The organism is Shewanella kaireitica (assembly GCF_023284045.1).
In the GTDB taxonomy this organism is placed as follows: Bacteria; Pseudomonadota; Gammaproteobacteria; order Enterobacterales; family Shewanellaceae; genus Shewanella; species Shewanella kaireitica.
Genome location: NZ_JAKIKQ010000017.1, coordinates 1 through 57,671, shown reverse-complemented (window position 1 = coordinate 57,671; position 57,671 = coordinate 1). Strand labels below are relative to the sequence as shown.

54 protein-coding genes (1 of these 54 running past the window's edge) are annotated in these 57,671 nt (G+C 43.3%); 35 read left to right on the top strand and 19 right to left on the bottom strand.

All coding sequences use genetic code 11. The annotated features are described in order from the left end of the window. The 5 genes from dnaA to L2730_RS17725 form a co-directional block, all read left to right on the top strand. Positions 1-8: the final stretch of a chromosomal replication initiator protein DnaA gene (gene dnaA, locus L2730_RS17745; RefSeq protein ID WP_248975821.1), read on the top strand. It extends 1,378 nt beyond the left edge of the window; the window shows 8 of its 1,386 coding nt (coding positions 1,379-1,386); its start codon lies beyond the left edge, outside the window; the stop codon is at positions 6-8. A 19-nt stretch (positions 9-27) separates the two neighbouring features. Then, the gene (gene dnaN / locus L2730_RS17740) at positions 28-1,128 is read left to right on the top strand and encodes a DNA polymerase III subunit beta (protein WP_248975820.1); all 1,101 of its coding nucleotides are present in this window, start codon (positions 28-30) and stop codon (positions 1,126-1,128) included. Between the two features lie 116 nt (positions 1,129-1,244). Then, complete coding sequence (gene recF / locus L2730_RS17735; RefSeq protein WP_248975819.1) at positions 1,245-2,327, top strand: DNA replication/repair protein RecF; 1,083 nt, start codon at positions 1,245-1,247, stop codon at positions 2,325-2,327. 16 nt (positions 2,328-2,343) lie between these two features. After that, positions 2,344-4,761: a DNA topoisomerase (ATP-hydrolyzing) subunit B gene (gyrB, locus tag L2730_RS17730; protein WP_248975818.1), complete on the top strand. Its 2,418-nt coding sequence runs from the start codon at positions 2,344-2,346 to the stop codon at positions 4,759-4,761. Positions 4,762-4,886: 125 nt separating this feature from the next. Beyond that, positions 4,887-5,927, top strand: coding sequence for an HDOD domain-containing protein (locus L2730_RS17725; RefSeq protein WP_248975817.1), 1,041 nt, complete (start codon positions 4,887-4,889; stop codon positions 5,925-5,927). A 78-nt stretch (positions 5,928-6,005) separates the two neighbouring features. On the opposite strand, the gene glyS is transcribed toward L2730_RS17725, so the two are convergent. Both glyS and glyQ read right to left on the bottom strand, forming a co-directional pair. Beyond that, positions 6,006-8,075: a glycine--tRNA ligase subunit beta gene (gene glyS / locus L2730_RS17720; protein ID WP_248975816.1), complete on the bottom strand. Its 2,070-nt coding sequence runs from the start codon at positions 8,073-8,075 to the stop codon at positions 6,006-6,008. Between the two features lie 11 nt (positions 8,076-8,086). Further along, complete coding sequence (gene glyQ / locus L2730_RS17715; RefSeq protein WP_020910253.1) at positions 8,087-8,992, bottom strand: glycine--tRNA ligase subunit alpha; 906 nt, start codon at positions 8,990-8,992, stop codon at positions 8,087-8,089. A gap of 117 nt (positions 8,993-9,109) precedes the next feature. On the opposite strand from glyQ, the gene L2730_RS17710 reads away from it, so the two are divergent. Then, the gene (locus L2730_RS17710) at positions 9,110-9,673 is read left to right on the top strand and encodes a DNA-3-methyladenine glycosylase I (protein ID WP_248975815.1); all 564 of its coding nucleotides are present in this window, start codon (positions 9,110-9,112) and stop codon (positions 9,671-9,673) included. Positions 9,674-9,676: 3 nt separating this feature from the next. On the opposite strand, the gene L2730_RS17705 is transcribed toward L2730_RS17710, so the two are convergent. The 6 genes from L2730_RS17705 to L2730_RS17680 form a co-directional block, all read right to left on the bottom strand. Next, positions 9,677-10,348, bottom strand: a complete 672-nt coding sequence (locus tag L2730_RS17705; protein ID WP_248975814.1) for a hypothetical protein — start codon at positions 10,346-10,348, stop codon at positions 9,677-9,679. Positions 10,349-10,573: 225 nt separating this feature from the next. Next, positions 10,574-13,768: an amidohydrolase family protein gene (locus L2730_RS17700; RefSeq protein ID WP_248975813.1), complete on the bottom strand. Its 3,195-nt coding sequence runs from the start codon at positions 13,766-13,768 to the stop codon at positions 10,574-10,576. 235 nt (positions 13,769-14,003) lie between these two features. Continuing rightward, positions 14,004-14,453 carry an MOSC domain-containing protein gene (locus L2730_RS17695; RefSeq protein ID WP_248975812.1) on the bottom strand — a complete coding sequence of 150 codons (450 nt, stop codon included), beginning with the start codon at positions 14,451-14,453 and terminating at the stop codon, positions 14,004-14,006. 31 nt (positions 14,454-14,484) lie between these two features. After that, positions 14,485-14,730 (bottom strand): sulfurtransferase TusA, encoded by a 246-nt coding sequence (gene tusA / locus L2730_RS17690; RefSeq protein WP_248975811.1) that lies wholly within the window; start codon positions 14,728-14,730, stop codon positions 14,485-14,487. A gap of 147 nt (positions 14,731-14,877) precedes the next feature. After that, a complete protein-coding gene (gene ybaK / locus L2730_RS17685; RefSeq protein ID WP_248975810.1) occupies positions 14,878-15,345 on the bottom strand; it encodes a Cys-tRNA(Pro) deacylase in 468 nt (155 codons plus the stop codon). Positions 15,346-15,369: 24 nt separating this feature from the next. Further along, a complete protein-coding gene (locus L2730_RS17680; protein WP_248975809.1) occupies positions 15,370-15,834 on the bottom strand; it encodes a GNAT family N-acetyltransferase in 465 nt (154 codons plus the stop codon). A gap of 262 nt (positions 15,835-16,096) precedes the next feature. Here L2730_RS17680 and L2730_RS17675 point away from each other — a divergent pair, with 262 nt between their 5' ends. The 5 genes from L2730_RS17675 to L2730_RS17655 all read left to right on the top strand — a co-directional run bounded on the left by L2730_RS17675 (position 16,097) and on the right by L2730_RS17655 (position 20,933). Beyond that, the gene (locus L2730_RS17675) at positions 16,097-16,846 is read left to right on the top strand and encodes an ETEC_3214 domain-containing protein (RefSeq protein ID WP_248975808.1); all 750 of its coding nucleotides are present in this window, start codon (positions 16,097-16,099) and stop codon (positions 16,844-16,846) included. A 15-nt stretch (positions 16,847-16,861) separates the two neighbouring features. Next, positions 16,862-17,830 (top strand): LPP20 family lipoprotein, encoded by a 969-nt coding sequence (locus tag L2730_RS17670; RefSeq protein ID WP_248975807.1) that lies wholly within the window; start codon positions 16,862-16,864, stop codon positions 17,828-17,830. Between the two features lie 32 nt (positions 17,831-17,862). Next, complete coding sequence (locus tag L2730_RS17665) at positions 17,863-18,903, top strand: hypothetical protein (protein WP_248975806.1); 1,041 nt, start codon at positions 17,863-17,865, stop codon at positions 18,901-18,903. Between the two features lie 9 nt (positions 18,904-18,912). After that, positions 18,913-19,509 (top strand): LPP20 family lipoprotein, encoded by a 597-nt coding sequence (locus L2730_RS17660; protein WP_248975805.1) that lies wholly within the window; start codon positions 18,913-18,915, stop codon positions 19,507-19,509. A 92-nt stretch (positions 19,510-19,601) separates the two neighbouring features. Continuing rightward, positions 19,602-20,933, top strand: a complete 1,332-nt coding sequence (locus tag L2730_RS17655) for a transglycosylase SLT domain-containing protein (RefSeq protein WP_248975804.1) — start codon at positions 19,602-19,604, stop codon at positions 20,931-20,933. A gap of 62 nt (positions 20,934-20,995) precedes the next feature. Here L2730_RS17655 and fadA read toward each other — a convergent pair whose 3' ends face one another. Both fadA and fadB read right to left on the bottom strand, forming a co-directional pair. Next, positions 20,996-22,159 carry an acetyl-CoA C-acyltransferase FadA gene (gene fadA, locus L2730_RS17650; RefSeq protein ID WP_248975803.1) on the bottom strand — a complete coding sequence of 388 codons (1,164 nt, stop codon included), beginning with the start codon at positions 22,157-22,159 and terminating at the stop codon, positions 20,996-20,998. Between the two features lie 18 nt (positions 22,160-22,177). Further along, a complete protein-coding gene (fadB, locus tag L2730_RS17645; RefSeq protein ID WP_248975802.1) occupies positions 22,178-24,331 on the bottom strand; it encodes a fatty acid oxidation complex subunit alpha FadB in 2,154 nt (717 codons plus the stop codon). A gap of 402 nt (positions 24,332-24,733) precedes the next feature. Here fadB and L2730_RS17640 point away from each other — a divergent pair, with 402 nt between their 5' ends. From L2730_RS17640 to hemG (L2730_RS17575), 14 genes are all read left to right on the top strand, one after another. Continuing rightward, positions 24,734-25,474, top strand: coding sequence for a helix-turn-helix transcriptional regulator (locus L2730_RS17640; RefSeq protein WP_248975801.1), 741 nt, complete (start codon positions 24,734-24,736; stop codon positions 25,472-25,474). 334 nt (positions 25,475-25,808) lie between these two features. Then, positions 25,809-26,984, top strand: coding sequence for a LuxE/PaaK family acyltransferase (locus L2730_RS17635; RefSeq protein WP_248975800.1), 1,176 nt, complete (start codon positions 25,809-25,811; stop codon positions 26,982-26,984). Positions 26,985-27,014: 30 nt separating this feature from the next. After that, complete coding sequence (locus L2730_RS17630; protein WP_248975799.1) at positions 27,015-27,383, top strand: iron-sulfur cluster assembly scaffold protein; 369 nt, start codon at positions 27,015-27,017, stop codon at positions 27,381-27,383. A 3-nt stretch (positions 27,384-27,386) separates the two neighbouring features. Continuing rightward, positions 27,387-28,571 (top strand): cysteine desulfurase family protein, encoded by a 1,185-nt coding sequence (locus tag L2730_RS17625; protein WP_248975798.1) that lies wholly within the window; start codon positions 27,387-27,389, stop codon positions 28,569-28,571. Continuing rightward, positions 28,568-30,238: a fatty acyl-AMP ligase gene (locus L2730_RS17620; protein WP_248975797.1), complete on the top strand. Its 1,671-nt coding sequence runs from the start codon at positions 28,568-28,570 to the stop codon at positions 30,236-30,238. Before L2730_RS17625 ends, L2730_RS17620 begins: the two co-directional genes overlap by 4 nt. Before the next feature lie 27 nt (positions 30,239-30,265). Next, the gene (locus L2730_RS17615) at positions 30,266-30,529 is read left to right on the top strand and encodes an acyl carrier protein (protein ID WP_248975796.1); all 264 of its coding nucleotides are present in this window, start codon (positions 30,266-30,268) and stop codon (positions 30,527-30,529) included. A gap of 1 nt (position 30,530) precedes the next feature. Next, positions 30,531-31,592: a flavin-containing monooxygenase gene (locus L2730_RS17610; protein ID WP_248975795.1), complete on the top strand. Its 1,062-nt coding sequence runs from the start codon at positions 30,531-30,533 to the stop codon at positions 31,590-31,592. Then, a complete protein-coding gene (locus L2730_RS17605) occupies positions 31,589-33,928 on the top strand; it encodes an efflux RND transporter permease subunit (protein WP_248975794.1) in 2,340 nt (779 codons plus the stop codon). Before L2730_RS17610 ends, L2730_RS17605 begins: the two co-directional genes overlap by 4 nt. A 7-nt stretch (positions 33,929-33,935) precedes the next feature. Next, positions 33,936-34,760, top strand: a complete 825-nt coding sequence (locus tag L2730_RS17600; protein ID WP_248975793.1) for an outer membrane lipoprotein-sorting protein — start codon at positions 33,936-33,938, stop codon at positions 34,758-34,760. 18 nt (positions 34,761-34,778) lie between these two features. Next, positions 34,779-35,948, top strand: coding sequence for a hypothetical protein (locus L2730_RS17595; RefSeq protein WP_248975792.1), 1,170 nt, complete (start codon positions 34,779-34,781; stop codon positions 35,946-35,948). A 133-nt stretch (positions 35,949-36,081) separates the two neighbouring features. Then, positions 36,082-37,404 (top strand): Xaa-Pro dipeptidase, encoded by a 1,323-nt coding sequence (gene pepQ / locus L2730_RS17590; protein ID WP_248975791.1) that lies wholly within the window; start codon positions 36,082-36,084, stop codon positions 37,402-37,404. Between the two features lie 57 nt (positions 37,405-37,461). Further along, positions 37,462-38,073 (top strand): YigZ family protein, encoded by a 612-nt coding sequence (locus tag L2730_RS17585; RefSeq protein ID WP_248975790.1) that lies wholly within the window; start codon positions 37,462-37,464, stop codon positions 38,071-38,073. A 125-nt stretch (positions 38,074-38,198) separates the two neighbouring features. Further along, on the top strand, positions 38,199-39,656 hold the full coding sequence (locus tag L2730_RS17580) for a TrkH family potassium uptake protein (protein ID WP_044555505.1): 1,458 nt from the start codon (positions 38,199-38,201) through the stop codon (positions 39,654-39,656). Between the two features lie 108 nt (positions 39,657-39,764). Then, positions 39,765-40,292 (top strand): menaquinone-dependent protoporphyrinogen IX dehydrogenase, encoded by a 528-nt coding sequence (gene hemG / locus L2730_RS17575; protein WP_248975789.1) that lies wholly within the window; start codon positions 39,765-39,767, stop codon positions 40,290-40,292. A gap of 81 nt (positions 40,293-40,373) precedes the next feature. On the opposite strand, the gene L2730_RS17570 is transcribed toward hemG (L2730_RS17575), so the two are convergent. After that, positions 40,374-40,679, bottom strand: coding sequence for an ArsR/SmtB family transcription factor (locus tag L2730_RS17570; RefSeq protein WP_020910282.1), 306 nt, complete (start codon positions 40,677-40,679; stop codon positions 40,374-40,376). Between the two features lie 198 nt (positions 40,680-40,877). Here L2730_RS17570 and hemG (L2730_RS17565) point away from each other — a divergent pair, with 198 nt between their 5' ends. Together hemG (L2730_RS17565) and speG are read left to right on the top strand one after the other, a co-directional pair. After that, positions 40,878-41,420, top strand: a complete 543-nt coding sequence (gene hemG, locus L2730_RS17565; protein ID WP_248975788.1) for a menaquinone-dependent protoporphyrinogen IX dehydrogenase — start codon at positions 40,878-40,880, stop codon at positions 41,418-41,420. A gap of 178 nt (positions 41,421-41,598) precedes the next feature. Continuing rightward, positions 41,599-42,105 (top strand): spermidine N1-acetyltransferase, encoded by a 507-nt coding sequence (speG, locus tag L2730_RS17560; protein WP_248975787.1) that lies wholly within the window; start codon positions 41,599-41,601, stop codon positions 42,103-42,105. Between the two features lie 305 nt (positions 42,106-42,410). Here speG and L2730_RS17555 read toward each other — a convergent pair whose 3' ends face one another. Genes L2730_RS17555 through def form a run of 5 tightly spaced genes read right to left on the bottom strand, consistent with a single transcriptional unit; the run spans position 42,411 to position 48,066 of the window. Further along, the gene (locus tag L2730_RS17555) at positions 42,411-43,853 is read right to left on the bottom strand and encodes a TrkH family potassium uptake protein (RefSeq protein ID WP_248975786.1); all 1,443 of its coding nucleotides are present in this window, start codon (positions 43,851-43,853) and stop codon (positions 42,411-42,413) included. Between the two features lie 27 nt (positions 43,854-43,880). Then, positions 43,881-45,290 carry a Trk system potassium transporter TrkA gene (gene trkA / locus L2730_RS17550; protein WP_248975785.1) on the bottom strand — a complete coding sequence of 470 codons (1,410 nt, stop codon included), beginning with the start codon at positions 45,288-45,290 and terminating at the stop codon, positions 43,881-43,883. A gap of 7 nt (positions 45,291-45,297) precedes the next feature. Further along, positions 45,298-46,578, bottom strand: coding sequence for a 16S rRNA (cytosine(967)-C(5))-methyltransferase RsmB (gene rsmB / locus L2730_RS17545; RefSeq protein WP_248975784.1), 1,281 nt, complete (start codon positions 46,576-46,578; stop codon positions 45,298-45,300). 5 nt (positions 46,579-46,583) lie between these two features. Continuing rightward, positions 46,584-47,549, bottom strand: a complete 966-nt coding sequence (gene fmt, locus L2730_RS17540) for a methionyl-tRNA formyltransferase (RefSeq protein ID WP_248975783.1) — start codon at positions 47,547-47,549, stop codon at positions 46,584-46,586. A gap of 4 nt (positions 47,550-47,553) precedes the next feature. Further along, positions 47,554-48,066 (bottom strand): peptide deformylase, encoded by a 513-nt coding sequence (gene def / locus L2730_RS17535; protein ID WP_020910288.1) that lies wholly within the window; start codon positions 48,064-48,066, stop codon positions 47,554-47,556. Between the two features lie 135 nt (positions 48,067-48,201). On the opposite strand from def, the gene L2730_RS17530 reads away from it, so the two are divergent. The 3 genes from L2730_RS17530 (at position 48,202) to L2730_RS17520 (ending at position 50,937) form a co-directional block, all read left to right on the top strand. Further along, a complete protein-coding gene (locus tag L2730_RS17530) occupies positions 48,202-49,302 on the top strand; it encodes a LysM peptidoglycan-binding domain-containing protein (protein WP_248975782.1) in 1,101 nt (366 codons plus the stop codon). 127 nt (positions 49,303-49,429) lie between these two features. Beyond that, positions 49,430-50,461: a DNA-processing protein DprA gene (gene dprA / locus L2730_RS17525; protein ID WP_487250775.1), complete on the top strand. Its 1,032-nt coding sequence runs from the start codon at positions 49,430-49,432 to the stop codon at positions 50,459-50,461. A gap of 2 nt (positions 50,462-50,463) precedes the next feature. Beyond that, positions 50,464-50,937, top strand: a complete 474-nt coding sequence (locus L2730_RS17520) for a DUF494 family protein (RefSeq protein WP_220737799.1) — start codon at positions 50,464-50,466, stop codon at positions 50,935-50,937. A gap of 69 nt (positions 50,938-51,006) precedes the next feature. Here L2730_RS17520 and L2730_RS17515 read toward each other — a convergent pair whose 3' ends face one another. Continuing rightward, positions 51,007-52,779, bottom strand: a complete 1,773-nt coding sequence (locus tag L2730_RS17515) for a collagenase (protein WP_248975781.1) — start codon at positions 52,777-52,779, stop codon at positions 51,007-51,009. 123 nt (positions 52,780-52,902) lie between these two features. On the opposite strand from L2730_RS17515, the gene L2730_RS17510 reads away from it, so the two are divergent. The 3 genes from L2730_RS17510 to hemF all read left to right on the top strand — a co-directional run bounded on the left by L2730_RS17510 (position 52,903) and on the right by hemF (position 55,056). Further along, positions 52,903-53,466, top strand: a complete 564-nt coding sequence (locus tag L2730_RS17510; RefSeq protein ID WP_248975780.1) for a DNA topoisomerase family protein — start codon at positions 52,903-52,905, stop codon at positions 53,464-53,466. Positions 53,467-53,565: 99 nt separating this feature from the next. Next, on the top strand, positions 53,566-54,129 hold the full coding sequence (gene tsaC, locus L2730_RS17505; protein ID WP_248975779.1) for an L-threonylcarbamoyladenylate synthase type 1 TsaC: 564 nt from the start codon (positions 53,566-53,568) through the stop codon (positions 54,127-54,129). A 12-nt stretch (positions 54,130-54,141) separates the two neighbouring features. Continuing rightward, on the top strand, positions 54,142-55,056 hold the full coding sequence (gene hemF / locus L2730_RS17500; protein WP_248975778.1) for an oxygen-dependent coproporphyrinogen oxidase: 915 nt from the start codon (positions 54,142-54,144) through the stop codon (positions 55,054-55,056). A gap of 24 nt (positions 55,057-55,080) precedes the next feature. Here hemF and L2730_RS17495 read toward each other — a convergent pair whose 3' ends face one another. Further along, on the bottom strand, positions 55,081-55,515 hold the full coding sequence (locus L2730_RS17495; protein ID WP_248975777.1) for a group II truncated hemoglobin: 435 nt from the start codon (positions 55,513-55,515) through the stop codon (positions 55,081-55,083). Between the two features lie 138 nt (positions 55,516-55,653). Between L2730_RS17495 and aroE the strand changes: the two genes are divergently transcribed. Together aroE and L2730_RS17485 are read left to right on the top strand one after the other, a co-directional pair. Then, positions 55,654-56,469 carry a shikimate dehydrogenase gene (gene aroE, locus L2730_RS17490; RefSeq protein ID WP_248975776.1) on the top strand — a complete coding sequence of 272 codons (816 nt, stop codon included), beginning with the start codon at positions 55,654-55,656 and terminating at the stop codon, positions 56,467-56,469. A gap of 24 nt (positions 56,470-56,493) precedes the next feature. Beyond that, positions 56,494-56,772: a DUF1488 family protein gene (locus tag L2730_RS17485; RefSeq protein ID WP_248975775.1), complete on the top strand. Its 279-nt coding sequence runs from the start codon at positions 56,494-56,496 to the stop codon at positions 56,770-56,772. 7 nt (positions 56,773-56,779) lie between these two features. On the opposite strand, the gene L2730_RS17480 is transcribed toward L2730_RS17485, so the two are convergent. Next, on the bottom strand, positions 56,780-57,337 hold the full coding sequence (locus L2730_RS17480) for a gamma carbonic anhydrase family protein (RefSeq protein WP_248975774.1): 558 nt from the start codon (positions 57,335-57,337) through the stop codon (positions 56,780-56,782). Positions 57,338-57,671 lie beyond the last annotated feature (334 nt).

Sequence of the window (57,671 nt, the reverse complement as noted above, 5' to 3'; positions counted from 1 at the left end):
CTTCTTAATATCAGGGAATTGAAACCAATGAAATTTTCTATTGATAGGGATGCCCTATTAAAGCCACTTCAATTAGTCAGTGGAGCGGTGGAGAGACGACACAACTTGCCTATTCTGGCAAACCTTTTAGTAGAAGTAAGTGCTCACTCACTTAAATTGACTGGTACCGATTTAGAAGTTGAATTGGTCGGTGAAGTACAACTTGAAGGTGATGTGCTTGAAGGTCGTACAACTGTACCCGCTAAGAAATTCCTCGATATTGTTAAGTCTTTACCTGATCAGGTTGAGCTTAAAATAGAGCAACAAGAAAATCGTCTTTTGTTACGTTCTGGTCGTAGCCGCTTTACCTTGGCAACTTTGCCTGCGGAAGAGTACCCGAATGTAGAAGCGTTTGAAGCTGAAATAGAGTTTACCCTCAAGCAAGGCACTATGAAGTCCTTGATTGATGCCACTCAATTCTCAATGGCTAACCAAGATGTACGTTATTACCTTAATGGTTTGCTGTTAGAGACGGAAGGCAATGTGTTGCGCGCTATTGCGACTGATGGTCATCGTTTGGCATTAAGTCATCGAATGATCGAAGCATCACTGCCTGAAAAGCAGGTGATTGTGCCGCGTAAGGGTGTGCTTGAACTTATGCGCTCATTTGAAGGCGATGATTTAGATGTCACTATCGCCATTGGTGATAATGCTATCAGAGCGACAACAGCTACTGCAGTGTTTACCAGTAAGTTAGTCGATGGTCGTTTCCCTGATTATCGCCGTGTGTTGCCAAAAGGCGGCGACAAGATTGTTATCGCCAGTCGCCAGCAACTTAAACAGGCTTTATTGCGCGCTTCTATTTTATCTAATGAGAAGTTCCGCGGTGTACGGGTGCAGTTAGAGAACAACCTCATTAAGATCACAGCCAACAATCCTGAACAGGAAGAAGCGGAAGAGATCTTAGATGTTGAATATGAAAACACGCCGTTAGAGATTGGTTTTAACGTCAGCTATTTGCTCGACGTATTAAACAACCTACCGTCTGATGACGTGCGTATCACGTTAATTGATGGCAACTCTAGTGCGCTTATCGATAACCATGTAGAGCAAGACTCTATGTATGTTGTGATGCCTATGCGTTTATAGCAGCAAGTATTACTCAGCTTTCGATACCAGATAAAGTTTCTAAGACACTCTGTCGGCTTTATCTGGTATAAATACCACTTCTTAAATTTTTGTCCCCGCAGCGTTAAAAGGTATCAATGAGTCTTAACCGCCTTCATATTGAAGCTTTCCGTAATATTAGCTCGGCGCAATTGCAACCGGGTGAAGGACTAAATGTAATTTATGGTCAAAACGGTAGCGGCAAGACCAGCATTTTAGAGGCTATTTACTTTTTGGGTATGGGGCGCTCCTTTCGCAGTCATCTATCGCAACGAGTGATTAAGAATGATGCTGATGCACTAACTTTGTTTGCCAATATGGTGAGTGCCGAGGATGAGAGTAAAATTGGTCTCAGACGTTTTAGAAGCGGTGAGATTGAAGTAAAAATTAATGGTGATAAAGTAAAGCGTCTATCGACGTTAGCTGAAACTTTACCGATACAAGTGATTACTCCAGAAAGCTTTTCATTGCTTTTTGAAGGCCCAAAATCCAGACGTCAGTTTATAGACTGGGGCGCGTTCCATTCTGACCCTCGTTTTTATGCTGCATGGGTGAATGTAAGACGTATTTTAAAGCAAAGAAATCAGCTACTCAGAGACGAATCACCCTATAGTTCGATTCAATTTTGGGATAAAGAATTTATTCGTTATGCTGAACTGGTCACTGAGATACGAAAGCAATATGTAGACTCGTTAAATGAGCTACTTAAGGGTATAATCGAAGAGTTTTTACCTCAGGTTGATGTTAAGGTTTCTTTTACCCGAGGATGGGATAGTAAAACAGAGTATGCACAGCTGCTCGAGACGCAGTATCCCAGAGATTTAGCCACAGGCTTTACCGTCAGCGGACCTCATAAAGCGGACTTAAGATTGCGGGTAGGGACACTACCGGCGCAAGATGCTTTATCCCGTGGACAGTTAAAATTGTTAGTCTGTGCATTGCGTATTGCACAAGGAAAGTTGCTCAAACAACAAATAGATAAAAAAAGTATTTATCTGGTGGATGACCTTCCATCGGAATTGGATGCACAGCATAGGAAACTATTGCTTCAGCAGTTAGCAGATACCGGCGCACAAGTTTTTGTCACGGCAATCGAACCAGCAGCAATAGTCGATTCGTTAATCACGCCGCCAAGTAAAATGTTCCATGTGGAACATGGGCGTGTAACGGTAATTGAATAACCGACGAGAGAATAATATGTCAGAGAATAGTTATGATTCTTCGAGTATTAAGGTTTTAAAAGGCCTTGATGCGGTACGTAAGAGACCAGGAATGTACATCGGTGATACCGATGATGGCACCGGTCTACATCACATGGTATTCGAAGTGGTCGATAACTCTATCGATGAAGCGCTAGCGGGCCATTGTAACGACGTCATTATTACCATTCATGCCGATGGTTCTGTATCGGTAAAAGATGATGGACGTGGTATTCCGGTTGAGATCCATCCTGAAGAGGGTGTTTCTGCGGCTGAAGTTATTATGACGGTACTACATGCTGGTGGTAAGTTCGATGATAACTCTTATAAAGTATCGGGCGGTTTGCACGGTGTTGGTGTATCGGTAGTAAATGCACTGTCACACAAGTTGCAGTTGACGGTTCGCCGTGAAGGTAAACTTTATGAGCAGTTTTATACTCACGGTATACCTGATGCGCCGATTCAAGAGATTGGCGATGCAATCAATACCGGTACTGAACTAAGATTCTGGCCTAGCCCAGATACTTTTACCGATGTGCAGTTCCATTTCGACATTCTTGCAAAGCGTGTTCGTGAACTATCATTCCTTAACTCAGGTGTTGGTATTCGCTTAGTTGATGAACGTGATGACCGTGATGAGTTTTTTAAATACGATGGCGGTATTAGTGCCTTTGTTGATTACTTAAACGTTAACAAAACGCCGGTAAATAAAGAAGTATTCCATTTTATTCAAGAGCGTGATGACGGTATTACCGTTGAAGTGGCGATGCAGTGGAATGATGGCTTCCAAGAGAACATCTTCTGTTTCACTAACAACATCCCACAGCGCGATGGTGGTACTCACTTAGCGGGCTTCCGTGGTGCGTTAACACGTAACTTGAACAACTACATGGAACGTGAAGGTTTTAACAAGAAGGGCAAGACTGGCGCAACCGGCGATGATGCTCGTGAAGGTTTGACTGCTGTTATCTCTGTTAAAGTTCCGGATCCTAAGTTTAGTTCACAGACTAAAGACAAGTTGGTATCAAGCGAAGTAAAGTCTGCTGTAGAGCAAACAATGGGTGAGCAGTTAGGTGATTACCTAATGGAGCATCCAAACGAAGCTAAGTTGATTGTTGGTAAGATTATCGATGCTGCTCGTGCTCGTGAAGCGGCGCGTAAAGCTCGTGAAATGACTCGCCGTAAAGGTGCACTCGATTTAGGTGGTTTGCCAGGAAAGTTGGCCGATTGCCAAGAGAAAGACCCGGGGCTTTCTGAAATCTACATAGTGGAAGGGGACTCTGCTGGCGGATCAGCCAAGCAGGGACGTAACCGTAAGAACCAAGCGATTCTGCCACTTAAAGGTAAGATCTTAAACGTTGAAAAAGCACGTTTTGACAAGATGTTATCTTCGCAAGAAGTTGCTACGCTTATTACTGCATTAGGTTGTGGTATTGGTCGTGACGAATATGATCCAGATAAGACGCGTTACCATAACATCGTCATCATGACCGATGCCGACGTCGATGGCTCGCACATTCGTACCTTGCTATTGACCTTCTTTTTCCGTCAAATGCCTGAGCTTATCGAACGTGGTTATATCTATATTGCACAACCACCTTTGTATAAAGTGAAGAAAGGTAAGCAAGAGCAGTATTTGAAAGATGATCCTGCATTGATTGAGTATTTGACTACTCAAGCGTTGGATAATGCATTTGTTTATCCATCACAAGGCGCACCAGGCATGTCTGGTCTGCCATTAGAAGCGTTGGTTAATCAGTACCGTGAAGTAGAAGCGATTGTTCAGCGTCTAGAAAAGCGTTACCCAACAAACATTACAGATCTCATGCTTTATCACCCAGCATTGACTAATGAAATGTTGAGCGATGAAGCACAAGTTAAAACTTGGGCTGATAAATTAGTTGCCGATCTAATCGATAGAGAGTCAGGTGGTATTTTATATAGCGCTGAGCCTATCTTGGATCCAGAGCGTCATGTTTATCTACCTAAGATAACAATTCGTAAGCATGGTATAGATACTAACTACTTATTCAATTATGACTTCTTCCAATCTACAGATTATCAGCGCATCGTTAAGTTAGGCGCTGAACTTGATGGATTAGTGGAAGAGGGTGGTTACGTACAACGTGGTGAGCGTACTAAGGATATAACCAGCTTTATTGAAGGTCTTGAATGGTTGATGAGCGAAGCCAAGCGTGGTCAATATATCCAGCGTTATAAGGGATTGGGTGAGATGAACCCAGAGCAATTGTGGGAAACTACAATGGACCCTGAATCACGCCGCATGTTGCAAGTGACCATTGAAGATGCGATTGGCGCCGATCAACTATTCACTTGTTTGATGGGTGATCAAGTTGAACCGCGTCGTGACTTTATTGAGTCAAATGCACTTAACGTGGCTAACCTAGACGTTTAGTTTTATTGCGAAAGTCATTACTATTGCAAATAGTGAAATCGGCGCATCTAGCGCCGATTTTTTGTTGTATTGCATTTCATATCTGCTTGCAAAATTAAAGCAACTGATATGTCCGGTCATGTAAAATGTTTAAGAAAGCATTCAAAAAACTGTTTAATATCAGAGAAAAAGTCGTAATCGAAAAGCCAAAAAGCTTTTCAACGACTACAGAACTTTATCAACCCTCCCAGCTAAAACTACAGCCAAGTAATATTCAGCCAGAGGTTACTCAAGTTACCGCTATAGATGTTACTTCTCTTTTCTACAGCTTGTTGTTTCCTAGTATTCAGCAAAACGGTGTGGCAAATGAGTTGGAGAAAAATGTATTTAGGCGAGTAGAAGCTGCGTTGTCTGCGCCAAAAGCCATTGCAGATAGGGTATTAAAACTACCAACGCAAGTGGCGGCATTGGATAAACAGCTGGCGGACGAGACTAGCGATACCAAAGCCTTACTCGTCTTGATAGAAAAAGACCCTCTGCTAAGTATTGAGGTGCTAAAACTATGTAACAGCCCGCTGTTCAGACGCAGCGAAAAAGAGATCACCAGTTTACAGCAAGCATTAGTGCAGTTGGGGCGAGAGCAGATAAGGCGTTTTGTTACGACCAGTTTACTGCGTGGTTGTATTGAAATTAAGCCTATCTATTTCCGTCGCTTTGGTTCGCAAATTTGGCGTCATTCAATGCAAGTTGCCTATTTGGCAAGTGAGCTGTTTGAAGAAGATAGCGAAAGTGCCTTTATGTTGGGGCTAATCCATGACGTTGGTAAAATAGCGATCTTTAAATTGTTGTTAGAAGCGTTTAAGCAAGCAGAACCGGGCGAACAGCCTTGTTCTAGCCTCTTTAAGCAAGTGATGACGGCTAAATCATTAAGCCTAAGCGCCCTATTGGTGCAATATTGGGAATTACCTGCAATATTCAAGGCAGAGCTTAGTCGGTTAGCGATTGTTGATTCTAAGCCTGTTGGTGGCCTTGCTGAAGCGGTATGGCGGGCTAATTTAATCAGTGAGTGTTCGATGTTATTGGAAGCAGGGAAGTTGCAGGAGCAACAACTTAATCGTTTATTAATGGATACTGGTATTGATAGAACGGGCTTTGATGAATTGCACCAGAAGCTGATTCAGTTCTGATTAAAAATTGCAGTCAGTTTTAAGATACAAAAAAGCCCCTAACTTAGGGGCTTTTTAATGAGCTAATATTAGCTGGATTTACTGTAGCAATGAAATATCTGCAGCATGTAAGAACTGATCGCGTAGGCTAGAAAGTAACGCTAAGCGGTTGTTCTTAAGAGCTTCATCATCAGCCATTACCATGACATCTTCAAAGAAGGTATCTACGCTTTCACGCAAGCTAGCGAGTAGTGCCAGTGCTTCTTGGTAGTTAGCAGCTGCAAATAACGGTGCTAATTGTGGCTGTAGCTCTGCAAGTTTAGCAGCAAGTGCTTTTTCCGCTGCTTCAACCAGTAAGGCATCATCGATAGTTGCTGGCAGCTCGCCTTCAACTTTCGCTAAGATGTTTGATACCCGCTTGTTTGCTGCTGCGAGCGCTAAGGCTTGTTCTAGTGTTCTGAAATGTGCCACTGCTTTAATGCGGCTTTCAAAGTCAGCTGGAGCGGTAGGACGGCGAGCCAATACAGCAAGGATAACATCAACGCTAATTCCTTGGTCTTGGTACCATGCTCGGAAACGCCCCATAAAGAACTCAAGTACTTGCTCAGGCGCTTTGTCATTAGTGAGGTTTTCACCATGTAACTCTTGTGCTTTAGCAATCAAATCGACGAGATCAAGTGGTAAGTTATTTTCTAAACAGATACGCAATACACCAATTGCAGCACGACGCAGTGCGAATGGGTCAGCAGCACCTTTCGGCGCTTGGCCAATACCAAAAATACCCACCAGCGTGTCGAGCTTTTCAGCCAGTGCAACACAGATAGATACGGGGGCAGTAGGCACTGTATCGCCTGAGAATTTAGGCTTGTACTGCTCAGATAGTGCAACTGCTACCGCTTCTGTTTCACCATTTAGACGCGCATAATGCATGCCCATAGTGCCTTGAAGGTCGGTAAACTCCATCACCATGTTAGTCATCAAGTCTGACTTACACAGTAGACCTGCACGAGCAGCTTCTTCGCTATTAGCGTCGATGCTGGTGGCAATGTATGCCGCCAATGTAGAGATGCGTTCAACGCGTTGCTTGATGGTGCCAAGCTGCTTTTGGAACACAACGGTTTCTAAGCTACTAAGGCGTGACTCAAGGCTGTTCTTTTTATCTGTTTCGAAGAAGAACTCAGCATCAGCTAGGCGAGGGCGAACCACTTTTTCGTTACCTGAAATAATCTGTTGCGGATCTTTCGATTCGATATTGGTAACAAAAATGAAGTTAGGCAATAGTTGACCTGCATCATCAAATACTGGGAAGTATTTTTGATCGCCTTTCATGGTATAAACCAAGGCTTCAGCAGGTACGTCGAGGAACTTTTCTTCAAAACTCGCCGTTAATACAACAGGCCATTCGACAAGCGAAGTCACTTCTTCAAGCAAATCATCTTCTAGATCTGCTACGCCACCTAATTTAGCGGCTGCAGCCTCTGCATCAGCTTTTATCTGTGCTTTACGAGCTTCATAATCTGCATCGACTTTACCTTGCTCTTTTAGTACTGAGAGGTAATTGTCTGCATGATCAAGCTCTATGCTTGGCGTACCCATAAAGCGGTGACCGCGGATGATACGATCAGACTTAATACCTAATAGTTCTCCTTCAACCACTTCACTGCCTAATAGCATAGTAACAGTGTGTACTGGGCGGATAAACTGGGTGGTATTGCTACCCCAACGCATCGGCTTAGGAATAGGTAATTTGTCTAATGAGCGCTGCGCCATTGCAGCAATCAAGCTCTTAGTTTCAACACCAACCACTTTTGCTTGATGCAGTAACCATTCACCTTTATCAGTCTTAAGGCGATCTGCTTGTTCTACAGTAATACCATTACCACGAGCCCAGCCCATGGCAGCTTTGGTTGGGTTACCGTCAGCATCAAAAGCTTGTGCGACAGCTGGGCCACGTTTTTCAACTACCTTGTCTGCTTGAGCAAGTGCAAGTTGGTTGATGTTTATCGCTAGGCGGCGAGGCGCTGCATGCCAAACCGCAGACTCAAAAGTCAGCTCAGCTTTTTTCAGCTCGTCAGTAAAGTTACTAAGAAAAGACTCTGCCAATTTACGCAGTGACTTTGGTGGCAGTTCTTCTGTACCGACTTCAATCAGTAAGTTTTCAAAATTCATCAGTTAATCCTCTACTTACCGATAGGGAAGCCAAGTGCTTCACGAGATTGATAGTAAGCTTCAGCAACACCTTTGGCCATGGTGCGAACGCGTAAAATGTAACGCTGGCGCTCAGTCACAGAGATTGCATGGCGGGCATCTAGCAGGTTGAATGCGTGAGAGGCTTTCATTACCTGCTCATAAGCAGGTAGGGCGAGCGGCTTCTCTAATGAAAGCAGGTGTTGGCAAGCAACTTCGCAGTCATCGAATGCTCTAAATAAGACTTCAACATTGGCGTGTTCAAAGTTATAAGCTGATTGCTCAACTTCATTTTGATGGAAGATATCGCCATACATGACTTTGCCCATCGGGCCGTCAGTCCAGACTAAATCATAAACGTTATCCACTTCTTGGATATACATAGCAAGACGCTCTAGGCCGTATGTGATCTCACCTGTAACGGGCTTACACTCTAGTCCACCAACTTGCTGGAAGTAGGTAAATTGAGAAACTTCCATACCGTTCAGCCACACTTCCCAACCAAGTCCCCACGCACCTAAAGTGGGTGATTCCCAGTTGTCTTCAACAAAGCGAACATCATGGATGTTCATGTCGATGCCTGCTGCTTCTAACGATCCAAGATATAGCTCCTGGATATTATCTGGTGAAGGTTTTAGTACGACTTGGTACTGATAAAAGTGCTGTAGACGGTTTGGGTTGTCACCGTAGCGGCCATCGGTAGGACGACGACTTGGTTGTACATAGGCACAACTCATCGGCTCTGGGCCTAGCGCTCTTAGGAAAGTCATAGGGTGGAATGTGCCAGCACCTACTTCCATATCTAATGGTTGAACAATTGCGCAACCTTGCTGCGCCCAGTATTCCTGTAGGGTCATAATAAAACCCTGGAATGTTTTTACGTCGTGTTTGGTCGTCATATCCGCTTGTCTACTGCCTGGAAGCCTAAATAGAAAATGGTTTCGATTATACCTTGTAGAATAGCGCTTATGTAGGTTATTTTTTATCTGGTTGGTTAAAATTATGGGATTTGTACTATGGAAGTAATACGTTGTGCTTGGGTGGGTAATGATCCTATCTATGAGGAGTACCATGACCAAGTATGGGGTAGGCCGGTATTTGATAGTCGGGAGCTATTTGAAAAGCTCTGTCTCGATGGTCAGCAAGCTGGTTTGTCTTGGATTACGATCCTGAAAAAACAGCAAAACTATGAGGCTGCATTTGCCAATTTTAACCCGGAAATTATCGCCCTGTTCGACGCCGATAAGGTTGAGGAGTTACTGCTTAATCCCGGTATTGTTCGTAACCGCTTAAAGGTAAATTCAATTATTAGAAATGCAAAAGCTTATCTAGCATTTGTAGAGCAGGGTAATGATTTTTCAGCGTTTTTATGGGATTTTGTTGGTGGCAAGCCTAAAGTGAATAATCCACGGTCGATGAAAGAAGTGCCAGCCCAAACACCAGAATCTGAAGCGATGTCGAAAGCACTTAAAAAGCTAGGTTTTAACTTTGTCGGACCGACAATATGCTACGCTTTTATGCAAGCTGTTGGCATGGTCAATGACCACACCACGGATTGCTTTTGTTATAAGAAATGCTGATGACTAAGGTGATGCAATGACTAAATGCGATGGGTCTTCATCGTATAAATAGATAGCATTAAATTCTAATTCTCCAGCATCATTTGTATTGGCACTGATAAAGCTGATATTGGAATCAAACTCTGCTAAGTGAGCTTTGCCTTCAGCTGTGAGCTCATCGGTTATCAAAGAGAGTATGCAAGCATTTCCGGCGCAAGCTATGCGTTGGTCATAAATATTGCTGTCTTTTAAGGCCAATAGTTGTTGATTAAGTAGGCCTTGTCTTCTACTTGCTTGTTCATTATCGAGTGGTAATTCGGAAATGTGTTCAATGAAATCTTTGATATCGGTAGTCAGTACCGTTTTTACTGCTCCAGCCTTGAGTTCTCCTTGAACATTGAAAAAGAATGCATCGATGGATTGATGATCTGTAAGATGAGAGTATTTATTTGGCTCATCTTCGGTGTCTAGGTTTTCGGTCACAGAGTGGGTGAATTGCTCGTCAGCTTTATCGTGTTCTTTATTGTTGGAGAAGACGCTCTCTCTAGTTTTTTCAGGGCTTGTGTTTCCTTTGTTGACAGATGTTGCAGGTCGAAGCTCAGAAGTCACACTTGGTTTATTTAGAATGTAGCTTGTCAGCAGAATGGTTAAAGATACGCTTACGCATAGCAAGGCGATGACGTTGATTATTCTCATTAATGATATTCCCTTAAATTTAACTAAGAACTCCGTTCCTTTTTTATACCATAGAGCAATAACTCTTTTTATAAAAGTACATACTAAAAATAAAAGGATGTTCCACGTGGAACATCCTTTTTTGCTAGAGAGCAACTTTATTCTCATTTTTAGAACAAAAATTAATTTTCCTGAAATATTTAAACCGGAGTTAAGTTACTCAGAATTTAAATTTATAAATTAATTCTATTTTTCAAAAAAGAATGGTTTTCTCTCTTTTCCGCGATTTTTGTTGCCACCATTTAACTGGTCCATTGTTTCGGCATTATAAAGTTTACCGTTTACCATGGTGTAAGTAACCCGATCCGTTACTCGAATATCTTCAAGTGGATTCCCGTCAATCACAATTAAGTCTGCCAGCTTACCTTGTTTGATTGAACCAATTTGGTGATCCATCGCAAAGTGTTTCGCTGGGTTAATGGTTGCTGTTTTAAGTACTTCAAGATTACTCATGCCACCTTGAGCAAACATCCACATTTCCCAGTGTGCTGCTAGACCTTCACGTTGACCATGTGCACCGATATTTGGCTTGATGCCAATTTCGTTAAGCTCATTGGCGACTCGAGCTACATTGAAATGGTTGTAATGTTCATCTGGTGCAGTAGGGCGACGCATTGAACGAGCATCAAGAATATCTGATGGCACATACATAGATAGACGTGGGTGAGCCCAAACATCAGTTTTGTCGTACCAGTAGTTTTCACCAGAAATACCACCGTAAGCTACAACAAGAGTTGGTGTGTAACCAACTTCTGTTTGGCCCCAGAACTGCTTTATGTCGCTATAAATATTAGCAGCTGGCAATGAGTGTTCTATACCTGTATGGCCATCAGCAATCATGGTGAGGTTGTGTTGTAGTAAGCTACCACCTTCAGGAACAACCATCATCTCTAGCTCTCGCGCAGCAGCGATTACTTGTTGACGCTGGTTGCGTCGTGGTTGGTTGTAACTTTTAACACTAAATGCCCCAACTTTCTTCAGACGTTCCAAGTGGAATTTGGCATCATCTAGTGAGTCGATATGCGAGGTATAACCCGGAGCATTTGCACCGTATAAAATTGTACCAGTAGAGAATATACGTGGGCCGGCAATGTTACCTGCTTTTTGCTGCTCAGAAGCGGCGAAAATCTCAGTGGTATCATTTGATGGATCATGTATCGCTGTGACACCCAAAGATAGATTAGAGTACAGCTCCCAGTTTTGCTGAGGGATAATCTCATTCTCACCTTGAGCGCCATGGGCGTGTGCATCGAATAAGCCCGGCATCAGAGTTTTGCCTGTTATGTCGATAACTTTAGCATCGCTTGGAATATCGATTACAGAGGATGAACCAACGCTCACAATATGATTATCCTTTACGATAACCGTACCATTGTCGATGATCTGATCATTCTCCATTGTAATGATTTTTCCACCAACAAAAGCAATTGTTCCACGTGGAACATCGGCTTTTTTAGTAAAACCTAGATCAGTAATTGTTGGTTTTACTTTTTCATCTTCAGCTTGTTCGCCATATTGAGTATCTACTTTCACTTGATATAGCTCTGGGCCGAGCGTCCAATAAAGCTGGTTGTTGTCATTGTTCCAACTGATACTTTCACCTGCACGAACACTCAGTTGGGTAACCGGTAAGTTATTCGCTTTTGGGCCAATCTGAACTGTTTCACCATGCTTAGCGAAAGGAGTCACGAAGACCTTAAAGCGCTCAGCGAAGGCCAACTGCTTGCCGTCAGGTGATACTCTAAACTCTGTTGCATGTTTACTGGTGTAGTGCACACGCTTTTCAAAACCATTTAAACCTATAGAAGATAGTTGCGGCGTTTCACCACTTTCCATAAAGTAAACACGTTCATTGTCAGCGCCAAACTGCGGTTGGTAACCGGAGGCAGTGATCTTAACATTGTTATCGCCGTCGATATCTACCTGGTATAACCCTGTTTCTTGTGACCAAGTACGTGGGGTAATGTAGCCACCTTTAGCTTTACGATAAACAATGGTTTCGCCATCAGGAGAGAAGGTGGGCTCAACGTATTTGCCCGGCTCTTTAGTCAGAACCTTGACTCGCTTATTACGAACTGTAGCAAGACTCACTGTGCCTTGCTGTTGGTCATCCCAAGTGGTGAATACTATCTTCTTGCCGTCGCGAGACCATTGTGGAAATAGTTCTCTAAGCTCACTATCAAGTTTAGTTAGTCGAGACATTTTTCCATCAGGTAAGCTCTTGACCCAGATCTTGCCCAGTGCTTCGAACGCTACTTTTTTACCATCAGGTGAAACCTGAGCCATACGCAGCATCTTGACATCAAACACATCTTTGTCGAGATCTTGTTGGAAGCGAACAGCGGGCTGAACCGCTCGTTCTGTTTTAACACTGAAAGGGATCTGTGCAACTGATTTTGACTCTACATCTAGCTTGTTAATCTTACCGTTGGCCCAGAATACGATTTCATCGTTATCAGCTGTCCAGCTCATGGTTGGATAGACACCATGAATTGCCCACGTTTCCTGCATGTCGCGGTCAAGCTCACCGTAAAGTTTTTCTGTTTTACCTGACTTAAGATCTAATAGGTAAAGCGAAGACTGGAAGCCATCCCGCTTAATATAAGCAAGTTTTTCTCCATCAGGGCTCGGTGTTGGTCTAATTGCGCCGCCCGTACCTTGGATCAGTACTTCAATATCACCAGTTTCGGTATCGTAACGCTTGATCTTGTAGATACCTTTTACTGAATCTTTAGAGTAGTGAAATGTTTTACCTGGTGTGGCATCTTGACTGAAGTAGATATAACGGCCATCTGGCGAGTAGGCTGGTTCACCTAAGTCTTTCTGTTCATTTGGTCGTTCGGTTAACTTTACCCCTTCACCGCCAGCAACGTGGTACATCCAAACCTCACCAGCACCTAAACTGCGGCTACCGGTATAATGCTTGCGAGCCACAAGATATTGTCCGTCTGGGCTCCATGCTGGGCTGTTAAGTAAGCGAAAAGTTTCTGTGGTCACAGGCCGCGGATTGCTGCCATCAGCCTCCATGATCCAAATGTTATCGCCGCCATCTTCATCTGAAGTAAAAGCAATGTATTTTCCATCTGGGCTATATACTGGCTGCATCTGCCATGCGATGCCTTTTGCAAGTGGCGTTGCTTCGCCACCGTCTGTTGAGATCTGATAGATATCTCCAAGCAAGTCGAACACTATGTGTTTGCCGTTAGGGCTAACACTGACATTCATCCATGTGCCTTCTGTGACATCAATTTTAACTTGTTGTAGTGGCGCATTTGCGGGTGCATTCACCTGCCAAGATTTCTTATCTTCTTCGGCTAAGGCGGGCATGCTGAAACTTAGCGCAATGGCTGCATATAGGGGGGTGAGCTTATTTTTTAACATGCTATTCCTATGTTTTTTTTGTAGTTGTTCAGGAGTGACAGTATTGCTTGTAATCTAGGTGTCAATTTCGGTAACAGTTATCGCATAAATCTGTTAACAGTAAAACATAAATTCTGTTTCAATTAGTTAAAGGCGGAAGTCGAGAGTTTAATGGGGTAGTGAGTTGGTGGTGTAAATTAACTTACTACTGTATCTATTGGGAGGGGATGGCCGCACCTTTGATGCGGCCCTTGTTTTACTCGGCTGATGCTTTTAGGGAAACAGAGTCATTTATCGCAATGCTAGCATCATTTAAGACGCGGCAGGTGACTCCACCTCGCCAGTCTGGCAACAGCGCTTTTTCCAACCCTGGGTAAGCCATTGCCATCTTCTTACAAGGATCTGTTTCACCGGTTATCTCGAGAATAAGTTCGCCGATGGCAATCTGTTTTCCTTGGTCTTGTGCAGAAAAGCTAATGCCATCAACTAACAGGTTTGCTCTACGAGTAAACCAAGGTAGATTTTTGTGTACCTCGTTACAAGCTAGTTGCCATTGCTGTACCGACATCACAGTAACTTGGCGTTTACCTGGGCGGCCGAAAATATCGTTTTCGACTCCATGGCTTTGGGTGACCGCAGCGTGTTCGGTTGTGATCATCGCGCCGCGTTTTTCAGTTTTATATGCAATACCAATAAGTTTTGTCATCGGATAAATCCCTATGTCCGGTTGAAGAGCTTTAAAGGCCTTTCTTTATCAAATACTGATAAGGAGTCGCTTCTGTTTGGCTGGCGATCAGCGTGTGATCCATGAATTCACAAAAGCTTGGAATATCACGAGTAGTTGCTGGATCATCGGCAATAATCAATAGAGTCTCGCCATCGTTCATACGTCTTACAGACTTACGCACCATCATTACAGGTTCTGGACACCTAAGTCCTAATGCATCGAGTTGATGTTGTGCGTTACTAAATTGGTCGCTCATAATGCCTCGGTAGAACGATTAAACAGAGGAGGCTAATATTACTCCAGAGCCGTTAGTTATCCAAGTTGATTACTGGGTTTTGTGAGATTGACTCTGTTTACTATAAGCTGAATGTTCCACGTGGAACATACCTTTTAAGGATTGCCATCAAACAGTGAGGGCAGCGTATTTAGCATTTAGTAACTGCTGTAAATCAGTTGGTGACAAAGCAATATCTAAGCCTCTGCGACCACCGCTAATATAAATGGTTTCTAGCGCACAGCATGAGTCGTTGATGAAGGTAGGGAGTTGTCGCTTTTGAGCTATGGGGCTGACGCCACCCAATACATAACCAGAGCTTCGTTGCACCTCTATCGCTTCAGCCATCACTGCCTTTTTAGCTTTGGCTGCCTTGGCTATTGATTTCATACTCAGCTTTGCAGCAACAGGAATAATGGCAACGGCCAGTTGCTTAGCGTCGAGCTTTACGACTAATGTTTTAAATACTTGTTCTGCTGGTACAGCTATTTTCTCCGCTGCTTCTAAGCCATATGCTTGGCAGGCCGGATCATGTTGATACTCATGTATCTGATGAGCAATTTTATGTTTAATCAATAGGTCTATTGCAGGTGTCATTGTTGGCCTTATTCTTGGGGCTCGCTAAATAGATTTTTCCATAACTAAGACTTTTATTCCGTGATAGGTGACCTGTTCTACTGCTTGCCAGCCAAGTTTGGAATACAATCCGCTGGCCATATTTTCTGTCTGCAGATTTATATTTGCCACCTTTAATGAGCTCGCTTTGTCGATGATAGCCTTAATCAATCTTTCTGCAACACCTTGCCCTCTATAAGCCGATTCGACATAGACTCCGCCTAACCAATGTTCTCTTTCGGGATAGATATCCATTTCATGAAAACGTAGCTGGGCTGCACCTATTAATTTTTCATTTTCAAGTGCCAGCATAATTAGCGGCAGTTTGTCGTCATTTAGGTATTCAGAGAGCTTTTTCTCAAGCTCCGCAGTGCTGCGACCTTCACCAATATAGCCCCATTCGTCACTATACCACTTCGCGATTTTCGCTATCGATTCCGGTCTTTCCGATAGTAAAAGTAGTTGCATCATCTTGCGCCTTGTTGAGCCGGTTAATTTGACATTTGTTAATGTTTTTCTTAATAGAATGCTGTTAATTATAGTGGTTTTTTATCTTGCCAATTAATCAATATACATAGTTGATGACGGGATAAAAGCCACAATATGAAAGTATTAGCTATTTTTTTTAATTTAGACTTTTTACTTAACTTCATCTAAGTTGTTGTGATACATTGGATTTATTGTTGAGAGGGGGATTCCTCTTATGTGTAGATTCAAGGATGATTAAATCGACATGGATAATGTTGAGAAACCTACCAAGGTTAGTTTCTGGAGTAAGCTACAAAGTATAGCGTTAACTATTGTTGCGCTTATGTTGTCATTAGGGCAGTGGAATGACACTAAAGATGCTGTTAGTAGTGCCTATGAAGCTGTTATCGCTAATTGGACAAACGACATAGAGTACAAGCACCTTTCTACTCTGCATGTCGGCCAAACTCAAGCTTACATTACCAGTGTTTTTGGTGATCCGCATGTATCCAAAAAATCCAAGTCTGATACCGATATTGTCTATTTTTATTACAGCAATAAGAAATACCAACTCACGCTAGTCATTAAAGATAAGCGTTTATCAGGCTATGCTGTGGTTGGCTTAAATCCTGATTTTCAAGTCTCAATTCCCTATACATCCCAGACATTATTATCGACTTCGCTAGAACACTCTTTTTCTCAAACTGATAGTTACTTTTCTGATGCAAATAATCTTGAGTATTACGCTGAAGCTCACGATTTAGGTAAAAAGGTAATGTTCTATAACCTAATTTTGGGGGCTGTAAACTACGGTGATTTTAGTCCTGCTGATCGCCATGCGGTAAAGACGCTCAATGCTGACTTAGATCGGGGCGTTGAGGATATGAGCACTGCATTAGCCACAAGCCGCAAGCTTACTCCAAACTATTTTGCTGTTACTGAGCTTGCGCCCAAAGTGATGGTTGAAGGGCTATTAACTCACTTTGAATATAAGACACTTTTAAAAATAGATTAACATCAAGGATGAAGAATGAATCTAAAACTAAGCGCTATATTTTTAGGGCTAACCTTAGTTGCTGCCTGCCAATCAACAAGTAAGGCTCCTAATTGGTATTTGAATTCTGTAACGACAAATAGTGCATCGCTCGTTGCTGTTGGTGAGGCTGCATCACTTGATAAAGCTAAACAAAAGGCAATGAGTGCCCTTAACCAGCAACTATGGACCGAAGTAAAATCGAAAGGTTTAAGCCGTAATATTGCAAACGACATCAATGGCCGTGAACATTATCAGCAGCTTAATGACTTTAGCGTGAATACTAAGACATTAGCAGTGGTGCTTAATGGTGTTGTATTCTCTAAGGCACAACAGGTTGGTAAAACCTTCTATGTTGAGGCAGTGGTTGATAAGGCAAAAATTAACAGCCAACTGCTTGCTGACATTGAAAGCTACAATCAACAAGCGCAGTTTGAACTCGATAGCTTGCCACAGATGGATCCTCTCGTTTGGTGGCTGAAAAATGCTGATGTGACGACACTCGAACGAAACATGGCGAGTCGGTTATCTATGCTGACCGCATTATCCTCTGAAAAACAGGCTTCCAGAAATCTTATCCCTCAATTAAAAGCAAAAGTGGCAGAGGTGCATTCAGGTATAAAAGTGGCAATTGCAGCGACTGCCAATGACCAGCTGATGAAAAAATCAATTACGGCTTATTTTACAGACTTCAATATACAAGTTGTTGACGGCTCATCAAGCAACTATAGCCATCAACTTATTCTAGATACCGATTGGCGTAAGAACTACATATCAGATATGTATATTTCAACCGTCCAAGTTAACTTAATACTTAAAAATCAGAGTGGTAGCACTTTGGCTAGTAATGAAATTATAGCCAATGCTAATTCTGTAACCAGTTATGAGCGTGCCAATGAAGGTGCCTCTCGCCGTTTTTCTGCCGAGTTAAAAGAGCAGGACTTTTGGAAAGCTTTAGGGCTTTAGTAAAATTTATATAATTGAATAGGGATATCAATATGTTTAAAAAAGCTTTTGTTGCATTAGCCGTGTTAACTGCGGTAACGGGTTGTAAGTCAACAGGCCCTAATGTCTGTTCAGTATCGACTAGAGTTGAGTTACCTGTAAGTAGTCATGTGGTTAAGGGTACTGCTAGTACTAAAGTTATTATTTTTGAGCCGGATCTAAAGGTCGATACTTCAACAGCAAGAAATATTACCGCCTCTTTTCATCAATCATTGACGAAGCAAGTTGATATTACTGGTTCTAAAATTGTGGATCGTAGTTTAGCTAAGAAATTGAAATCAGAGTTACAGATAGCTGAAGCAAGCGGAGTATATAGCTCTGAAGGCGTACCGGTGGCAGATTTTGCCATATTTACCGATATCGGTGTCGCTAGTTTTTCTCGTGAATTTAAGGCTGCTCACAAAGCTTACGACCCCATTGAAGATAAGCGGGTATACGTCGCGGCTGCATGTCATTTCGAGGCCAAAATAGAGGCAAGTACTAAAGCAGTATCATTACCTGATATGTTAACACTAGATCAAATTGAATTTATTGGAGATAGTACTCACTCATATGAGACAAGTAATTCTCGATGCCCAATTTCTAACGACCAGATCAATAGTATGGTTGCTGAAGCGGCCAAGTATTCAGTGACTCGTAATGATGATCTGAAAAACTTATTAGCACCAAGAGCAAGCATTGTAGAGATGCGACAGTGTGATGCCGGCACTATGGTACGTATCGATATGGGCAGCAGCCATGGTGTTGAACCTGAGTGGGATGTTGATTTTATTACCCATGAGAAAGTTACTAACTACGCGGGTGAAATTGAAATCGAAACCAGTGGTTACGGTGAAGGTGAAGTCATTAATAATGCTGAGCATGGCATTAAACCAAATCATTCTTGGGTAATTATTGATAACGATATGGCGGGTAAGGTAAAACGTGGTGATACTGTCAAAGTAAAGTTTGAAGATGCCTGTAATGACTTGTCAATTTTCGCTAGTTTATGCCATAAAACGTCTGAAACAATGTCAAAAACATTTAGCTTTTAAGGGAATAAAATGAAAAAAGTACTAATTACAACAGCTATATTGGGATTAATAGGCGGTTGTTCAAGTAACGACACTGTGCAGAACGTGCAGCAGATAGACTGCTTTTATCCAGACGCTCCAACTGTGAGCGCGCCGCGTTGGGTCTGTGATGTAATGCCTGAAGGTTTAGAAATGGGTGCGGTTGGTTACGCTAAGAAAAGTGTTGCTGGCTTAAGTATTATGCGCGATGTAGCGACTAACGATGCGCGTGCAAGGTTAGCTCAGCAGTTTGAGTCAAACGTTAATACCCTGTTCAAGCAAGCCACTCAAGCGAATGTGATTTCGACCACTGAAAGTGTGTCTGAAGAGGTTAATGAGTATTTTGAGTCTGTGACTAAAAACGTCACTAGCCGTACCTTGTCTAATAGCCGAGTGATCGTTACTCAGCGTAGCCCTGGTGGCGGACTATATACGTTAGTGGGCATGGATAAAGTCACCTACGATGAAAACCTAGCAAAAGTGGTTGCCGCTGCGGGCAAGAAAGATCCTGAGCTGTGGAATAAGTTTAACAACAAGAAAGCTGCTGAAGAGCTAGATGCGGTACTTTCTACGTTACAGAAACTTTAATCATAACCTAGATAGAGAAGAGGGAAGCACTTAGCTTCCTTCTTGCTTTCTACAGGTTTTTTACATTGCGGGCAGTGATGAAAGGATTCAATATGAAGACTCGTTTTACAGGTTTGATGACCTGCTTAATGTTGAGTGCACCGTCGGTTTTTGCAGCAGATCGCTTTGCAGAAATTGATACTGAAATAGATAAAGCTAGTTTTACTCAAGAGCAAAAGGATAAGGAATATCAAGATTTTGTTTTTGCTTACATGGCTGAATATGAAAATTGGCGAGTTGAATATCTTAAAGAGTTTGACCAGTACAGAGCCGAAATTATAAAAAAGTGGGGTGTTGGTGAGATATCTGAGCCACATAAGAGTGTGGAGTACTCTGCAGACCAAACTGTAAAATCGATTATCGATTATGATAATAACGAGGTTTCAGTTTCAATCCTGGTTGATAGCAATACCACTGATGATGAGGCGAAAGCTGAACTTAAGAAGCAAGTTGCTGCATTAGCCGCAACTCCAGAGTCTAATGTATCTAAAGTTATTACTGCACTTGAACCAGAAGCTGTTGCTGCAGTTAAAGTTACCCCAGTGGCATTCTCTGCTGAAAATGAAAAACAAGCTAAACAAGTCATCATAGAGCAAACAAAAGCCCAGTTAGTAGAGATAGATAAAGAGTCGGATAAAGTCCAGCTGACTAAGGCTGATAGCTTATCTATCGACATGATTGAGCAGGTCACTATTCAGAAAAAGAAAAAGTTACTGGCGGTCGCTAAAGAGCGTCTAATTGCCGTTGCTGATGATTATGATAAGCAGCGTGCAGAGAAGACTGCAAAACTAACAGCAAAGAAGATTGTCGAATACAAAGTAAAATTGCCTAAGAATGGTTTGAGCTCAAGAGCTAATGCTGTGGTTGATTTCGCGCAGGAGGAGGGGGAAAGGTGGCAAATTTCCTCAGCACTAATTATGGCGGTTATTCATTCTGAGTCGAGCTTTGATCCCAAAGCAACTTCACCAATCCCAGCCTATGGTTTGATGCAAATTGTGCCAACAACAGCGGGCTATGATGTAAACCAGATCGTGAGAAAGATTAGTGAACCCATGTCTTCCGGTGATCTGTATGTTCCTGATGTAAATGTCGAAACGGGTGCCGCTTATCTTAATATTTTGAATAAGCGTTACCTCAAGTCTATTGAGAACGATGAGAGCCGTTTGTACTGCATGATTGCTGCATATAACACTGGCGCTGGTAACGTTGCTAAAGCGTTTAATGCTGATGGTGCGAGAAATATCAGAAAGGCGGCTAAAGTGATTAACAAGATGGCACCAGATGAAGTTTATCAGCACCTACTCCATAATCTTCCTTATGACGAAACTAAACATTATCTGAAGAAGGTCAGTAGCCGTATCGAACTTTATCAAAATAAGATTTAATATTTTGAGCAAATAAAAAAGCCAGCTGATGCTGGCTTTTTTCATGAGCGATTAGCTAATCGTTAAGGGCGCTCGAAGATTGTTGCGATACCTTGGCCTAAACCAATACACATGGTTGCTAGACCATATTTAGCATCTTTAGCTTCCATGAGGTTAATCAGGGTCGTCGAGATACGAGTACCTGAACAACCTAGTGGGTGGCCCAGTGCAATCGCGCCACCATTGAGGTTAATCTTTTCGTCAACCACATCCATTAAGCCTAAGTCTTTAACACAAGGTAGAGACTGAGCGGCAAACGCTTCATTGAGTTCAATAACATCTAAGTCATCAACTGTTAGGCCTGCACGTTTAAGGGCTTTTTTAGTTGCTGGTACTGGACCGTAACCCATAATCGCTGCATCACAACCGGCAATCGCCATTGAGCGAATGCGAGCTCGAATCGGTAAGCCAAGCTCTTTTGCCTTTTCCTCTTCCATCACTAGCATTGCTGACGCACCATCAGACAGCGCTGAAGAGGTTCCAGCTGTTACTGTACCGTTAGCTGGGTCAAAAGCAGGGCGTAGGCCTGATAGTGATTCCATTGAGGTTTCTGGGCGAATAACTTCGTCATGCTCGACTTTGATTAGTGCACCATCTGCGTCATGACCTTCAATTGCCACGATTTCGTTAGCAAAGCGGCCTTCAACTGTCGCTGCATGAGCGCGTTGATGTGAACGCACGGCAAAAGCATCTTGTTGTTCACGAGTAATACCGTGCATTTTACCTAGCATCTCTGCAGTAAGCCCCATCATACCTGATGCCTTGGCTACATTGTTAGCAAGACCTGGGTGAAAATCTACACCATGGTTCATTGGAACGTGTCCCATATGCTCAACACCACCAACGATAAAGGTATCGCCTTGGCCTGTCATAATTGCGCGGGCTGCTTGATGTAGTGCATCCATAGATGAACCACATAAGCGGTTAACGGTTACTGCGCCAACTTGCTTAGGTATACCGGCAAGTAATGCGGCATTACGGGCAATATTGAAGCCCTGCTCAAGGGTCTGCTGTACACAACCCCACATCACATCTTCAATAGTGTTTGGGTCAAGCTTTGGGTTACGCTCTAGAAGCGATTTCATCAACTCGGCAGAAAGAGTTTCTGCGCGTACATTTCTAAATACACCAGCCTTAGAACGGCCCATTGGAGTACGAATGCAATCTACGATAACGGCGTTTTTCATTGTTCTAGTCCTTGCTGCTTAAGCCTGCTGGTAGTAGCTGCCATTGTTGGCGGCGAGTTCACGCATAGCGTCGGTGACTTGGTATAGACCACCTAAGTGTGCATATTTGTCGGCAAGCGCCACAAAGTTAGCCACACCCATAGTATCTAGGTAACGGAATACACCGCCTCTAAATGGTGGGAAACCAAGGCCGTAAACTAAGCCCATGTCTGCTTCAGCAGGTGAAGCGATAATTCCTTCTTCAAGACAGCGCACTGTCTCGATGATCATTGGGATCATCGTGCGAGCGATAATTTCATCTGACTCAAATGCTTTTTGTTCACTAAACTCAGCTTGTAGAAGCTCATAGCTTGTTGGGTCGAGATCTTTCTTTGGCTTACCACGACGATCAACTGAGTATTGATAGAAGCCTTTGTTGTTCTTCTGCCCGAAACGCTCTGCCTCAAACATCACATCTATGGCATCTTTACCTGTTTTCCCCATACGCTCAGGGAAGCCTTCGGCCATAACGGCTTGAGCATGGTGACCAGTATCAAGACCGACAACATCAAGTAGATAAGCTGGACCCATTGGCCAGCCAAATTGTTTCTCCATCACTTTATCAATGGCTGCAAAGTCTGCACCATCTGCAAGCAAGCCACTAAAACCTGCAAAGTAAGGGAAAAGAACACGGTTTACGAAGAAGCCTGGGCAATCATTAACTACGATAGGTGTTTTACCCATCTTGCTGGCATAAGCAACAACAGACGCTACCGTTTCATCTGAGCTATGCTCGCCGCGAATAACTTCGACTAATGGCATTTTGTGCACAGGGTTAAAGAAATGCATACCACAGAAGCGTTCTGGTTTTTTAAGGCTCTTAGCGAGTAGGTTGATTGAAATTGTTGAGGTGTTTGAGGTGATGATTGCATCTTCACTAACATGCTCTTCAACTTCGGCTAGCACCATAGACTTAACTTTTGGGTGCTCTACGACCGCTTCAACCACGACATCAGCGGCTTTCACTGGTGCGTAATCGAGTGCTGGGGTTATGTTATTTAGTACTGCTGCCATTTTCGCTGGGTTAGAGCGGCCACGCTTAACTTGTGCCGCTAGCAGTTTAGATGCTTCGCCCAAACCTAAGTCGAGTGCTGGCTGCGCAATATCTTTCATTACAATTGGGGTGCCTTTACTCGCGCTTTGGTAAGCGATGCCACCACCCATAATCCCTGCACCTAATACTGCTGCAGAATTTACTTTCTTAGCCAGTTTTCCAGCTTTTTTAGCCTTACCTTTGACTAGCTGATCATTTAGGAAAATACCAATCAATGCTTGAGCTACTTCGGTTTTAGCCAGCTTTAAGAATGCTTGATGTTCAACTTTTAACGCGCCTGCGCGGTCAAGTTGTGCTGCTTGCTCAATAACACTAATTACTGCCATTGGCGCAGGGTAATGCTTACCGGCAACTTTAAATACCATGCCTTTTGCGGTTGCAAATGACATCATAGCTTCTAGCTTAGGAAGTGTTAGTGGTGCCAGCTTTTTAGCGCGGCGGGTCTGCCAATCTAGCTTCTCTGCGATAGCATCTTTAAGCATTTTTAGTGCTGCACTTTGCAACTGCTCTGGTGCTACAACAGCATCGATAGCGCCAACCTGTAATGCGGCTTCTGGACGCTGGTCTTTACCTGAGGTAATCCACTCCAGCGCGTTATCTGTGCCCACTACGCGTGGCAGGCGAACTGTGCCACCAAAGCCTGGGATAATACCTAGCTTGGTTTCAGGTAAACCGATGCGAGCAGTTGTATCTGCAACTCGAAGATCTGTCGCTAGAATAGTTTCACATCCTGCACCAAGGGCAAAGCCGTTGATTGCTGAAATAGTTGGGAAGGGCAGATCTTCCAATTTGTTGAAAACGACGTTTGCCTCTTCCAACCAAGACATAAGTACTGAATCTTCTTCAGCAAATAGGCCTAAAAATTCGGTGATATCAGCACCAACAATAAATGCTGGTTTAGCTGAGGTCAGCATTAGACCTTTAATGCTGCTGTTTTGTTTGATGCTGTCGAGTGCAGCATTTAAAGAGTCGATGGTTTCTCTATCGAACTTGTTGACCGAACCTTGTGCGTTAAAACACAAATGAGCGATGTTGTCCTCAAGTAACTCAACCTCAATTGTAGGGCTTTGGTAGATCATTGCTTGCTTCCTTATAGCGTAAGTTAAATATTCACTCTTTTTAGAATCAATATAACTCTCTTTGTTTCCGGCAGCTTCGGCCATCATTTGACCAGTTGTTGCTCAGTGTGCGACTAATCACAAAAAATTACAACACCCAATTTAAACACTTGTTCGATTTTTGTTTGTGTATTTATTTTAGTTGTTATTAAACAGTGGTTTAATCTTTTGTTGGTGATAAGGGGTTACAATTTACTGCTGTAAATACATAGTGCTTAAATCTTGCTTTGTTGTTTGAAGAGCTGAATTGTTCAGCTTAAAAACTGACAGTGAAGTTTTCTAACTTGCAAAGCGCGCTTGTTGAGGTAGTTTGAGTATAGTGGGCTTTTAGGCGCACAGTTATTTACTGAATATGAGGGGACTTTGAAGCCACTGGTTTGGATCCAACACGGAGTGTTAATCACCTACGGGGCTGCACTTGATACCGCATTGCATCGTCATCATGCTATACAATTAGTGTGGACAAGAGGAGCATCCTCTTGTCAGTGGTTGGGTGGCAGTATAACGGGCAACCTGATCATCGACTCACAAGTTGAGCATAAGCTGCAACTTGATGAAGGTTGGATATTGTTAATTGAGCCTCAATGCGAACTTGGGCTCAGATTACGACAGATGATTGCAGGCAAAGAGGTGGTTCAATTTAATCATTTACTCGCTCCATATATCAACGAGCAGCCTAAAAGTAATCCAAATACACAACTAACCCCTTTGTATAGCGCGCTAAACCTCTGTTTAAGTGTTGATCCTCAATCAACATCAACACTTGATCGTCGAATTCAGACTCTATTGACTAAACTCGATAGGTGCTTACAAGGCGGCTGTCAGAAACCTGCCCGTTGGCGCGCTAGTGATATTGCCAATGAGTTAGCTATGTCAGAGAGTCGCTTTAGGCACTTGTTTCGCAATGAGATGGGCATTGCTTGGCGGCCTTATCTTCGGTGGCGCCGTTTATCCTGTGCTATCACCGCAATGATGTCAGGTTATAGCGCAACGGAGTCTGCACATTTAACTGGGTTTGCCGATAGCGCTCATTTAAGCCGGACTTTTAGAGCTATGTTCGGCATATCCATCCAACAAGCTAGAACTCTATTTTCGTCCAAATAACTTCAAAATATCTATTGTTCATCATTAGTTTTGGTCATCAACACCTTTAAAAGTTAGCCAGTTTGTTCAAGTTTCAAGTTTTCTCCAGCCATATACTTCACAGCAATAGTTTTACAATTGTTTATGTCGTTATTTCAGATTTTATTGACCTAAAACGGCTTCAACAACTGTAGGTGTTGGAGTCATTCCTCCCTTGTTTGCCTGCAACACCATTTTTATTGAGTAACGGCAAAAAACTCTTACATATAAAACGCGAAAACCTTAGCAAATCCTTGATATGAATTTGCTAGATTTTTCGTATTAAGTATCTACTAAATAAGGCGATTGCAACTAAATGGAATTATATAAAACACTCGAGCAGGCAGGGCTTGATCCTGTAAAGGTAGCGCTATCTTCAGTTGGGCAGCTGTATGCAATGAGTGAAGATAATTTGTTGTCGTTCAAGCATTCACTGGTCGTAGAGTCATTTAAATTTCATTACCAGCATAACGAGTTTTTTCGCCATGCTTGCGACTCTCGAGGCGTCTTACCATCGCAGATTTTAACTGCCGATGACTTAATCAAAATTCCTTTAATCCCTATTCACCTGTTTAAGGCTAATGATAACCATAAGCTGCTATCAAAAGGCTTAAACACCATTGAGTTGGAGATGCGTAGCACGGGAACATCTGGGATCCCTAGTGTATCGCGTCGTTGCAGCGATACGGTGGATAATGCAATTTTAGGTATCTACGCCATGTACCGTGAGTTTTTAAAACTGTCGAAAGGGGCGGGTTTATATTTATGCCCATCGACAGAAGAGATCCCAGAGATGGGGATGATTAAAGCACTTAATTTGCTTGCGGGCTTGTTAGATACCCATAAATTTATGGTAAAGAATGAAACCTTCGCCCCTGAAGATGCTCTTGAGCAGTTAAAAGGTTGGGGCGGAACATTTGACCGCCATATCATTGGGCCTCCATTCCTGATCAATCGCTTTATCCGTTACTTAAAGGCGACTAACACCCGACTCAAATTAGATAAAAATACCTTTGTTATTACTTTAGGAGGCTGGAAACGCTTTAGCGGCGATATGCTATCAAGGGCTGAATTTAACCAAGAGTGTATTGAGTATCTTGGTGTAAGAGAAGAGCAGATCCGCGATGTCTATGCGCTTGTTGAGTCCAATGTCATTGCTATTGATGATGAAAATGGCGTGAAGCATGTATCACCTTTTGTTCACTTTTCTGTGCGTGATCCTAAGAACTTAGAGCGTGAAGTTGAGCTGGGTGAAATTGGTCAGCTAGCTATTTTAGATCCGCTATCGAGATCAACTCCTGGATTTATTTTAACGGAAGATCTTATTCGATTATTACCTAAAAAAGATGGGGCTGGCGGCAGTGGGCAGCGGATGCAATATGTAATGCGATTGCCAGAATCTAAAGAGTTTGGATGTTGTGCGGTAAACCTTGATAAACGTTTAGACGACCTCGAATTGGAGCAACAAACAGCTTGCCCAATAGTGTCTTAACTGCCTGTATAAACCTAGAGAGATTGAGATATGTATAACGATATTATCATTGATAATTTTAGCAACCCTAAGTTTGTTGGTGATTTAGAGTCGGCAGATTACAAGTTTGAAATTGGTAACCCAGTATGCGGTGATCGTATACATATGCAGGTTAGTTTTGATGGGGATTACATTCGTGAGAGCCGCTTTAGGGCGTGGGGATGCGCGACGTCTGTTGCGACAGCAAATATTTTTTGTGGTTCTATTATAGGCAAATCTGTAAATGAGATTTCGGCGCGGAAAAACTCCGAGATTTCAGATATGTTAGGTGAATTAGAGCCCTCGCAGCAGCATTGCATCAATATTCTTAGTGAGTTACATCGAGAGCTAAGTCTTGCTGTGTCGCTGGAAGAGGGCTAGTCAGTGAACTTACAGCACCTTAAGGGCTATTTCGATTATAACGCCACAACGCCGATTTCTGAGGGGGTGGCGTTATCAATGCAGCCTGCAATTAATCTATTTGCTAACCCATCGAGCCCTAACCGCTACTCAGTAAATAGTCATGCAGCGATCTCTCAAGCTAGAGATAATATTGCTGATTTATTAAGTACCGACGCGAGAAAGATCTTTTTTACTTCTGGTGGTTCAGAGGCAAATAATTGGGCGATTAAAGGGGTGCTGTTTAAACACCTAAACAACCCTGGGCATATTATTACCTCTTCAATGGAACATCCTTCGGTGCTTGATACTGTGCGCTATTGCGTTGAGGAGCTTGGCTTTCGTGCTACTTATCTGCAGCCTGATGCAGCTGGGCATATCAAGATAAGCGATTTTGAGTCTGCGCTAACCATAGATACACAACTCGTTAGTGTCATGTACGCCAACAATGAAACTGGTGCCATTCAGCCAATAGAGCAGCTTTGTAGTATTGCTGCAGAGTATAAGATCCCGGTACATGTAGATGCGGTGCAGTTTGTTGGTAAGCGCTTGATTGATGTAGAGCTGCTTGGTGTTGATTTCCTGTCGTTATCTGCGCACAAGTTTTATGGCCCAAAGGGAGTCGGTTGCCTCTATATTAAAGATAAAGATGCAATCGGGCCTTTGATCCATGGCGGTGGACAAGAATTTTCGATGCGTTCAGGTACAGAGAACCTTGTTGCTATGTCGGGGATTTCGGTTGCAGCAGAAGAAGCAAATCGAGAATTAGTATATTGGGACAGTCACTGCTTTAGGCTTAAAAAACAGATGATGGATCTGCTTGAAGCTGCCCCTATAGCTCTCGCCTTCAATGGCGCGACAGATTACGACTCTGCACTGTCTAATACATTAAATATATCTATCGACGGTATACGTGGAGAGGCTCTGGCTTTGAGGTTAGAGATATTGCATGGCTTTATTATTTCTGTGGGATCAGCGTGCAGTAATAACAAAACTAAGCAGTTATCCCATGTTTTGATGGCGATGGGACTGACAGAAGAGAGGGTGTTAGGGGCTATTAGGGTAAGCTTTGGCTGCTTCACTGACGCACAGCAAGTGAGTAAATTTGTCGACGCCTTGGTCACTGAGGTGCAACAGTTGCTACATATTAGTGGCGGTGAAGCGTTATGAGGCAGTGCCAACTGTTGATGAGTGTCATTCGTGAACATGCGCAGCGAGAGCCTGAAACAATTGCTTGTTCCTTTCAGCCAAGAGGTCCTGAAACGGCCATTCACCTGACTTACCAAGAGCTAGTGGATAGGGTTGAGTCGAGAGCGAAGTTGCTTGTACTACTCGGCTATCGACAGAAATATATCGCACTACTATTTCCTACTGGGCTTGAATTCATTGTTGATTTTTTGGCTTGCTTACGCGCTGGAGTTATCGCGGTTCCTCTTAATGTAACCCGCAATGCCAAACAGTTTGAGCGGACTCTGACGATTTTAGCTGATACCAAAGTACAGGCGATCCTTACTACTGCGGATACTCAAAAAACGCTATCTAAACAGTTGAGTGAGGTCAATGGTGGTCATGAATCAGATTTTATTTGGATTGATGAGCATTATCGCACGCTAGAGGATATTGATATCCCCGCTGTCACTCCAGAGCTGGTGGCTTTTATTCAGTATACCTCTGGCTCTACGAGCAGTCCTAAAGGGGTAATGGTGACCCAAGCTAATGTATTGCATAACATGCAGGTGATGCAGGCATCTTGTCAGCACCCTAAAGGCGCTGTTGTCGGAGGTTGGCTGCCGCAATTCCATGATATGGGCTTAGTTGGACATATGCTGTTACCGCTTTACTTAGCTGGCAGGTATGTGTTTATGCCACCAATGAGTTTCATTCAGCGACCAAGTCGATGGCTAAAGCTCATATCGCAATATCGAATTTTTTGCTCTGCAGCGCCGAATTTTGGTTATGAGCACTGCGTCAATTTAATCCGTGAGTCAGAAGATCTGTCTGATCTAGATTTAAGTTGCTGGAAAATTGCTTTGAATGGTTCAGAACCCGTTAGTGCTGCCACCATGCAGCAGTTTTCACATCGATTTTACCATCTCGGTTTTGATCATAATGCTTTTTTTCCAAGTTATGGCATGGCAGAAACAACACTGTTTGTCTCTGGTGGTCCTCAAGGTACTGGAGTGCAATCGCTCTCGCTAGATAAAGCATCATTTGAGTTAGGTAAAGTTGAGGTTAAGCCTGATGGGGTGAAAGTGGTGTGTTGTGGCGCGATTAATAAAGACTTTACCGTCCGTGTTGTTAACCCTCAGACATTTGAAATCTGTCGTTCTAATGAGACGGGGGAAATTTGGATTGCAGGAGAGTCTGTAGCGCAAGGCTATTTAAATCAAACTGCAAAAACCGTAACGGACTTCCAGGCTAAACTTGCTAATGGCGATACGACGCCTTACATGCGTACGGGCGATATGGGCTTCATGCTAGATGGTCAGTTATATATTACTGGGCGTATCAAAGAACTACTTATAGTGCGAGGACGTAATCTTTATCCCTATGATATTGAGCGCACATGCCGTTCATATCGCTATGCGGCTAAAGGAAACGGGGCTGCGGTATTTACTTTTACCCGAGATTCTAAAACAAAGCTCGCCGCCGTTGTTGAAGTGAGTCGGCAGGCATTATCAGATAAGCCGCCGCGTCAATTGATCAATGATCTTAAAGCTTTAGTGACGGAGGAGCATGAAATTGCTCTAGACCGCATTTTAGTTGTCCCACCTGGAACTATCCCAAAAACTACCAGCGGCAAAGTGAAGCGAACCGCTTGTTGTGCACTTTTGTAAGCTCAGAATTTGTTAAAGGAAATAACAGTGAAATTTTGTAGACAGACCCTAACCGAAGATATAACCCAATACCTCTGCGAAGCCATCGAAGAGTTTAGTACTGAACAGCATTTAGACACTTCGTTCTCTCGTTTGGGACTGGACTCTACTGGGCATGTGCAGTTATCGGCCATTATTGAAGATCATACTCAAACTGAAATTGAGCCAACTATCGCATTTGACTATCCGACGATTAATTCCTTATTGCAATTTTTGGAAGGTAAATATCAACAAGTAAAAGAGATTGCTTAGTATGTCGCTTATTGATGTTGTGGTTATTGGTGCCGGCCAGAACGGATTGTATATGGCTAAAAGGTTAAAGGAACTGGGGGTTAACTACCTTGTTTTGGAGCGCAACGCTGTTGGTCAAGTGTGGGACAATCGCCTTGAAGGAATGAAATTATTTACCTCACGTCAATTCTGTCAGTTGCCTGGCTTAGCTTTTCCTGGAGATAAATGGGGCTTCCCTTCGATTATCGAAATGGCCGATTACTTACGTCGTTACGCTGCAACATTTGAGCTTAATATTCGATCACAAACCAGCGTTGTTTCAATGAAAAAAGTGGACGAAGTTTTTCATATAAGAACCGGTGATGGATTGTTGTTATCTACTAAAGCCGTGATCAATGCGACTGGAGCCAATCAATCCCCCTTTATTCCGAAACTTGCTGACGGGCTATCAAACAGCGTAATCCAGTATTCTTCGAGCTTAAAATCATTAGCTGAAATTAAGAGTAACACCAAAGTTTTAGTGGTTGGTGATGGTGCTACTGGGCGGCAAATTGCTGGTGGGCTTGCGAGTCGCTGCAAGGTCACTTTATCTCAAGGCCGTAAGCGTACCTTCCCACCTAATAAAATACTTGGTAGGGATATTTTTTGGTGGTTAAAGATACTGGGCGTTCTATTTGCGAGTCGCAGCAGTAAGGTTGCTCGTATTATCCAAAAGCGTAATCCAGTGCCTTGTGGTGAATTTAATAATGCGGGTTTGCGTATTTTAGGCGTAGCACTTAAAGGGCGCTTGATTCGAGCCACTGATCGCCGAGTGTACTTTAACGATGGTCGGTTAGATGGCGTTGATGTCGTTATCTGGACAGTGGGTTATCGAGATAAAACTGACTGGCTAACGATTCCAGGTTGTGTTGACGGGCAAGGCTTTGTGCAAGAGCAAGGCTGTACTCCTGAACCAGGACTATTTGTTATAGGTCGTAAATGGTTAAGTTGCCGCGCATCTGAGTTGATTCTTGGGGTAGAAAAAGACGTCAACTCAGTTGTGAATTTAGTTGAAGCTTTTATTAAGCAAAGGAACTCACTATGAGTACGGATACTCTGTGGCGGAGAATGTTGACCTCGAAATTTGCTTCAGGGCTGTTACTTATTTGTTTATTGCTGACAGGGGGTTGTATTGTTGGCCTTAAGGATATGGGGCTTTCAAGCGACTACAAAATATTTTTTGATGATAATGATACCGACCTACAAACATTAGAGCAGATGGATGCCACCTATACGGCGACCGATAATGTTTTTATCATGATTAAGCCCAAGCAGGGGCAGATCTATAACGTTGAGACCTTGTCGCTGGTTTATCAACTAACCGACAGGCTGTGGCAGATCCCTTTTTCTTCACGAGTTGACTCGCTAACTAACTATCCCTTTAGCTGGGCTGAGGGTGATAATATTGAAATTGAAGAACTGCTATATGAAGAGGATCAGCTGGACTTAGCTCGAATTAACTTTATTAAGCGAGCAGCTGAAGGCGAAACAGACCTCATTGACAGCTTAGTGACAAGTGATGGGTTATATACAGCGATTAATGTGACCACTCTACTGCCAGGCGAAAACCACAAAGCAGAAATACTGGCGATTATGCAAGCGATAGAGGCGGATATCCAAGAGTTTGAACTGCGCTATCCTGAGCACTCTTTTTATGTCACAGGGTTGGTGACGATGAATGGCGCTTTTTTTAAAGCGGCTAAAGCAGATTTTACCACCCTAATTCCATTGATGATCGTATTTGTTCTTGTCGCCGCAGGTGTCATTCTCGGTTCGGCGCAGGCGGCATTGAGTATATTGGTGGTATTAGTGTTGTCGTTACTTGGGGCGTTAGGTCTTGCAGGATGGCTAGGGATTAATCTTTCTGCACCTTCTGTATCGGCACCAATCATTATGTTTACCGTGATCGTGGCTTCGAGTATACATATTATCAGTTATGTTAAACGGCAGTTGATATTGGGCTACTCACAATTTGAGGCAGTGCTGAGTTCGTACCAACACAATGCTAAGCCGATTATTGTTAGCCATATAACGACCATCATTGGTTTTCTCGCGATGAACGCCAGTGACTCTCCACCGTTTCGAGATCTGGGCAATATTGTCGCTTTTGGGGTGATGTTCTCTCTTATATTGTCGTTTACCTTGTTGCCTCGACTGCTGCTATGGATCCGAATTTCCACGAAGCAAACGATAGTCACGAATATTTTTGAACGTATGAATGGCTTAGCTAGTATCGTCATATGCTATCGAAATCTTATACTTTTTACCTTTTTGCCAGTCAGTGTTGTGTTTGCTTCATTGAGTTTTCTCAATGAAACCGATGATGATTTGATTAAATATTTTAATAAAAGTGTGCCCTTTAGAGCACAAGCAGAGGAGATCGATCAACATTTTTCTGGGTTATATAACATAGGCTATTCGCTGTCGAGCAATCAAGAGAATGGTATTTTTTCACCAACGTACTTAGGTTTTGTCGACAAGTTTGACACTTGGTTATTGACTCAACAAGAGGTGGTGACTACTGACAGTCCTTTGCACCGTATTAAACAGCTTAACCAGCTGATGCACGGTGATCAAAGCCTGTTTTATCAAATTCCCAAAACTGCAAAAATAGCCGCACAGCACTTTTTGCTTTATGAGATGTCTCTGCCTTTTGGTAAAGATGTAGGCAACCAAGTGAGTTTTGATAAATCTTCATTCAAACTCACCGCTCGACTAAAGAATATGACATCGGTTGAGATGTTAGCATTTGAGGTGAGGGTGACTAAATGGTTACAGCAAAATAGTGTGCAAGGGATAACATTTGAGTACTCCAGCCCTTCGCTTATCTTCTCTCATGTGGGGCAGAGCAATATCTTTAGCTTGCTACAGGGAGCATTCGTTGCCTTTTTGGTTATTTCTCTGGCGTTAACTGCTGTGTTTCGTTCTTTCTATATTGGCATATTGACCTTGATTCCGAACTTGATACCTGTCGGTGCAGCTTTTGGTTTTTGGTATTGCATACAAGGGCATATCTCTATGGGGTTGGCTGGAGTATCTGCGATGGCTATTGGGATCATCGTCGACGATACCGTGCACTTTCTTTACCAATATATTCAAGGGTTAAAGCGAGGCTTAACCCCAGAACAAAGTGTCATCACCACTTTTGAACACACCATGAGTGCAATTATTATTAGCTCTATTTTATTAGTTGTGGGCTTTATGTTGCTATCGAGCTCATCTTTCGAAAAGAATGCCCTGATGGGGTTACTCACCAGCGGCACCATAGTATTAGCGCTTCTGTTTGACCTTATTGTATTACCCGCCATCGTTTTAAAATTTATGCGCCGTTTGCCGCAATATGCTGGGCAACCACATCTGACACTTGATCAAGCTAAGTGAGAACCAAATGAGAGTATGTAATATCGTGATAACTGGCTTTATCTGTAGCTACAGCTTAAGTTTTTCGGCTAACACTGTTGCTAATAGCGATAGCGAGCAGCAAGGTTACGCTATTGCCAGTGCTGTTGAACTCCGAGATGAAGGCTTTACTGATAGCCGAGCGATGCTAACCATGGAGCTACAAAGTAAAACTGGAGCTAAAACGAGCAGAAAGCTAGATATCAGCGTATTGGAAAATGTAGTAGAAGGTGATAAATCACTTATTAAGTTTACTTTTCCGGCTGATATAAATGGCACCGCTCTACTGACTCACCCCGATAAAAGCAAATCAGACGAGCAGTGGTTGTATCTTCCTGAAGTACGGCGAGTTAAGCGCATTGGTTCTCGAAATAAAGCGGGTGCTTTTGTTGGCAGTGAGTTTTCCTTTGAGGACATGACCAACAAAGAGCTAGATGATTACAGTTATAACTATCTTTATAGTTTGCCCTGCAATGAAATCCAAACTCAAGCCAATGAATTTGCCGATAAGCAGTGTGATGTGATTGAGCGTTTTCCGGTTGATAAACATTCTGGTTATAGCAAACAACAGTTATGGATCGAAAATACCGATCAGAAAATCATTCAAATAGAGTACTTCGATAGAAAGAAATCACTGCTTAAGGTGTTTACAGCGTCTGGTTTTAAGTTATATCAAGATAAGTACTGGCGACCTAGTTTAGTCGAGATGAAAAATGTGCAGACAGGTAAAGTAACCCGATTAAGTTACCAAAGCATAGTGTTTGCGTCGGGCTTGTCTGAGCAAGACTTTCATCGCAGCAGCTTAGGGGACTAGCCCTTGCTAATGAGGTTGTTGCCAAGATTTATATTGGGCTCGCTACTTGCGATTGGTAGCGCTAATGTCGTGGCGCAGTCATTACTAGATAGCTTGAACGTCGATATTGCTGCGACATCACGTTATTACTTTGAGTCGACCCAAACCCCAGAAATTAGTATTGATGACTTAGCTTATGGTGCTCGCGGTGAGCTGCAGGCATCTCACCGTTTTGGCGTGGTTAAGCTTGACGCTAAGCTTTTTGCTAATTGGGATAGTGCCGATGACCATCGTCGTTATACCGATATCCGCCAAGCAAAGCTCTCTGGTCGTTGGGGCAATTTTAGTGCTGCAGCTGGGGTAGATACTTTTTTTTGGGGAGTATCTGAATCAATAAATCTTGTGAATGTGATTAATCAATCAGACATAAGAGAAAGTCTAGACAACAAAGTGAAGCAGGGACAGGGCTTTGCCTCATTGAGCTATCGATTAGATGCTGGAGAGGTCGGGCTTTATTTTTTGCCTGCTTTTAGCGCTCGAGAGTTTCCGCTTCGTCCTGCTTATGGTTTACCTATTTCTGATTTTGATCGTTATGAAGATAATGAGAAAAACGGAGGTATTGCCGCTAGAGGCCTGTTTTACATCGATGAATTCGAGTTTGCCCTTGGTTATTTTAGTGGTACTCGACGAGATCCACTCTTGCTGCGATATCCTCAAGCGAGTGAACTGACACCTTTCTATATTCAAACTGAAAACCTACTTTTTGACGCGGTCTATCTCTCCGACTCGCTAACTTATAAGTGGGAGCTTAAAACTGGCCGTGAACTCGGTAGTGGTTTCGTCGCCAGCAATATTGGGCTTGAATATCCTGTCTATGCTCTTGAGGAGATATTGCAAGATTTGGTGGTTATTGCTGAATATGTGTTTGATGATCGTGGGGATAGCGCTGAGTCTCATGGGGATAATGATCTTTTTCTAGGTACTAAATTTGAGTTTGCTGAGAACGCTGCTCAGATAAGGTTGCTCTATAGTTATGATATGGATAATGCTAGCCAATACGCAGAGGTGAGCTATCAATATCGACTAAGTGATTATCTGCGTATTAAAGCCAAGGTTATGGGGGTGTTGTCAGCCACTGAAGAAGCACAACGTTTATATGCTTTGAAAAATGAGGAGTTTGCTAAGTTTAGTATTCATTACGCTTTTTAAATTAAGCTTTCTGCGGGAATTTCTTTACAGAAATGCAGGCTCTTCACGCCGTGAGAAATCTAGAGTTTTACCTACCTTATGATAGACTGAGCCAACGTTGATATTTAGCTATAAAATAATAAGGTAAACCACCATGGAACAGCTAGCGCATCTTTATCACGAACACATTAGCGAGTTAAACCGCCGCGTCGCTGATATCACTTCTCGTGAAAATCTGTCTGGTCTAGTGATCCACTCAGGCCAACCCCATAGACAGTTTTTAGATGACATGGATTATCCATTCAAGGTTAACCCTCACTTTAAAGCTTGGTTACCGGTGATCGATAACCCTAACTCTTGGTTAGTTGTTAATGGCCATGATAAACCGACGCTTATTTTCTATCGTCCCGTTGATTTTTGGCATAAAGTGGCTGATGAACCAACAGATTTTTGGGCCGAATATGTCGATATCAAATACCTAACTAAAGCTGATAAAGTTGCGGAGTTTTTACCGACTGATATCGATGATTGGGCCTATATTGGTGAGCATTTAGATGTTGCTGATGTATTAGGTTTTAACAGACGCAACCCCGATTCAGTATTGAGTTACCTTAATTATCACCGAGCGGATAAAACCGCTTATGAACTCGCATGTATGCGCAAGTCGAATAGTATCGCGGTGACCGGTCATCAAGCGGCAAAAACGGCTTTTTATAATGGCGCCAGTGAATTCGAGATCCTTCAAGTTTACCTAAGTGCTATCTCACAGGGTGAAAACCAAGTGCCATATAGTAGTATTGTGGCGTTAAATGAAAATGCTGCGATATTGCACTACACCGCACTAGAACAAACACCGCCGCCACAAAGACTTTCATTTTTGATTGATGCTGGCGCCAATTTTCATGGTTACGCTTCCGATATTACTCGTAGCTACGCATTCGAAAAGAATATTTTTGATGATCTGATCACTGCTATGGATAGCATGCAGTTACAGATAATTGCGATGATGAAACCTGGCGTTAGTTACGTTGACCTGCACGTCGCGACACATCATAAATTAGCGCAAATATTGATTGACTTTGATATCGCAACAGGTGATGCCACGGGATTGGTAGAGCAGGGGATCACCAGTGCTTTCTTCCCCCATGGTCTTGGGCATATATTAGGGCTACAGGTGCATGACATGGGCGGCTTCCTTGCCGATGAAAAGGGGACTCATATTGCTTCTCCTGAGGCACATCCTTTCTTGCGTTGCACGCGCACATTAGCTGAAAATCAAGTGTTGACGATCGAACCGGGTGTTTACATTATCGATTCATTGTTGGCCGAGCTAAAGCAAGATAATCGTCAACAGCAAGTCAATTGGAATACCGTTGATACCTTGCGTCCATTTGGCGGTATTCGTATTGAAGACAATGTCATCGTGCACAGCGATAGAACTGAAAATATGACTCGTAACTTTGGCCTAAATCGCTAAAGAGGTGTCTATTTTAATGCGCTTCTTAAACATGAGAAATTTAATGAGTCATTCATTTTGAGTGAGAGCTACCTGATCCCCGCAAGTGACTTATTGGTAGAGGAGGAGATTAAGCATAGCCGATTCATCTCCTACATATTCCACTGTCAGTCTGAAGTAGAGCTTAAGTGTGTGCTTACTAACTTAAGGGTGGAATACCCAGGGGCAAGCCATTACTGTTACGCATTTGTCGCTAGCGCACCATCAGATAGTATCAATATTGGTTCAAGTGATGACGGCGAACCATCGGGTAGTGCTGGCCGGCCGATGCTGGCCGCTCTGCAAGGCAGTAATATAGGTGAAGTTGGCGCCGTGGTCATTCGTTACTTTGGTGGCACTAAGTTAGGTGTTGGTGGGCTGGTACGTGCGTATAGCTCTGGTTTGAAAAAGGGATTGCCGCAGCTAGAGACTAAGCTTAAGCAGATCCGCTATCCGGGGACACTGGTTTGTGGTTACCATCAACTTAAAGATGTAGAGCATCTTTTTTCACGCTGTGATGTGGTTATTGCTGATAAGATCTTTACCGACAATATCAGTATTGAATTTGCCATTCCTAAACGCTTTAAAGATGAGCTAAATCTAGAGTTGGCTACCATGAGCCAAGGGCAGTTAAAAGCGCAGTTTGACTGAAGAGGCTAAACTCTCGCTGATCGATCAAATCTTTATACTGATTGGTATAAGTAAAACGATTGTGAACATTATGACGAAGTGTGCGAAAATGCATTTGAGCAAAAATGCGCTAGCAATGGAATCCAATGCAATATAGAACAATAATAAGAATAACAGGCCTACTCATGGGGCTGTTCTCCTTGTCTTTACTTCCGCCAGCTTTGGTGGCCGTTATCTATAAAGATGGCGGCGGTATGGCATTTATTCAGGCATTTGTTTTATGTCTCATCCTCGGTTTTACACTTTGGTATCCCAATCGCCGTCACCGTAAAGACCTGCGAACTCGTGAGGGCTTTCTACTGGTGGTCTTATTTTGGGTCGTACTTGGCTCTATTGGTGCGGTGCCATTTATTTTCTCAGGCCAACCCTCCCTCAGCCTTACCGATAGTTTCTTTGAGTCCTTCTCAGCGCTAACCACCACTGGGGCGACAGTTATTGTTGGTTTGGATACTTTACCAAAAGCAATCTTGTTCTATCGCCATTTGCTGCAGTGGCTTGGTGGAATGGGAATTATTGTGTTGGCAGTGGCTATTTTACCGGTATTGGGCGTCGGGGGGATGCAGTTGTATCGCGCGGAAACGCCAGGGCCGGTAAAAGACAGCAAAATGACACCTAGAATTGCCGAGACTGCTAAAGCGCTTTGGTATATCTATTTGGCATTGACAGTGGCTTGTGCTGTCGCATATTGGGCGGCTGGAATGGATGTGTTTGATGCTATTTGTCACTCTTTTTCAACCATTGCTATTGGTGGCTTTTCTACTCACGATGCCAGTATCGGCTACTTCGATAGCCCTGCAATCAATATGATATGTGTAGTGTTCTTATTAATTGCCGCACTTAATTTTAGCCTGCATTTCGCCGCATTTTCACGTCGCGGCATTAACCTCAAAGTCTATTTTAAAGATGCTGAGTTTAAAGTACTTATCGCCATTCAGCTTGGTCTAACCGCAATTTGTTTTGCCACTCTTTACCATAGTGGTATTTATGATTCGCCAGAAGAAACCTTCGACTACGCGTTGTTCCAAGCCGTTTCAGTCTCCACAACAGCGGGTTTTGGTACCGAAAGCTTCCATGCTTGGCCACTCTTTTTACCCATATTGCTAATATTTTCTAGCTTCATTGGTGGTAGTGGTGGTTCTACTGCGGGTGGTATTAAGGTGATGCGAGTCATCTTACTATTGCTACAGGGGTCGAGAGAGCTTAAGCGATTAGTGCATCCACGTGGTATGTTTTCAATTCGCATCAGCGGTAAGGCACTGCCTGATCGTGTTATTGATGCCGTGTGGGGGTTCTTCTCTGCTTACGCCTTAGTATTTGTATTATGCATGTTGATCTTAATGGCGATGGGGATGGATGCCATTACTGCATTTAGTGCTACAGCAGCCTGTTTAAATAACTTGGGCCCTGGCTTAGGTGAAGTTGCCAGTAACTATGCCAGTATTGGTGACGGTGAAAAATGGGTATTGTTATTTGCGATGTTATTTGGTCGTTTAGAGGTGTTTACGCTATTAGTGCTGTTTACGCCGACATTCTGGAAGAACTAAATATTGCTGTAAAATCGCGGTGGCTAAGCTAATTTTAATCGTTTAGCTATACTCTTAAACCTTAAGAGCTAAGCGTCATAATTTTTATCTACTAAGAGCAGGAACTGAATGAGCAATACACTGGTTATCTATTCAACCGTTGATGGTCAAACCAAAGCAATTTGTGAGCAGATTAGCAAGATCAATCGGCTGCTAGGCGCTACAGTCACCTTGGCCTCACTTGAGGAAGCAGAAGCACTAGGTTTAGCCCAGTTTGATAAAATTTTGGTCGCCGCCAGTATTCGATACGGCAAACATAGGCCTGAGCTATATCAGTTTATCAATCGTCATCATGCAGTATTAAATGCAAAGAAAAACGCTTTCTTCACTGTTAATGTGGTTGCAAGAAAACCAGAAAAAAACACCCCTGAAACGAATCCATATATGAAAAAGTTTTTAGCACTTTCATTGTGGCAACCTCAACAGCTTGGAGTGTTTGCGGGTAAGATTGATTACCCTAAGTATCGCTTGTTCGATAAAGTGATGATCCGCTTTATCATGTGGATGACCAAAGGCCCTACAGATACCAGCGGTACCTTTGAATTTACTAACTGGGAGCAAGTCGATGAATTTGCCCGCAGTTTTGCAGAGCGCTAGTCACGAGTTTAACTTTATAATAAAAAAGCCTGCTAATAAGCAGGCTTTTTTATTATGAATGCTGTAAACAATCGCTAGCAACTAGGCGCAGTATTTCTTATGTAGGATTGAGATCACTTCGGTGACTTGTTCATTTTTCAGGGTATAGAATACCACCTGTGAGCTCTTACGAGTCGCCACTAAGTCTTCAGAACGTAACACCGCTAAATGCTGTGATAATGCAGATTGGCTCAATGGTACCGTTTCATTTAACTCTGTTACGCTTAACTCTTTATCAAGTAATAAGCATAAGATCATTAATCTGTATGGGTTTGCAATTGCTTTAAGCCATTTTGCAGCACTCTCTGCATTAGTTACCATTGCACTGACATCGATTTCTTTTTGCATACGGTTACTCACTTCATAGCCTTTAATTAGTTAATTCTAATTGAGTTGGTGTGATAAAACAATATACTCCTGCGCTGCAGGGATCTCAATTTTTGATGTTGATAATATGAGCTATGCCTAATTTGTGATCTATTATCCTGTTAAATCCGCCATTTGCTGTAACAATGAATTCAATGTGGAATTTTCCGAGTTGGAATAATGAATAAATCAGTTTTAGTTTTGTATTACTCTCGAGGCGGTCATACTGCCAGAATTAGTCGAGCGATTGCCGACCGTATTGTTAGTGAAGGGCATCAATGCGATATGATGCATATCAACGAAGCTAAGGCTGAAGGGCTAGATTGGTCAAAATATGATGTAGTAGCACTAGGAGCATGCGTGCTTTACGGCTCGTACCATAAGTCGGTATTTGAATTTGTAACCGAGCATCAAGCCGAGTTTGCCGCTAAGCCTGCGAGCTTTTTCAGTGTAAACGTTGTGGCACGTAATCCTGAAAAACGGGTACCTGAAAACAATAAGTATCTACAGAAATTTATCGAGCTATCGCCATGGAAACCACAAGACGTCAAAGTGATTGCGGGCAAAGTTGATTATCCATCATGGCGCTGGTACGACCGCTGGATGATCCAGTTCATCATGAAGATGACCAATGGCCCAACAGATCCAACATCGATTATCGATTACACCGATTGGCAAGATGTAGATGTTTACGCTGACCACTTGGTTACCTTGTCAAAATAGCGCGTTTTATACAGATAAGACCATAGCTATTCGCTGTGGTTTTTTTATGTCTGCTAATCCATATCAAGATGATCAAAATTTAATTAGTGACTTCAAAAATATCCACTCTATAATCCGCCGCCAGCATGCCATTTAGGCCTATTTGCTGTGTATTAAATTGGTTATTTAGAGGTCATTTATGAGTAGTGAAATTAAGTTAAGAGCGCTAGAACGTACCGATCTAAGGTTTATCCATCAGCTAAATAACAACCGTACCATTATGGGCTACTGGTTCGAGGAGCCTTATGAGTCGTTCGATGAACTCGAAGCACTTTACAGCAAACATATTCACGATAAAACCGAGCGTCGCTTTATTGCTGAAGATACTGATAAGCAAACTGTTGGTTTGGTTGAACTGGTCGAGATAAACAGCATCCACCGTAGTGCTGAGTTCCAAATTATTATCGCTCCAGAGTACCAAGGTAAAGGCTACGCTCGGACATTAATCAACAAAGCGCTTAACTATGCGTTTACGATATTGAATCTGCATAAGGTGTATCTGCATGTGGCGATAGAGAATGAGCGGGCAATTCATCTCTATCAGAAGTGCGGCTTTATTGAGGAAGGGCACTTAGTGAAAGAGATATTTATTAACGGCGAATATCGAGACGTGAAACGGATGTATATTCTACAGGGCGGTGTTTAGGGCCTGTTGAGCTTTCATGGTTGTTTTATGCCAATTTATTGGCCATTTTGGCAAGGCATAGGCTATTTAAAGTAGTGATTCTCCACAAAGAGCCTTTAACACAGACAAAATGGCCAAGGAATACTGTCCTTTTGATTCGCTTCATTGCTTCTATTCTTTTATGACTCGAATGCGTTATGAGCTTTTCGCTTAGCCGGCTAAGCGTCATCGCTCAAGTCTTGCACTAGAAGCATTATTCCTTACGGTAAAGAATTGAACAAAAACTAAGCTCGAAAGATCAACAGACTCTAGTAACCGTTTCAGTATTAGTACTTCCAAAAACTTGGGTGGAATAGCACTGCAACGGTTAAAATTTCTAACCTACCTAGCAACATGCCAACCGATAATGCCCATTTAGCAACATCGGGTAAAGGAGCGAAATTACCTGCAGGGCCAATGGTGTCTCCCAGTCCTGGTCCAACATTGGTCACAGCTGTAATCGCACCTGTAAAGCTAGTGATAGGATCTAAACCTGTAAGTACCAGGATGATAGATAAGCCAACAATGACCAGCATAAATAACAGGATAAAGGTGACCAGAGAGCGGACGATATCATCTCTGATGATGCGGTTGTTATAGCGCTCTTTAAATACACCATTAGGGTGAAATTGCTGTTTAAGTTGTTCTCGCATTATTACGCCAGCAATTTGAAAGCGGAAAATTTTAATCCCACCAGAAGTTGAGCCTGAGCAGCTACCGACGAACATTAAAAACAGGAATACGATATTGGCGACAGCACCCCAAGCTGAATAATCCGTGAGACCGTAACCTGTGGTGGTAATAACAGACACCACATTAAAGCTAGCAAGGCGCAGGGCATCGATAGGCTCTATTTCTCTGCTGCTCCATAACCACAGTGCCAGTAATGTAGAAACCAGAACGACAAACTTTAAGAAGCCTTTTACTTGAGCATCATTCCACACTTTCAATGATTTTTGTTGCACCATGTAGACAAACATTAATAGCGGCAGGCCACCGGCGAGCATAAAAGTGGTGCCAACCCAATGCGCCTCTTTTGAAAAGGCGGCCATAGAGCTATCTGACGTTGAATAGCCGCCAGTTGAAAGAGTTGTCATAGCATGGTTAATCGCTTGAAACCAATTCATTCCGCTGCTGTGATAAGCCAAAAAGCACAGAAAAGTCAGCAGGATATAAACGATGAATAGACTTTTTGCCATATGCTGGGTTCGGGGGGTGGCTTTATCGCCCCAATCAGAAGACTCGGTCCTAAACAGCCGCATTCCACCGACGTTTAAAAATGGCAGTACAGCAACCGCCATTACAATAAACCCTATTCCCCCTAGCCATTGAAGTAGAGAACGCCAGATAAGAATACTGTGATCCATGGTGTCGAGCCCTGAGAGTACAGTCGAACCTGTGGTGGTGATCCCTGACATTGTTTCAAAAAAGGCGTCGGTATAGTTAATACCGTGATAAAGAGTAAAAGGTAGCGCGGCAAATAAGCTAACAATAAACCAGGTGAGGCTAGTTAGCAGGAACATGTCACGGATGTTGAGATGGAGTTTTTGAGACTGCCCTTGATGCATGCAAAAACTGGCCGCGGTACCCGCAACCAGAGAGGAGATCATAAATGCGCCTACTGTTTCTTCGCCGTAGTAAAGTGCGAAAGCACCAGGGATCAACATAAACGCGGTGAGCGTTGATAGAAAGATCCCCAATATAAACAGCAGAGGCCGAAAGTTCAGCATGGTGTTAGGTTAGGCTCCGGAACACATTTAAAAGAAGAAGGCGCTCGGCTGGAATAACTTTTCGACTTCACCGATAAACTTCTTGTTAACTAAGAATAGGATGACATGGTCACCTTGTTCAATGACCGTTTTATCGTGTGCCATCAATACTTCGTCATCTCTGACAATAGCACCAATTGTTGTACCTGGAGGCAGTTTGATGTCGCCTATCTGTTTGCCGACAACCTTAGAGGTATTTTTGTCGCCGTGGGCAATCGCTTCAATAGCCTCTGCTGCGCCACGTCTTAATGAGTAAACATTACAGATATCGCCTTGACGAATATGGGTCAATAGCGCAGAAATAGTGGCTTGTTGTGGTGAGATAGCAATATCAATATTCGCTTCTTGTACGATATCAACATAAGCCTCTCGCTGAATAAGCACCATCACTTTTTTGGCGCCCATACGTTTTGCGAGCAATGCAGCCATGATATTGGCTTCATCATCGTTGGTGACAGCAATAAAGACATCTGTTTGATCGATGTGCTCTTCTAGTAATAGTTCTTGATCTGAAGCATCACCACAAAAGACGGTTGTGTTTTCTAGCTTTTCTGACAACTCTTCGGCGCGCTCTTGCTTATGCTCAATCAGCTTAACTGAATGATTACGCTGCAGTTGTTTGGCTAGACCAAGGCCTATATTACCGCCGCCGGCAATCATAATATTGCGGTAGGAGTTATCCAGTTTCTGCATCTCACTCATCACTGCGCGAACGTGGCGACTGTCGGCAACAAAGAACACTTCATCATCGGCTTCAATAATGGTGGTGCCGCGAGGCATAATCGGTCGGCCTTGTCTAAAGATAGCCGCTACTCGGGTATCGATATTGGGCATGTGCTCGCGTAATGCCGCTAAGGCATTACCCACCAGTGGTCCGCCATAATAAGCACGAACAGCAACGAGACTCAGCTTACCTTCGGCGAACTCTAATACTTGCAGTGCACCAGGGTATTCAACAAGACGACCAATATAGGCGGTCACCAGCTGCTCTGGTGCAATGAGTTCATCAATGATGAAACCACCACGTGGACGATTCTCTGAGTGTTTAGTTTCACTATCAATAAACAGTTTATCGCGCAGGTTTAAGTATTGCTCTGAGCGAATGCGGGCAATCTTAGTTGGTGTACCAAATAGCGAATAGGCTATTTGGCAGGCAGCCATATTACATTCATCACTGTTGGTAACCGCAATCAGCATGTCAGCGTCTTCAGCGCCAGCTTGCTTTAATACATCTGGGTGAGCACCGTGGCCACAAATAACCCGTAAATCGTACTTATCTTGTAAGGTACGTAAGCGAGTTTTGTCGTTATCGACGATAGTAATATCGTTATTTTCACCCACTAAGTTTTCGGCTAATGTGCCACCAACTTGTCCTGCACCCAAAATGATTATTTTCATTGCCGTACTAATCCTTCACTAGGCGAGCGTAATAAAAGCCGTCCATATTTTCTTGCCCTGGAACAATTTGCCAACCTATATCCTGCGGATTGGTTTGTTCTTCGATAGGCACTAAGGTTGCATCTGCGGTTCTTGCTAAAAATGCGCTAACCTGATCTTTATTCTCTTGTGGCAAGATAGAACATGTAGCATATAAGAGTGTGCCACCTGGCTTTAGCCACTTCCAGCAATGATCAAATATTTTTGACTGTAATGTTGCTAACTCTTGAATATCGTTATTTTTTCTGAGCCACTTGATATCGGGATGACGACGAATAACACCTGTTGCAGAACAAGGTGCATCGAGCAAGATACGATCAAACTTATCACCTTGCCACCAAGAATCAATGTTAGCTGCATCACCATGAATGAGCTCTGCTTGTAGTGATAACCTGTCTAGGTTTTGTTGCACTCGTTCAAGTCGTTTAGCATCAAAATCCACCGCAACAAGCTTAATGTCTGGTGCCAGTTCTAACAGATGACAAGTTTTACCACCTGGTGCCGCACAAGCATCAAGTACCAGCTCCTCACCTTGTGGTGCTAGCAGTGTGGCTGCCCATTGAGCTGCGCCATCTTGTACTGAAGCGGAACCCGTTTCAAAACCCGGTAGCTGCGTAACATCTCGAGGGCTAGAGAGTAAAATAGCATCATTGCTACTACCTGCTGTAGCTTCCACCTCCATATCTGTTAATGCGCTTATGTAGGCATCGCGAGTTTGTGATTGCTGGTTATTACGCAGCCACATCGGAGGTCGCTGATGGCTCTGTTCAATAATCTGCTGCCAGTTGTCTGGATACGCCTCTTTTAGGCGTTTAATGATCCATGCTGGTGTGTTGTAGGCAAGTGTATCGTTGTCGGTTGATAAGGGTTTTTCTTGGCGCTGAATAGTGCGCAAGACACCATTTACGACCTTGACTAAGCCTTCAAATTTTAATTGGCGACAAGCCTCTGCAGTTTCTGAAATTGCTGCATGGCTTGGGATCCGCGTGAAGTAGATCTGATAACAACCAATCAAAAGCAGCTGGTGTACGATGCGCTGCTTACCCTTAAGCGGTTTGCTCATGCAGTCGCTGACTTGCTTATCAAGCTGAGGCAGATGACGCATAACACCATAACAAAGCTCTGCCAACAGTGCTTTATCTTTACCACTGTCGAGATGTCTTTGCTGATCGGGTAGGGCGACAGATAATGATATGCCTTTCTCAAGGACCTGAAATACCACTTTCGCAGCTAGTGCTCTTAAGTTCATTGCCATTAGCCTTGGTCATCCATTGCATTGTTGAGTTGAGTGCCAGGTGTGAACCAATCTGCACGAGAGTTGAGAATATCTGCGACACTAAGAGGTTTCTTGCCTGGTAATTGCATGCTGGTGATTGTTAACACACCATCTCCAGTCGCAACATCAATACCATTTTTATCGGCAGATATAACGGTTCCTGCTGCGGCTGTTGACGTCTTTTCGCTCACATGGCTTTGCCAAACTTTTATGGTATTACCAGCATGTTGATAGTGGCTTACTGGCCATGGATTAAAAGCTCTGATTTCACGCCAAAGGGCCTCTGCTGATTTAGACCAATCAATTTGCGCTTCCTCTTTTGATAACTTTTCTGCGTAGTTGGCTAGGCTCTCATCCTGCTTTTCTGCTGGTAAAGTATTAGCCGCGATGCCCGCTAATGCTTCAACGAGTGCGCTTGGACCTTGTTCGGCGAGCTTTTCATACAGGGTGGCAGAGGTGTCAGTATCTTCAATTTTTAACTGGGTCTTTAATAGCATGTCACCGGTGTCTAGACCAATATCCATCTGCATGATAGTAACGCCAGTCTCGGTATCGCCAGCCCATAAGGCGCGTTGAATGGGTGCAGCACCTCGCCAACGAGGTAAAATAGAACCGTGCACGTTGATACAACCTAAGCGCGGGGTATCAAGCACTACTTTCGGTAAGATTAAACCGTAAGCCACAACAACCATAATGTCGGCATTAAGTGCGGCTAATTCTTGCTGGGCGGTTTCATCGCGTAATGACTTAGGTTGTAACACTGGAATATCATTTTCGAGTGCCAATGCCTTTACCGGGCTAGATTGTAGTTTTTTTCCTCGACCCGCTGGTCGGTCAGGTTGGGTGTAAACTGCAATCACGTTGTGCTGTGATTCGATAAGCGCTTGAAGGTGGCGAGCGGCAAAGTCAGGCGTACCGGCAAAAATGACATTAAGTGGTTTCAAAAATTTATCCTTGTTTTGCTTCTAAACGAGCGGCTTTTTCTAGCTTTTGCTTAATACGTTGGCGTTTTAGTGGCGATAGATAATCCACAAACAATTTACCCGCTAAATGGTCGAGTTCATGTTGCAAGCAAATGGCAAACAGTCCTTCAGCCTCTAAGGTAAACTCATTACCGTCTCGATCAAGCGCTTTGATGGTGACAAACTCAGCCCGATCCACCTTGGCATAGATGCCTGGAACAGATAAGCAACCCTCTTCATTACAGAAATCACCGCTTTTGGCAATTATCTCTAAATTTATGAACACTTTTGGGCGATCGATCTCATCTTGAAGATCCATTACGATAAGTTGCTGATGAAAATCAACTTGGGTGGCCGCTAGACCGATCCCCTTCTCTTCATACATTGTTTCGAACATATCGTCGATTTGTGTTTGTAGAGCAGCGTTAAACTCTGTGATTGGCTTGGCTACTGTACGTAATCTTTCATCTGGAAAGCGTAAAACTTTTAATAAACTCATACCTAAACTCTTAACAAGTCTGTCAAATCTAAGCCAGTTAGTTATACTGGCTTTGGCTAATGGCTCAATTTTAGTCCTTAGCGGCATTCAATAACAGCAAAAGCTCTACTTATAATCTAATAAAGAGCAAATAGCATGGATACCCTGATGAAACGGTTACTATTACTTGCTTCACTTATGCTTGGTTGCACCTTCGTTTTCGCTGATACATTGACACTGAAGTCTGGACACCCTGAGTCCTACGTTGTCAAAAAAGGCGATACTCTTTGGGATATATCAGCTTTTTTCCTAAAAGATCCTTGGCGTTGGCCTAAATTGTGGGGGGCAAACCCGCAAGTGGCTAATCCACACCTTATCTATCCGGGTGATAGATTGACGCTAGTGTTTATTGACGGTGTACCACGCTTAGTGGTCAAGCCGCATTTAAGCAAAAGCCCTGCTGGGCGTGTTTCACCTAAAAATGGTGCAATTCCAGCGATAGACCTGTCACTGATTCAACCTTATTTACTGCACAATCGAGTCGTTGAAGAAAATTGGTTTGAGCAGCAGCCGATGGTTATGGGCGGTGAAAGCGAATCTCGTCACCATGTGGTATCAGATATTGTTTATGTTCAAGGCGAGCTTACCGTTGGTGATAAATTTGGTGTTTACGCCAGCGGCCGAGAGTTTGCCAATGCTGATGGGGAAGCTCTTGGACTTGAGGCTATATTGACTGCAAGTGGCCGGGTTGTTGAGTCTGGTTCGGTATCGAAAGTAGAGCTGTTAAGTAGTTTACGGGAAACTAAAGCCGGTTACCGTTTGCTGCCAATTGAAGATGACTCACTAATGTCTGCCTACTTTATGCCTAGAGCTGCACAACTCACCGCTCCAACGACAGTATTGGCTTCTGGAGTTGATATTCGAGCTATGGGTAAGTTCGATGTGGTTTACATTGACCGTGGCGATACTGATGGCGTTGAAGCTGGGCAAGTGTTCTCAATATTTAAAGAGGGCGATGTGGTGGTGATAGATGGTGACGGTGTGCCTGTGGCGCCAAATGACCGTACTCGCTATGAAAAAATGTTGGCTGGGATATCTGCTGACAATGCGGTACAAATGCCAGATCTGTATCGTGGCAAGTTAATGGTTTTTAAAGTTTTTGAAAAAGTCAGTATGGGAATTATCTTGGTTAATGAGCGCCCTGTAAGGGTCGCTGATAAACTGACTATTCCTGATTCGCTGATAGTGAGCGAGTAGTCTAGAGTTAAAACTGTGCAGTGATAGTACTGCACAGATAACTTGAGGATAGACTATTAATGAAAAGCTGGTCGACTGGCTAGTTGTTTCTGCTGTATCCGGGCTAGGACCCGCTCGGATTAAACAATTGATAAACTACATGGATGTGGAAGAGTTAAGACAAAGGTTAACGCATGAGCCAGATGCATTACCTTTGCCTGAATCTTTGCTTCGCTCCAACCTTACCCCCAATTACACTTTAGTTGACTCGGCACTCGAGTGGCTGCAGCTGAGTGAACATAACCACTTACTATGTTTCGACGACCCGCTTTACCCGCCTTTACTTAAACAAATTAGTGATCCTCCCTGTGTGTTGTTTGTAAAAGGTAATATCAGTGCTCTGCTTCGACCGAGTATTGCGATTGTAGGCAGCCGAAATGCCACACCGGGTGGCTTGAAGATGGCGCATGCCTTGTCATCGCAGCTTGTTGAGCAACACCTCTCCATTACCAGTGGTATGGCGTTAGGCATTGACGGCGCAGCGCATCAAGCCGCTATTGATAATAAAGGTGTTAGCGTTGCTGTTTTAGGTACTGGGGTCGAAGTTATTTACCCTAAGAGACACCGCCGTATTTACCATGAGATTCAAAATGATGGCTGCGTCTTGAGTGAATTTTGGCCACAAATTAAACCATTTTCTGGCAATTTTCCGAAACGAAACCGCATAATTAGCGGTCTAACTCTAGGTACCCTTGTTGTTGAAGCAGGTTTAAAAAGTGGTTCATTAATCAGTGCGAGATTGGCTAATGAACAGGGGCGCGAAGTGTTTGCATTACCGGGGAGTGTACTCGGTGGCCAAAGTGAAGGTTGCCATCAACTGTTGCGCGATGGCGCTAAGTTAGTGGAGTCTGCCGCTGACATTTTTGAAGAAGTTGCGGTTTTATCTGGCCTTCACCTTGAAGAAGTCAAAGCTAGTCACCATATAGGGGGGAAGATAGTCTCTGATTTGCCATTTGCTTCGCTGTTAGCTAGTGTAGGTTATGAAACCACAACGATTGATAACGTGGTTGAGCATAGTGGAAAAACCATAGAGCTAGTATTGGAGCAGTTACTTGAACTTGAGTTACAAGGTTGGGTTACTGCTGTACCCGGTGGTTATGTAAGACTTAAGAGGAGCTAGCCATGTTTGATATCCTCATGTATCTATTCGAAAACTATGTGCATAGCGAAGTTGAGTTTCTTGTCGATGAAGACGAACTCACAAAAGAACTAACGCGTGCTGGGTTTCACCAAGCAGAGATCATTAAAGCGCTAACTTGGTTAGAAGGTTTAGCTGAGTTACAAGAGGCGGGAACACCGTATCTTTGTAATCATGATCAGCAGTCTTTCCGTATTTATACTAAAGATGAGATTAATAAAATTGATGTAGAAAGTCGCGGCTTTCTGCTGTTTCTCGAGCAAATTAAAGTGCTTAGTGTCGAAACCCGAGAAATGGTTATTGATCGAGTGATGGAGCTTGATGAAACGACGCTGAATTTGGATGACCTGAAATGGGTTATCTTGATGGTGCTATTTAATGCTCCTGGCCATGAGTCGGCTTATGAGCAGATGGAAGATCTGATCTTTGAGCAGCCGGATGGTCGGTTGCATTCATAATCCTGTTCAACTTGTTTCATAAAAAAGGAGGCTTTCGCCTCCTTTTTTAGTGCTGTAACTCATGCATATTTAAAAATGCAGATGAGTGCTATCTTGACTGAGGTGCTGCGGTTGCAAGTAGTCACGATAAGCATAACGATTCTGCTTATGCAGACGCGGCTTAGATTTCTCCTCGCTGTCATCAAATTGCACCACTTGAGTGGTTAACCACTCAGAAAACTGTTGCTGATGTTGTGTTAAGTCGGCTAATAGCAGCTCATAGCCTTCGAAGTAATCGGTTTTTAAGAACTGACTCAATTTCACGTAATCACTATGGTAATTCTCGGCAAGAAAACGCACTGCCATATAGCTCCATTTGTAAGTCATATCAACGCCATCTTTATATTCAGTCGCGAATATTTCTTCTAACGTTGGCGCCTTATCAATGTCGCGTTTGATGATCTTAAGTGCGGTAGGGTTGGTATCACCTTGAGCAATGTATTCTGCTAAACCTTCTGACCACCACACCATTTTGCTCGGGAAGTGTCCGAAACCGCCATACTTTACAAAATGGCCGTCGAGGTAGTGCACGTATTCATGATTCAGGTTCCAAATCGCGAACTCCGGCTCTATCCACCATTGGCGATAAGCAAAGAACGTTGCTTGGTTACCAGGTTTTGAGGGTGTACCTTCGATATACATGCCGCCGTTGTCGGTTTGAATATCAAATACTAGCTGGCCATAGTAGTTGTACTGGCTCCAGTTTTTGAACGCGACGACTCTTAGTGCTTCATTGTTGTCGTTGGCTGTTGCTTGTTGCTGTGTCTCAAGCACGTTATGAAAGTGAGATTCTTGCGAAGTGAGCTTAGTGCAGCTTTCTACTAACTCTTGCTCATTAAGATCTTGCGCCAAGATAAAGAGCGACTCTGAGCAGTGGTGTTCAATGGGTAAACCTTCAGTTAGCTCTGGTATGCGGCAAATGTCGCTATTTTCTTGGCAGCGTTCTTGAGCTGAAAAAGTATTAACGTGGTAGCCGCTACTGTAGGCATCTTTGGCAATATCGCCGCGCTCAGCCACATCTTGTCTAGCGATGTCGGCCACGGCATTATCGACAGCAAGCTCGAGTGGCGTTGCTTCACCATCTTCTGAACCTGGTAGTGCAAGTCTATATAATGCTAACGCCCAGTAGGCGTTAGTTCTCGGCCAGTCTTGCTCTGCGCGGATACTGCTTTTGTTGGCTGCAAAAGCTAACAGTGGCTGATTAAGGTTTGCAGACAGCAGCACGGTATTGAGTTCACCTTCAACTTTTTTACGGCTTACATTAAACAAAAAGCCATAAGCTTTTAGTGTCTCTAGCAGTGCATAGTCGTTTGCTTGTTGGCTGGTGGTCGTTGCAAGTTGGGCTAGTTGGTTATTGAGTTGTGGTAGCAGAGGTGCAAGTTGTGCTGCGCGCTCATTGTCTGCAAAGTAGCGATAAAGGGTCACTGCAAATTGTTCTTGTAGGCGAGCATTTTTGTTTAATAGCCCTGAGTCTGCAAGACTTTTTAGGGCATTAGATAAGCCGACATAGTCAGATTGTTGCAGATTGTCAGTTGGACCGTAATAACTGAATGCGCGAAAATAGTAGAGTAGCTTATCAAGCGACTCGGTATCAGTTGTGCTGGCTAAAGTAACGCTTGCTTGCTGGAAATGAGATACCGTCATAAGCGGGTTAGTTTCATCAAATAGCGCACTTTCAGAGTTTGAGCTTATCTGCTGGATTATTTCAGGAGTTGCTAACGTGTTATTCGTGCTAGAACAACCAGATATTGAGCCAGAAAGTGCAACGATAATCGTTAAAGCAATTTTAGTTTTTGTATTCATTTATCACGCCTGTGTTTTTTTGGATACAATATATCACCGTTTTTTGTCAAAACCTATTAGATGTATACAACAGTCAGGCTAATACTTGGTAGAATAGCGGCATACTGATGAACTGAGACAATCATGGCTAAAATCGATCAGCAACTGTTTACAACACATGAGCATGCACTAGAGAAAGAGTATGAACTCTGCCCTAAGTGTGGCTGCGAGTTATCGGTAAGGCATAGTAAACATGGTGGATTTATTGGCTGCAATAATTATCCAAGTTGTGATTACACTCGGCCGTTGGTGCAGCATGAATCCATCGAAACTCAAGTGATAGAAGGTTCATCTTGTCCTGAGTGTGCTAGTGAGCTTGCGGTAAAGTCGGGGCGCTTTGGTATTTTTATTGGTTGTACTAACTATCCAGAGTGCAGCCATATTGAAAAACATGATCAGGCAGATGCAGAAGATGAGATAAGCTGCCCCAAGTGTAAAAAGGGCCATGTTGAGCATCGAACTAGTCGTTTTGGTAAGTCTTTTTATGCTTGCAGTGCTTACCCTAAGTGTAAGTTTCTGGTGAACTACCCACCCGTTGCCGAGACCTGTCCTGATTGTGGCTTTGGGATACTCGTCGAGCGTAAAGGAGCCGCTGGCATGCGCTTAGAGTGTCCTCAAAAAGCCTGTAAATATAAACGGCCAGTTTGAGTTGGCATGCTAAATGAGCATATTATCTTCCACTAATGTCGCTTTTAAGTAATCATAGCGATGTTGCAGTGTGCACTGAGTTGAGGTTAAGGGAGACCGATGTTAGAAGTATTGCCAGCTGAAGTGGCTGAAGTTGTTATGGGGGGAGGCGTGATAGCTTATCCTACTGAGGCTGTTTACGGCTTGGGCTGCGATCCTGATAATGATGGTGCGATTAACCATTTACTACAGGTAAAACAACGTCCTTGGCAGAAGGGCCTGATACTAGTAGCTGGAGAATACCAACAGTTACTTCCTTATATCGATGAGTCGCAGTTAACCGCACGGCAGCTTGCATTCGTTCACAGTAAATGGCCTGGACCGTTTACCTTTATCATGCCAATCAAGCCCGGTTTGTCTAAATTATTAAGTGGTACTTTTGATTCCATTGCGGTGAGAGTGACAGCCCATGAAGGCGTGAGGGCTTTATGCGCCGCAATTAATAAACCTATTGTTTCTACCAGTGCCAATTTATCAGGCCAGCAACCAGCGCTATCTCCATCGGCTGTAAAGCAGCAGTTTGAAGGGATTATCTCTGGATTAGTGCTAGGGGAGTTAGGCCATCAGCACGCGCCTTCAACTATTATCGATGCCAAGAGTGGCAACATTCTCAGACAAGGTTAATCAAGGAAAAGTATGAGCACACCAGATTCAGCAGTCGTAAAAGCTTTCTTACTCGATCTTCAAACTCGAATTTGTAATGGACTACAAGCGCTAGATGGCGCAGCCGAGTTTGTTGAAGATTCTTGGAAGCGTGAAGAGGGCGGTGGTGGACAAAGTCGAGTATTAACTAATGGTGCTGTATTCGAGCAAGCAGGAGTGAACTTCTCCCACGTAACAGGTGCTTCTATGCCGGCATCAGCAACAGCGCATCGTCCTGAACTCGCAGGGCGCAGCTTTGAAGCGATGGGGGTATCACTGGTTATCCATCCTAAGAATCCACATATACCGACAACTCATGCCAATGTGCGTTTCTTTATTGCTCAGAAAGAGGACGCGGATCCTGTATGGTGGTTTGGTGGTGGCTTTGATTTAACACCTTATTACCCTTACCTTGAAGATGTTGTTAGCTGGCACCAAAGTGCCAAAACATTATGCGAGCCATTTGGTGATGAAGCCTACCCTAAATACAAAAAATGGTGTGACGAATACTTCTGGCTTCCACATCGTAATGAAACCCGTGGTGTTGGCGGATTATTCTTCGACGACTTAAATAAGCAGGGCTTCGATAAGAGCTTCGACTTTATGCAAGCTGTAGGTAATGGTTTCTTAACTGCTTACGCGCCGATTGTTGAGCGTCGTAAAGATACCGAATATGGTGAGCATGAACGTCAGTTTCAACTTTATCGTCGTGGTCGTTACGTGGAATTCAATTTGGTTTATGACCGTGGCACCCTGTTTGGGCTGCAAACTGGTGGCCGCACAGAGTCCATTTTAATGTCTATGCCACCACTGGTCCGTTGGGAGTATGCTTATACTCCAGAAACGGGCAGCCCTGAAGCAACGTTATATAGTGATTACCTTAAGCCACGAGACTGGTTGAGCTTATAAATCATAAAGCGTAATTAATAAGGGTTATTGATTACGCATATGATCAGCCAGAGTGGCTACCGCACTATAAATAGCTTGTTGATGCTGTGGATCTTTGACTTCTAACTCAATGGCCGCTTTCATGCAGGTTAACCATTGATCACGCATCGCTTCATCAACCTTGAATGGCATATGCCTGGCGCGAAGCGCTGGGTGACCATGTTTTTGCTGGTACAGTTGTGGTCCACCGAGCCAGCCACTCAAAAACTCAAACAGTTTTTGTTCCGACTCACTTATTGGAGCACGGTGAATATCGAGTAGAGGCTTGGTTTCAGGTATGGTTTGCATCTGCGCATAAAACTGCTTGGCGATGGCGCGAATGGTTTTCTCGCCACCGATTCGATCATAGGCATTAGACTGCTGATGATCCCGCTCATTCTTAAGCTCTTTTTTGCCGATAAGGCGTTTTAACCAATCCATCTATTATTGTCACTAAATTCATGATGCAGCCATTGTAACAACAAGTGACTGAAAATAACTGCACTGGAATAGATTGCTCATGGCTAGATCCGCGGTAAACTAATCTTTAACTTTGGTAGCAGCACTAGAAAATTGAATATGACGGATAGATACGCAGTATTTGGTAACCCCATCGGCCATAGTAAGTCACCAAGCATTCATGCTGTCTTTGCCGCAGAAACAAATCAAGCTTTGCGCTATGAAGCCATACTGGCACCTATTGACGCCTTTGAAGCTAGTTTTAGTGAGTTTGCGGCCAATAATGGCTTAGGGGCGAATGTCACTGTACCTTTTAAGGAGCAGGCCTTTTCACTGTGCGATGAATTAAGCGAACAGGCGCAATTAGCGGGGGCTGTAAACACATTATCAGTCCTACGTGATGGCACAATTCGTGGTGATAATACTGATGGTTTAGGTTTGGTGGCTGATCTGCAAAGGCATTTTGGCAGTCTTAAAGGTAAGCGTGTTTTGCTAGTTGGTGCTGGTGGCGCTGCAAGAGGCAGTGTTTTACCTCTATTACAAGCCAATATTGCAGAGCTGACGATAGTGAATCGCACTCAGTCAAAAGCAGAAGCTCTGGTCGACATCTTTGCTCATTACGGTCAGGTTAGTGCTCAACCTATTACTCATACAGGTCAAAATTACGATGTCATTATCAATTCAACGTCATCGAGTTTAAGTGGTGAGGTGCCTAACCTCAGTGCAGAGGTCATTCGCGCCGATACTGTTTGTTACGATATGATGTATGGCAAAAAGCAGACTGCATTCAATTTTTGGGCGGCAGAGCAAGGTGCTAAACGAACAATAGACGGCTTAGGAATGTTGGTGGGTCAGGCTGCAGAAAGCTTTTTAATTTGGCGTGGGGTTAAGCCAAGTGTTGAGACGGTTTTAAGCCAACTTAGAGCTGAGCTTTAGATGCGCTACTAAAACGGAATAGACATGAATCAAAGTATTTTATTTCCCGATCTACAAGATTGGGAGCAATCATCGCAAATGATTATTTTTCCTGCTCAACAGCAGGGCATGAATATAGAGTGTCGAATTGGTATCGCGAAGTTAGCGGCATTATCAGAGACAAATTTAATCGCTACCGATCAAGATATAGCAACTAAAGCGCTGGCAGTGTTTGAAACTTATCGATTTGATATAGAGGAAGAGGTGGAGCACCTCATCGAACAAGAGCTGCTCGATGAGTTAGGGCGTGTAATCGTTACCTAATAAACGTTTAATTGCCTTCTGCTAAATACTCATTTTTCAACCTGACATAGTTATCGGCAGATTGCGGCAGGAAGGCAAGTTCCGCTTCAGTTAGCGGCCGCGCCTGTTTTGCTGGGCTGCCTACGTATAAGAAGCCACTCTTAAGAGTCTTATTTGGTGGCACTAGTGAGCCGGCACCAAGAATGACATCATCTTCTAGTATTGCGCCATCCAAAATAATAGCCCCCATACCGACTAAGATGCGGTTACCCACTTTGCAGCCGTGTAACATCGCTTTATGACCTATAGTCACATCATCGCCGATAATTAATGGTTGCCCTTCAGGTAAAGAAGCTGACTTACGGGTGACGTGTAATACGCTGCCGTCTTGAATATTGGTTCTCTTACCTATATAGATATGGTTAACATCACCACGGGCTGCAACTAATGGCCAAACGCTTGAGTCATCATCTAATGTAATATCTCCCACTAAAACACAAGCCTCATCTACATAAACATTATTCTTGAGCCGAGGCACTATCCCTTTATACGAGCGTAGTGACTTATTATTTTGCGAGTTAGTCATCCCAAAGTCCTTAAAGTGGCTATTTTTGGCATTATAAAGCTTAAAAAGTAGCTAGTCAGGGTGTTTTATCAGCAACCAGTAATAAAACTTCACTTTTATTGTACTTTTTCTCATTTAGCCTCTTGTGCTCTTGTTAGATTTCCCTATAATGCGCATCCACTGACACGGCACAGCAGGCCAACTACTTAGGTAGTACGGGACTTGCAGCGGTGTTAGAGAGTTGAAAACCTTCGGGGATTTGATTCAGGTGACAAACGCTTTAAGGGCTTCGGGTAATGCTTCTTTTCACGAGAGTGGTTAAGAAATCATCGCTTGAAAAACTTCTTAAAATAAG

Bases quoted from the DNA above. Each gene is read 5' to 3' on its own strand.
- dnaN (WP_248975820.1), top strand. From the start codon at position 28: ATGAAATTTTCTATTGATAGGGATGCCCTATTAAAGCCACTTCAATTA.
- recF (WP_248975819.1), top strand. From the start codon at position 1,245: ATGAGTCTTAACCGCCTTCATATTGAAGCTTTCCGTAATATTAGCTCG.
- gyrB (WP_248975818.1), top strand. From the start codon at position 2,344: ATGTCAGAGAATAGTTATGATTCTTCGAGTATTAAGGTTTTAAAAGGC.
- L2730_RS17725 (WP_248975817.1), top strand. From the start codon at position 4,887: ATGTTTAAGAAAGCATTCAAAAAACTGTTTAATATCAGAGAAAAAGTC.
- glyS (WP_248975816.1), bottom strand. From the start codon at position 8,075: ATGAATTTTGAAAACTTACTGATTGAAGTCGGTACAGAAGAACTGCCA.
- glyQ (WP_020910253.1), bottom strand. From the start codon at position 8,992: ATGACGACCAAACACGACGTAAAAACATTCCAGGGTTTTATTATGACC.
- L2730_RS17710 (WP_248975815.1), top strand. From the start codon at position 9,110: ATGGAAGTAATACGTTGTGCTTGGGTGGGTAATGATCCTATCTATGAG.
- L2730_RS17705 (WP_248975814.1), bottom strand. From the start codon at position 10,348: ATGAGAATAATCAACGTCATCGCCTTGCTATGCGTAAGCGTATCTTTA.
- L2730_RS17700 (WP_248975813.1), bottom strand. From the start codon at position 13,768: ATGTTAAAAAATAAGCTCACCCCCCTATATGCAGCCATTGCGCTAAGT.
- L2730_RS17695 (WP_248975812.1), bottom strand. From the start codon at position 14,453: ATGACAAAACTTATTGGTATTGCATATAAAACTGAAAAACGCGGCGCG.
- tusA (WP_248975811.1), bottom strand. From the start codon at position 14,730: ATGAGCGACCAATTTAGTAACGCACAACATCAACTCGATGCATTAGGA.
- ybaK (WP_248975810.1), bottom strand. From the start codon at position 15,345: ATGACACCTGCAATAGACCTATTGATTAAACATAAAATTGCTCATCAG.
- L2730_RS17680 (WP_248975809.1), bottom strand. From the start codon at position 15,834: ATGATGCAACTACTTTTACTATCGGAAAGACCGGAATCGATAGCGAAA.
- L2730_RS17675 (WP_248975808.1), top strand. From the start codon at position 16,097: ATGGATAATGTTGAGAAACCTACCAAGGTTAGTTTCTGGAGTAAGCTA.
- L2730_RS17670 (WP_248975807.1), top strand. From the start codon at position 16,862: ATGAATCTAAAACTAAGCGCTATATTTTTAGGGCTAACCTTAGTTGCT.
- L2730_RS17665 (WP_248975806.1), top strand. From the start codon at position 17,863: ATGTTTAAAAAAGCTTTTGTTGCATTAGCCGTGTTAACTGCGGTAACG.
- L2730_RS17660 (WP_248975805.1), top strand. From the start codon at position 18,913: ATGAAAAAAGTACTAATTACAACAGCTATATTGGGATTAATAGGCGGT.
- L2730_RS17655 (WP_248975804.1), top strand. From the start codon at position 19,602: ATGAAGACTCGTTTTACAGGTTTGATGACCTGCTTAATGTTGAGTGCA.
- fadA (WP_248975803.1), bottom strand. From the start codon at position 22,159: ATGAAAAACGCCGTTATCGTAGATTGCATTCGTACTCCAATGGGCCGT.
- fadB (WP_248975802.1), bottom strand. From the start codon at position 24,331: ATGATCTACCAAAGCCCTACAATTGAGGTTGAGTTACTTGAGGACAAC.
- L2730_RS17635 (WP_248975800.1), top strand. From the start codon at position 25,809: ATGGAATTATATAAAACACTCGAGCAGGCAGGGCTTGATCCTGTAAAG.
- L2730_RS17630 (WP_248975799.1), top strand. From the start codon at position 27,015: ATGTATAACGATATTATCATTGATAATTTTAGCAACCCTAAGTTTGTT.
- L2730_RS17620 (WP_248975797.1), top strand. From the start codon at position 28,568: ATGAGGCAGTGCCAACTGTTGATGAGTGTCATTCGTGAACATGCGCAG.
- L2730_RS17610 (WP_248975795.1), top strand. From the start codon at position 30,531: ATGTCGCTTATTGATGTTGTGGTTATTGGTGCCGGCCAGAACGGATTG.
- L2730_RS17605 (WP_248975794.1), top strand. From the start codon at position 31,589: ATGAGTACGGATACTCTGTGGCGGAGAATGTTGACCTCGAAATTTGCT.
- L2730_RS17600 (WP_248975793.1), top strand. From the start codon at position 33,936: ATGAGAGTATGTAATATCGTGATAACTGGCTTTATCTGTAGCTACAGC.
- pepQ (WP_248975791.1), top strand. From the start codon at position 36,082: ATGGAACAGCTAGCGCATCTTTATCACGAACACATTAGCGAGTTAAAC.
- L2730_RS17580 (WP_044555505.1), top strand. From the start codon at position 38,199: ATGCAATATAGAACAATAATAAGAATAACAGGCCTACTCATGGGGCTG.
- hemG (WP_248975789.1), top strand. From the start codon at position 39,765: ATGAGCAATACACTGGTTATCTATTCAACCGTTGATGGTCAAACCAAA.
- L2730_RS17570 (WP_020910282.1), bottom strand. From the start codon at position 40,679: ATGCAAAAAGAAATCGATGTCAGTGCAATGGTAACTAATGCAGAGAGT.
- hemG (WP_248975788.1), top strand. From the start codon at position 40,878: ATGAATAAATCAGTTTTAGTTTTGTATTACTCTCGAGGCGGTCATACT.
- speG (WP_248975787.1), top strand. From the start codon at position 41,599: ATGAGTAGTGAAATTAAGTTAAGAGCGCTAGAACGTACCGATCTAAGG.
- L2730_RS17555 (WP_248975786.1), bottom strand. From the start codon at position 43,853: ATGCTGAACTTTCGGCCTCTGCTGTTTATATTGGGGATCTTTCTATCA.
- trkA (WP_248975785.1), bottom strand. From the start codon at position 45,290: ATGAAAATAATCATTTTGGGTGCAGGACAAGTTGGTGGCACATTAGCC.
- rsmB (WP_248975784.1), bottom strand. From the start codon at position 46,578: ATGAACTTAAGAGCACTAGCTGCGAAAGTGGTATTTCAGGTCCTTGAG.
- def (WP_020910288.1), bottom strand. From the start codon at position 48,066: ATGAGTTTATTAAAAGTTTTACGCTTTCCAGATGAAAGATTACGTACA.
- L2730_RS17530 (WP_248975782.1), top strand. From the start codon at position 48,202: ATGGATACCCTGATGAAACGGTTACTATTACTTGCTTCACTTATGCTT.
- L2730_RS17520 (WP_220737799.1), top strand. From the start codon at position 50,464: ATGTTTGATATCCTCATGTATCTATTCGAAAACTATGTGCATAGCGAA.
- L2730_RS17515 (WP_248975781.1), bottom strand. From the start codon at position 52,779: ATGAATACAAAAACTAAAATTGCTTTAACGATTATCGTTGCACTTTCT.
- L2730_RS17510 (WP_248975780.1), top strand. From the start codon at position 52,903: ATGGCTAAAATCGATCAGCAACTGTTTACAACACATGAGCATGCACTA.
- tsaC (WP_248975779.1), top strand. From the start codon at position 53,566: ATGTTAGAAGTATTGCCAGCTGAAGTGGCTGAAGTTGTTATGGGGGGA.
- hemF (WP_248975778.1), top strand. From the start codon at position 54,142: ATGAGCACACCAGATTCAGCAGTCGTAAAAGCTTTCTTACTCGATCTT.
- L2730_RS17495 (WP_248975777.1), bottom strand. From the start codon at position 55,515: ATGGATTGGTTAAAACGCCTTATCGGCAAAAAAGAGCTTAAGAATGAG.
- aroE (WP_248975776.1), top strand. From the start codon at position 55,654: ATGACGGATAGATACGCAGTATTTGGTAACCCCATCGGCCATAGTAAG.
- L2730_RS17485 (WP_248975775.1), top strand. From the start codon at position 56,494: ATGAATCAAAGTATTTTATTTCCCGATCTACAAGATTGGGAGCAATCA.
- L2730_RS17480 (WP_248975774.1), bottom strand. From the start codon at position 57,337: ATGACTAACTCGCAAAATAATAAGTCACTACGCTCGTATAAAGGGATA.